Origin of the sequence: Enterobacter sp. 237C8 (assembly GCF_034106865.1) — a bacterium.
In the GTDB taxonomy this organism is placed as follows: domain Bacteria; phylum Pseudomonadota; class Gammaproteobacteria; order Enterobacterales; family Enterobacteriaceae; genus Enterobacter; species Enterobacter asburiae_B.
Genome location: NZ_JAWNDF010000001.1, coordinates 1,311,755 through 1,368,608, shown reverse-complemented (window position 1 = coordinate 1,368,608; position 56,854 = coordinate 1,311,755). Strand labels below are relative to the sequence as shown.

Sequence of the window (56,854 nt, the reverse complement as noted above, 5' to 3'; positions counted from 1 at the left end):
TTAATGCAAATATCTAATTGAGGTCCAGAAATGGTACTTTACAAAGCGTCATGGTTTTTTTAGGAAATATCTTAACCGTAATTCCGAACCCACATTATTTGACATTTTCTTTTCGCTAATTTTAATTTTTGAATAATAACCCTAAAAAATAATCGACATGATTATCCCGCATTCTTTTTCAGCGGTGAATCCATGATTAAAAAAGGGTTATCTTTCGTCATGCTTATCTGTGCGCTGTTTTCCGGCCAGCTTATGGCCGGGCACAAAGGACACGAGTATTTATGGGTCAAGAATGTGGCGCATCAGCTTCGTCATGAAGCCGACAGCGATGAGTTGCGAAGCGCTGCGGAAGAGTCGGCGGAGGGTTTGCGCGAGCACCACCTGTGGCAGAAGTCGCGCAAACCGGACACGCACGTTCGGTAATTAGCTGCCCTTGCGTTTCGGCAGCGTTTTCATCAGATCGTCCGGACTGACGGACGCCACGATGCTGCCGGGCTGCGGCATTTTGAAGATGTGGTTTTTCATCTTACCAATCACATGCATTTCACAAGGACGGCAGTCGAACTTGAGGGTCAGAACCTCATCGCCGTTTACCAGCTGCATGGGGGTGGCCTTCCAGCTCTTAATGTTCCCTTTCGCCTGCTTAGGACACAGGTTAAACGCAAAGCGCAGGCAGTGCTTGGTGATCATCACCGGCACATCGCCCTTCTCTTCATGCGCTTCATAGGCTGCGTCGATCAGCTGCACGCCGTGGCGATGATAGAATTCACGCGCCTTATGGTTATAGACGTTGGCGAGGAAGGATAAATGGGTGTCCGGGTAGACTGGCGCAGGTACGGTTTCCGCTTTACGGCTTCCGCGCGGATACTGCGCCAGGCGCGCGGCATCCAGCATCTCTGCCGTTTCGCGGCGGAACTGGTTAAGCAGGCTGTTCGGCACGAACAGCGCGTCCGGCAGCGCCACGTCGATCGCACGCGCGTAGTAGATCGTCTGGCCCAGCTTCGCCACGCCATCCTTCAGGCTGTTAAGCGCTTTTTCGGCATTGTTTGCCACCTCGAAATGACCATCGAGCGTATGCGTCACGCTGATGCCATCTTCGCAGGTCATGGTCAGAATCAGCTGCTCTTCCCAGCCGCCCAGCTCAATATCCACGGCGATACGGCGTTCGCTGGAGGTTTTAAGCAGCGCCTGCTGCCAGTTATGATCGAGATTACGGTTAAGCGCCGCGTTCGGCCGCGCCTTGTAGAGATCGGCGGGCATTTCATTCGGCCAGACGCGGTAGCGGTTCTCGCCGGTTTTCTCGACCGTATTGGCACGGAAGCCTACGACCTCACGCTTAATCATCACGTTAAGGCCATCTCCGTTCGCCAGCGGTTCCGTCACTTCGACATCAAGGTGATCTTTCGCCACTTTCAGCACTTCGCCCACCGGTAAACCGATAAACTTCGGTGAGTCAAACGCGCCGATATCCCCTTTACGGGCATTCACAAAATAGTCCGTGCTGCCGCGGTGGAACGTTTTGTCCGTCGACGGAATAAAGAAATGTTCGGTGCGACCGGCCGACGCGCGCGCCAGGTCACCGCGATCTTCGATGATGGCGTCCAGCATCTGGCGATAGTGCGCGGTGATGTTCTTCACGTAGCTCATATCTTTGTAGCGCCCTTCAATCTTGAAGGAACGCACGCCCGCGTCGATCAGCGCGCCCAGGTTGGCCGTCTGATCGTTATCCTTCATGGAGAGCAGGTGTTTTTCGAACGCCACGACGCGGCCCCGATCGTCTTTCAGGGTATACGGCAGGCGGCAGGCCTGAGAACAGTCGCCGCGGTTGGCGCTGCGGCCCGTCTGCGCGTGGGAAATATTGCACTGACCGGAGTAAGCCACGCACAGCGCGCCGTGGATAAAGAATTCGATCGTCGCGTCTGTCGCCTGGTGAATATCGCGGATCTGATTCAGGTTCAGCTCGCGCGCCAGAACGATCTGCGAAAAGCCGACGTCGGAGAGAAACTTGGCCTTCTCGACCGTGCGGATATCGCACTGGGTACTGGCATGCAGTTCAATGGGCGGAATATCCAGCTCAAGCACGCCCATATCCTGAACGATCAGGGCATCAATGCCGGCCTGGTAGAGATCGGTAATCAGACGTTGTGCAGGCTCCAGCTCATCATCATGAAGAATGGTGTTCAGGGTCACGAACACTTTCGCCCCGAAACGGTGGGCGAACGGCACCAGTTCTGCAATATCGCTCAGGCTGTTGCTGGCGTTATGGCGGGCACCGAAGCCCGGGCCGCCAATGTAGACGGCATCAGCGCCGTGAAGGATCGCTTCACGGGCAATGGCGGCGTCGCGGGCCGGGCTTAAAAGTTCAAGATGATGGGATTGCAGGCGCATACTTCGTCGTTATCCGTTATGGTCAAAATGGCGGCTATTGTAGTCAGAAGTATGCGTCAGCGAAACAGTTTTGCGTAGCGTCAGCGGGGATAATGAATCAGGGAGTGAAAATGCACCGTCCGGTCGCTGCTGTTGCGGTAGGCGTGCGGTTTATCGCCGGCGAAACGGACGCCCGAATTGGCAGAAATCGTCTGCCACGTGTCGTCAATCTTCATCTCCAGCTCGCCGCTGACCACCACCACATGTTCGATCACCCCGGCCTCATGCGGCGTGGACTCACTCAGCGCGCCGGGTGCCAGCGTGATGGAGAAATAATCAAACCCGAGCGTCTCGTCCCACGGAAAAAGCGGTTTGACCACCATCGCCTGCTGCTGCGGGTCAAACACCGCCTGCCGGTCCGCCTCTGGCGTGATGAACGCGGAAAACGGCACGTTCAGCCCGGTGGCAATTTTCCACAGCGTCGACACCGTCGGGCTGGATTCATTGCGCTCGATTTGCCCCAGCATCGCTTTTGACACGCCGGTCTCGTCCGCGAGCTTCGATAAACTCCAGCCGCGCGTCTGGCGCAGCGTTTTCAGCGTTGTTGCAAGGTGTAGTGTGATGTCCATAGTCCCTCCTGATGGCGATCAGCATACCACTTGTACGCTATAGCGCACAGTGTTACCTTATATCGGACGTTATAACGCACAACGGAGTTTTCATGCGCCCTTCCTCTCACCTTGTTCCAGTCGCCCTGGCTGGTTTTGTCGCCGTGCTGGTCGGTTACGCCAGCTCGGCCGCCATCATCTGGCAGGCCGCCGCGGCGGCTGGTGCCAGCGCACAGCAGATCGCAGGCTGGATGACCGCGCTGGGGATTGGGATGGGCGTCAGCACGCTGGCGCTTTCCTGGTGGTACAAAGCGCCGGTGCTGACCGCCTGGTCAACGCCCGGCGCGGCGCTGCTCGCCACCAGCCTGCACGGCGTAACGCTGCCGGAAACGATCGGCGTGTTCATCTTTGCTAACGCGCTCATTTTACTTTGCGGCATCACCGGGCTCTTCGCCCGTCTGATGAGGCTGATCCCCCATTCGCTTGCTGCCGCCATGCTGGCAGGCGTGTTGCTGCAGTTTGGCCTGCACGCGTTTGCGCACCTTGAGGGTCACTTTCTGCTGTGCGGCAGCATGATTGCCGCGTGGCTGATCGCAAAAGCGCTGGCACCGCGCTACGCCATCGTGGTCACGCTGCTGGTCGGCGGTATCGTGGCATGGGCGGGCGGTGACGTTGTCACTGACAAGGTTACCCTATCTCTGATAATGCCTGAATTTATTGCGCCTACGTTCACCTTCACCAGCCTGGTGAGTATTGGCGTGCCCTTCTTCCTGGTGACTATGGCCTCACAAAACGCGCCGGGGTTCGCCACGATGAAAGCCTCCGGTTATCCGCTGGCGGTCTCGCCGCTCATCATCTTTACGGGAGCGCTGGCGCTGTTGTTATCCCCTTTTGGCGTCTTTTCTGTCTGCATCGCGGCCATTACTGCCGCCATTTGTCAAAGCCCGGATGCGCATCCGGATGCCGGTAAACGCTGGCTGGCGGCCATCGCAGCCGGAGGATTTTATCTGCTGGCGGGGATTTTCGGCGGCTCGATTACCGGGCTGATGGCCGCTCTGCCGCTCAGCTGGATCCAGACGCTCGCCGGTCTGGCGCTGCTGGGCACCATCAGCGGGAGTTTATATCAGGCACTGAGCCAGGAGGCGGAGCGCGACGCGGCCATCGTCACGTTCCTGATGACCGCGAGCGGCGTCACGATCCTGGGCATCGGTTCGGCATTCTGGGGGCTGGTGCTGGGCGGCGTATGCTATGCCCTGTTTTCACGCGCTCGCCGCGCGTAGCTGCGAAGGCGTCATGCCCGTCGCGCTGCGAAAGCGGTTGCTGAAGTGGCTGGCGGAGTTAAACCCGCAGGCAAGGGCGATGTCCGTTAGCGGCGTCGCCGTGTTCTGCACCAGCGCCTTCGCTTTTTCCATTCGCCTCTGCATCACGTACTGATGCGGCGCCAGCCCCGTCGACTGGCGGAACATGCGGGCAAAATGGTATTCGCTGAGGGCGGCCTGCGCCGCCAGTTCAGCCAGCGTCAGAGGCTGGCCCAGGTTCTCTTCGATAAAGGCCAGCACGTTACGCAGTACGAATGGCGATAGCCCGCCGGTGACGACCGGCAGCTTCCACTGAACGTTAGAGTAGTTTTGCAGCAGGTGGGTCAGGAGCAGCGTAGAGGCCGTGCTCAGGGTGAGCTGGTTGGCGTGCTGCTGCCAGTCGCAGCCGAGCAAAAACTGGCGATACAGCGCGGTGATTTTCGGATCGCTACCAAAAATGCGCTCGTCGAGCGTCAGCGAAAGCGGGCGCTTGTCCCAGATCTTTTCCCCCACGTCGCGCAGGTGTTCATCGGTGCAGTAGAGGTGCACAAACGACAGGTCATCACGGATATCCCACGTCGATTCGCTCTCTTTTGGCATCAAGCAGAAACGGTCCGGCCCCCCGCCGTTCTTCCAGCCGCCCGGCGTTTTTTGGTAGCTTTCGTAGCCGTCCGCCACGTACAGGCTCAGGGTATGGTGGTTACTTTTTACCGTTATCGTATCGTGCTTGTTGTACCACGCTGCCAGCTGAATGCCCGAATTCAGCGAGACGGTTTCCCGCAGGACCGCATTCTGTTGGCAAAGCGTTTCAAAGGTATCGTAAGCGTGAGACATGACCGTAAGCGCGTGATTGACTGGAATATCAGTCTAAGAAGAGTTGTCTCCCGTTGCCAGCCCCCGGGAAAGAAAAAAGCGCAAGATTTTGCAAGTCGACCGCAAGCCGGTGAAAGCCCCTGACCGATCTCAGCGGCATACTGCGGGCTTCCGTGGTTTGAGAAGAGAAAAATATGAACGCATTATTATACGGACTGGTGGTGGTCATCTGGGGAACCACCTGGATTGCGATTTTCCTGCAGCAAGGTCCCGTAGCGGCGCCCGTCTCTATTTTCTGGCGTTTCGCCGTCGCCAGCCTCACGATGATGGTGGTGTTAATCGCCCTGCGCCGCCTGCGCAAGCTGGCGCTGCGGGATCACCTCTTTTGTATGCTCCAGGGATGCTGCGTTTTCTGCTTTAACTTCTGGTGTTTTTACGCCGCAGCCTCGCACATCAACACCGGGCTGGAATCGGTGATCTTCTCCATGGCCGTACTCTATAACGCCATTAACAGCTTTATCTTCTTCGGGCAGCGCCCGCCCGCGCGTTTCTGGACGGCGGCGGCACTGGGCCTGACTGGGATCGTCACCCTCTTCTGGGACGATCTGCTGGCCAGCGGCTGGAGCGCGTCGCTCCTGACCGGGATTGGTCTCTCCGCGCTCGGCACCTACGGCTTCTCGCTGGGCAATATGATCAGCATGCGTCACCAGCGCAAAGGCCTTGAAACCATGACCACCAACGCCTGGGCGATGCTCTACGGCACCCTGGTAATGGGCTGCATTGCCCTGTTCAGAGGCGACAGCTTCGCGCCAGAGTGGACCATCAGCTACATTGGCGCGCTGCTCTATCTGGCCGTGTTTGGTTCGGTGATTGCCTTTGGCGCCTACTTCACGCTGGTGGGACGTATCGGTCCGGGCAAAGCGGCCTACAGTACGCTGCTCTTCCCGCTGGTGGCGCTGACGATCTCAACGGTGTATGAAGGCTACGTCTGGCATATCAACGGTATCGTGGGGTTATTGCTGATTCTGGGGGGAAATATGGTGATGTTTACCAAACCAGAAACCTGGTTCAGACGCTTACGAATGGCGTAAATAAAAAGGCCTGCATTAAGCAGGCCGTTTTATTTTATTTCGCGGTCTTTTTCACATCAAACATGGTGGCGTCCGTCGCCATGTCATCAACTACCTGCTTCAGCGTCGCAAAGGTCATCGGCGTACTTTCGTTGTTCAGATCTTTACCTTCGCCTTTACGCACCACCTTCATGACCGGTTTGTTGGTGGCCGCATCGATCAGTTCGCCTTCAAAGAAGAGATGCGTATCCATGGTGCGATGCCCGGTTGCCATCTGCGTACCTGCTACAACCAGCGCGACCGGCACCACTTCATAGAACTGCAGACCTTCTTTCTGCGAACTCACCCCGGTAATTGCACCGCGGAAAATCAGGCTGTGTTTACCCGGCGTGGTCACGACTGGCTTACGGGTACCAATAGCGGTTTTCATTTTGTTATTGGTGTAATTCAGCAGCTCATCAAGCGTTTTTTGACCAATTTGAGTGGTCGGTTTAGGCGCAGGATAATAAGTAATCGGCGTCCAGAGAATACTGTCGTAATTAGCTTCGTTATAAGAAGGATCAACCCAACGCAGCGTTGGTTTACCCGTCGCAGACGTCGTCTGCTGCAAGCCTGAATAGTCTTTCAAAAAGCCAGAATATTGTTCGGGAGCCGCGACTTTTGAAGAACAGCCCGCCAACGCCAACAGACCAGTAAGCACTGCAACTTTAAAAAAAGTTTGAGTACGCATGATAGTTTTCCATGTTATCTGCAAGTATGCATTTGAAGTTATAGCAAAAGACCGACGGGTTTGTTGTGACAAAAAATGATGCGGAGAGCACAAATTGCGAAAAGACTGCCCGGAAGCGTGCCGGGCAGTGAAAAATTACTGATTTATATCCAGTTGCCAGAACAGATGTTTGCCAAACGGGTCAATTTCATAGCCCGTCACCTCCTTGCGCACCGGTTCGAAAATGGTTGAATGCGCAATCATCACCGCCGGCATTTGATCATGCATCATTTGCTGAGCCTCTTTATACAGCGCCACGCGTTTATCGCGATCGGTGGTTGATTTTGCTTCCGCAATAATGTTATCGAAGGGCTTATAGCACCATTTCGCCGAATTTGAGCCACCGTTTGCCGAGGTACAGGTAAATAGCGGACCAAAAAAATTGTCGGGATCGCCCGTTGCGGTCGTCCAGCCCATCAGCGCGGCCTGATGCTCTCCGCCCTTCACGCGTTTCAGATATTCGCCCCACTCATAGGTGACGATTTTGGTCTGTACGCCGATTTTCGCCCAGTCGGCCTGAATCATCTCCGCCATGCGTTTCGCATTCGGATTGTACGGACGCTGCACCGGCATCGCCCACAGGTCGACGCTCACGCCGTTGGCAAAACCGGCCTCTTTCAGCAGCGCTTTCGCCTTTTGAGGATCGTAATCGTAATCCTTAAGCTCGCTGTCTGCGCTCCAGACGCCCGGCGGCAGCAGGTTCTTTGCCGCAGTGCCGGTGCCGTGGAAAACCGCATCAATAATGGCCGGCTTATTGATGGCCATCGCCAGCGCCTGACGGACTTTTACGTTATCCAGTGGCGGCTTTTGGGTATTGAACGCCAGAAAGCCGGTATTCAGTCCGGCTTTGCTCATCAGGTTGATGTCTTTGTTCGCCTTCATGCGCGGCAGGTCCGCCGGGTTCGGGAACGGCATCACCTGACACTCGTTCTTCTCAATTTTGGCAAACCGCACGGAGGCATCCGGGGTGATGCTAAACACCAGCCGATCCAGCTTCGATTTCCCCTGCCAGTAGTCGTCGAACGCCGTAAACAGGATCCGCGAATCCTTCTGATACTGCGCCAGCTTAAACGGCCCGGTGCCTATAGGCTCCATATCCACCTTCTCCGGCGTGCCCGCTTTGAGCATCGCGTCGGCATATTCCGCGGACAGGATAGAGGCAAAATACCATGCCAGATCGGCGACAAACGGCGCTTCCGGGTGCGCCAGGGTAAAGCGCACGGTGTGGTCATCAACTTTATCAATGCCGGTAATCAGGCTGCCAAACTCCAGACTTTCGAAGTTGGAATAGCTGCCGTTAGAGACGTTGTGATACGGATGATTCACGTCTTTCTGGCGCATAAACGAGAAAATCACGTCGTCGGCGTTAAAGTCGCGGGTCGGCGTGAAGGATTTATTGCTCTGGAATTTGACGCCCTTACGCAGATGGAAGGTGTAAACCTTGCCGTCGTCGCTCACCTCCCAGCGCTCCGCCAGGCTTGGCACCAGCTCCGTGGTGCCGGGTTTGAAATCAACCAGCCGGTTATAGACCGGCACGGCGCTGGCGTCCACGCTGGTTCCCGAGGTGTATAGCTGAGGATTAAAGTTTTCCGGCGATCCCTCGGAGCAATACACCAGCGTTTTCGCGGCGACGGTGGAACTGACCGTGAGTGCAGCAAGCGCCAGCGTTATAGTTGTGAGTTTGCTTTTCATCATTTATTCCTGTCTTTTTAATTCGACGGCTAATTAATTCTTTTGCCATTTCATAAATAACATTAAAGTGATGTGGCAAACACCTGAAAAATAAATAAGGAATAAATCACTATGGGCTCGCCGCTTTCCAGACAATTAACGCACCGTTTTTTCCGCTATCTCGCGATCACCAGCCAGAGCGATCCCAAAGTCAAAACCCTGCCCTCAACGCCGGGCCAGCACGACATGGCACGGGAGCTGGCGCAGGAGCTGGCACAGCTGGGGTTAGACGATATTGTTATTGATGAATTCGCCACGGTAACGGCGGTAAAAAAAGGCAACGTGCCCGGCGCGCCGCGCATCGGCTTTATTACCCATATTGATACCGTGGACGTGGGATTATCACCGGATATTCATCCACAAATATTAACGTTTACCGGTGAAGATCTCTGTCTGAATAAAGAGAAAGACATCTGGCTGCGGGTTAACGAGCATCCTGAAATTCTGGCGTATCCGAATGAGGAGATTATTTTCAGCGACGGAACCAGCGTATTGGGCGCGGATAATAAATCGGCGGTCACGGTGGTCATGACGGTGCTGGAAAACCTGACGGCGGAACATCAGCACGGGGATATCGTCGTGGCGTTTGTGCCTGACGAAGAGATCGGCCTGAACGGTGCAAAAGCGCTGGACCTTAAGCGCTTTGACGTCGACTTCGCCTGGACCATCGACTGCTGCGAGCTGGGGGAAATTGTCTACGAGAACTTTAATGCGGCAGCCGCTGAGATCCGCTTTACCGGCGTAACGGCGCACCCGATGTCCGCCAAAGGCGTGCTGGTGAATCCCCTGCTGATGGCGACTGACTACATCAACCATTTTGACCGCCAGCAAACGCCGGAGTGCACCGAGGGGCGTGAGGGCTATATCTGGTTTAACGGCATGCAGGCCGGCCAGAACGAGGCCATTCTTAAGGCCAATATCCGCGACTTTGACAAGGACAACTTTGCTGCCCGCAAGCAGCAGATTGCCGACGTTGCCGCGCTGATTGCCGCCCAGTATCCAACGGCCAGGGTGGACTATCGCATTGAAGATACCTACAGCAATATCAGCAATGCGATTGGTGAAGACAGGCGCGCCATCGATCTGATGTTCGAGGCAATGGAATCACTCGGCATCACGCCGAAGCCGACGCCCATGCGCGGCGGTACCGACGGCGCGGCGCTCTCGGCAAAAGGGCTGCTCACGCCGAACTTCTTCACCGGCGCGCATAACTTCCACTCGAAGTTTGAATTCCTGCCGCTGTCGTCGTTCGAGGCGTCTTACAACACCGCCCTGCAGATCTGCCTGCTTGCTGCCCGCTAAGCGGGCTTGCGCGCCAGCATCGTGGCAAAGCGCAGCTTGATGCGGTTGCCGTTTTCGTCGGTGCGGTGCAGTTCGCCAACGTCTTCGTTGTATTTGAGCAACTCCCAGCCTTCGTAGTAGTTGCTCAGCTCACCGCTTTTGAACGCAAACGGGAAGCCGACGGTGCACGGGTAATCCGCCGTGTCCATCGCGGCAACAATCAGGTTGTAGCCGCCGGGCCTGGTGCAGCGCTGCATGTTGGCGATAAGTCCCGGGATGGTTTTTGACTCCAGGAACATCAGCACCACGGTGGAGAGAATGAAATCGTACTCGCCGTCAAAACTGAGGTTGTTGAGATCTTTAATCGCCGTGTGGAGGTTATCGATCCCTTCTTCCGCCTTAATGCGCTCGATATTCTCGATGCTCATCGGGTTCTTGTCCCATGCGGTCACCTCGTAACCGTTGGCCGCCAGATAAAGGCTGTTGCGGCCGTTGCCGCAGCCCAGATCCAGCGTTTTGCCCGGTTTAATCTGTGCCGCACTGAACAGCACCTCTGAATGGGTGCGGGTTAAGCCATATTTCTCTGTGAAGTAATTCTCATCAACGGTCATTATTTTTTCCTGAGCCTGCATAAGTTTAAAGTGCATCCTGAATGCCATTTTAAGGCGTTTACCGTCTGGTTTCCAGCCGCTCGAAAACCGAAAAATTTGCTACGTTTAGTTGAGACGCTTATCAGAGACCAAAAGATGAAAAAATATCGCCTTAGCGACGAAACCCGCCTCTGGCAATGGAAAAACGGCGAAACTACCCGCTCCGTCACGCTGCGGCAGATTATCGCGACAGTGGATTTTAACGACGTGACGGTCGGCACGAAAGGCGGCTGGGTTGACGATGAGCGCGCCCTCGCGCAGGACGGCGACTGTTGGATCTACGACGAAAACAGCGTGGTGTTCGCCGGTGCCGTCGTGTCCGGCAACGCGCGCCTTACCCTGCCGTGCATCGTTAGCCACGATGCGCATATCAGCGGCAGCTGCTGGCTGGACGGCGCGGAGGTCAGCCACGGGGCGCGAATAAGTGACAACGTCACCATTCAGCACTCCTGCGTGCGGGGCGAATGCCATCTCTACGGCGATGCCCGCATTCTGCACAACAGCGTTATCATCGCCGCCAAAGGTCTGACGCCGGACCATGACCAGATCCTGCAAATCTACGATAAGGCGACCGTCAGCCAGTCGCGCATTGTGCATCAGGCGCAAATCTACGGCGAGGCGATGGTGAATTTTGCCTTTGTTGAGCACCGCGCCGAAATATTCGACAACGCTATCCTCGAAGGTAACGACTTAAATAACGTCTGGGTCTGCGACTGCGCAAAGGTCTATGGCAACGCCCGCGTGATTGCCGGTTATGACGACGATGCTATTCCGACGGTGCGCTACAGCTCTCAGATTGCGGAGAATGCCGTGGTGGAAGGAAACTGCGTCATCAAGCACCACGTTCTGATTGGCGGTCAGGCATGGCTGCGCGGCGGACCGATCATGCTGGACGATAAGGTGGTGATCCAGGGACGCGCGCGGATCAGCGGAGATGTGCTCATTGAGCACCGGGTTGAAATCACAGATGATGCGGTCATTGAAGCCTTTGCCGGGGAGAGCATTCACCTGCGCGGCGAAAAGGTGATTAACGGCGACCAGCGCATCACCCGCACCCCGCTGCTGGGAGCGTTATAGGGCGTAGATCTTCCCGTAGATGTTCACATCGTCAAAGCGGCCATTCAGGTATTCCGCTTCCCGCAGGCACCCTTCCAGCGTAAAACCGTTACGCACGGCAACGCTGTTGCTGTGCTGATTCGCCACCCGACACTTGATCACAAAACGGCGGATCTCCCCGCGTTCGACGTAGTAGCGCACAAACGCCTGCAGTGACCGGGAGAGAATGCCCTGCCCCTGATGGCCTTCATCCAGCCAGTAGCCGATGTACCCGGCCTTGTTGGCTGGTTCAATCGTATTGAACGACAGCACGCCGACCAGTTCATCACTCTTGAATATCAAAAACATTTTGGCGTAGCCGCGCTGGTGCAGCATCTGGTTACTTTGCACGTTGCGGCGGGTATCGTCCTCGCTGCCCACGTGCTGCGCCCAGTCAAAGGCGGTTTGCAGAAAGGTTTTGTTTTTGACGACGAGATTATGCAGATCGGCGGCGTAGCGCTCTTCGACGGCGCGAAGCTCGAGAGCGTCAGATACCGGGATAATTTCGGATTTTGCTGCGGTCATTGCCCCTCACCCTAACCCTCTCCCAAAGGGAGAGGGAATCGATCGTTAACGCATTATCCGGTCGTCAACGTAGTTACGTTTATCCGGCGCTGGCGGGAAATACTGGTACAGCCAGGTTTCACTGATGGCATCGCCCTGGCAGCGCAGGAACAGGCGCATATCCACCGGCTCCGTCGAATCCGAGGTTGGGTACCAGTCAAACAGGATGCGATAGCCGTCAAACGGCTCAACGTAGAGGATCTCAACCTGCTTCGCTTCACCGCTGGAGAGCGTAATCACCGGTTCGATGCCTTTTGGCGCAGCGGCCTTGAGGTCGCCACCGACGAAGTCGATAGCAAAGCGACGGGCCCACACTTTCGGGTAATTTTCGCCCGGTGCCCAGCCTTCCGGGAAGCCGCCCATGCCGGTACGGGTGGCGAAGACGTTGGCCAGCGGAGAACGCACCGGCGGCATTGCGCTCCAGTACAGACGATATTTAAAGTCCAGCTCGTCGCCCGCCTTCACCGCTTTTTCCGGCTGCCAGAAGCAGACCACGTTATCCAGCGTTTCGCCGGTGGTCGGGATCTCCATCAGGCCAACCGCGCCTTTACCCCAGTCGTTACGCGGTTCAACCCACAGGCTCGGGCGTTTGTTATACCAGCCCATCACGTCCTGATAGTGCGAGAAATCGCGGTCAAGCTGCAGCAGGCCGAACCCTTTCGGGTTTTTGTCCATATAGGCGTTAAACTGCAGCTTCTGCGGGTTGTTCAGCGGACGACAGATCCACTCCCCGTTGCCGCGCCACATTGCCAGGCGGTCGGAGTCATGAATTTGCGGGTGAATGGTGTCACACATGCGGCGTTCGTTATTGCCGCAGCTGAACATGCTGGTCATCGGCGCGATGCCGAGCTGCTTGATGTCCTTCCGCGCGTAGAGATGGTTTTCCACCTCCATAATCACCTGGCTCTTCTCGCAGTGGATCACGAATTTATAGGCGCCGGTGATGCTCGGGCTGTCCAGCAGCGTGTAGACGGTAAAAGTCGTGTCGCCGGGCTTGACGGTTTCAAACCAGAAGGCGGTAAAGTCCGGGAACTCTTCCGGCGTGTCGGTAAAGGTGTCTACCGCCAGACCGCGCGCGGAAAGGCCGTACTGGTAGGTGTCATCTACCGCGCGGAAATAGCTCGCGCCCAGGAAAGAGACAATATCGCGACGCGCCAGCTCAGGCGCCTTAAAGGCGCGGAATCCCGCAAAGCCGAGATCGCTTTGCCCTTCAAGCTGCTTGGTATCCACACCCGTTTCGCCGTAGCTGAACAGCTCCGGACGGAAGTGGATCTCGCGCGCCATAGAGGTCGACTGGTCCAGCGAGAACATCCGCACGCGGCGGCGGAACCCCATCCCCATATGGAAGAACTGCACGTCCAGCTGACGCCCTTCAATGTTGTTCCACAGTGACTGTTTTTCATCGTAGCGGATGGCGTTGTACGCCTGCGGCGTCATGGTTGCCAGCGTGTCCGGCAGCGGACGCGGCGCGCCACCCCACGGGGTTTTCGCCAGGTCATGCGCCATGGATTGCAGTACGGAGAAGTCGAAACGACGGCTCTGGCCGTCAGCAATGTCAGAGTCGGCAGCGTATGCCGCTTTGGAAAACAGGGAAGCAAGGCCAGATGTGCCGCTCAGGGCTGCCACTGCCAGCGAGCCTTTTAGAAAACGTCTGCGATTCATGCCTGGAAAAACGTCCTTATGGTCGTGTGAATGTGTTTCGCGCTCGGCGAAATGACGGCAAGAAAGAACGCACAGCCTAAACAAAAATGGTTAAGAATCCAATTGTTGGCCGGTGATTATATGAACAAAGTGAGAAATATTTTCTGTCGACCAGAACGGCCCGAAAGTGGTGTAAAAAACAGTAAATACACAAAATCATTCATGCTGGATCAAGGCGGCAAGTCTGAGAATCACCAGGAGCTTACTTAAGTAAGTGACTGGGGTGAACAGACGTAGCCAACGCAGAGGCAGCTTGAAGGATGAAGTGTATTAAAAATGCCCCGGCGCGACATCGTTCGCCGGGGCTAATGAGGCGGTTATTTTACGCTGACATCGATACCCGGGAAGTACTTATCAGCGAGTTTAGCGATCGTGCCGTCGGCACGTACTTTATCAATCGCGGCATCAAGCTGCTTTTTGGTGGCCTCGTCGCCCTTACGCAACCCAAAGCCGATCCCGCTGCCGAGGATAGTGTCGTCAGACACCGGTTTGCCGATGAAGCCAAACCCTTTCCCCTGCGGCTTGCTGAGGAAACCTGCCTGCCCGGCCGCGGACATGACCAGCGAGGCGTCGATACGGCCATTCAGCAGATCGCCCCAGGCCATATTCTGATCTTTATAAGACACCACGGTGACACCCTGCTTTTCCCAGTGCTCTTTGGCATAGGTTTCCTGGATGGATCCCTGCAGCACGCCGATGGTTTTCCCCTTCAGCCCTTCTGGGGTTGCCTCAACCGCCGTACCTGCCTTGCCGACCAGCTGCGACGGAATACGGTAGATCGGTTGGGTAAAATCAATGCTCTTGCGGCGCTGCTCGGTGATGTTCATCGCCGAGTTGATGGCGTCAAATTTCTTCGCCACCAGGCCCGGGATCAGCGCATCAAAGGAGGTTTCAACCCAGCTGCACTTCAGCGCTGCCGCTTTGCAGATGGCATTCCCCAGCTCAACGTCAAACCCTTCCAGTTCGCCCGCCGCATTGCGGCTCTCAAACGGCGGATATTCCGCTTCCAGACCGTAACGCAGCTCGGTGGCCGCGAAGGAAGAAAAAGTACACAGCAATCCCATGCCGACAACTAACGCGCGTAATTTCATCTCATACTCCTCAGCGTGGTTTAACCCGACACAGGGCCTGGGCACCTGCCCGTAACGTCGCCTCATCTTTCGCAAAAGAGAGACGAATCAATTTATTATCCGTACCGTCCGCATAAAACGCCGACAGCGGAATGGTGGCAACGCCGTACTCAACGATCAGCCGTTTCACCAGCTCGCTGTCGCGCTCGTCGCTGAACTGGCTGTAGTCCGCCAGCATGAAGAACGATCCGGCGCTCGGCAGCAGGGTAAACGGCGAATCGGCCAGCAGGCTGTGCAGCAGATCGCGCTTGCGCTGGTAAAACGCCGACAGCGACAGCCAGGTTTGCGGGTCGAGCATGTGCTCAGCAAACGCGTGCTGCATTGGCGTATCGGCAGAAAACATTAAAAATTGATGCACTTTACAAATCTCGTCCATCAGTACCGCCGGTGCAACACAGTAACCCACGCGCCACCCGGTGACGTGATAGGTTTTTCCGAAAGAGGAAATAATCACGCTGCGCTCCGCCAGCTGCGGGTGCGTGGCCATCCCGTGATGCGGCTCGCCGTCAAAAACGACGTGTTCGTACACTTCGTCAGACAAAATAATGATGTCGGTATTGCGCGTCAGCGCCGCCAGCTGCTGCAGGTCACTGGCGGAGAAGACTTGACCGCTCGGGTTGTGCGGCGTGTTGATGATGATCATGCGCGTGCGCGGGGTGATCGCAGCGCGAACCTCATCCCAGTTGACGGCAAAATCCGGCACGGTGAGCTTGATGGCAATCGGGGTTGCCCCCTGCAGACGGACAATCGGCGCGTAGCTGTCAAAGGACGGCTCAAAGTAGATCACCTCATCGCCAGGGTGCACCAGCCCGCTAATCGCCGAATAGAGCCCTTCGCTGGCGCTGGCGGTCACCAGCACCTCGCTGGCAGGGTCGTACTGCGTGCCGTAGAGCGTGGCAATTTTATCGGCAATACGTTCCTTGAGCGGCTGTAGACCGGTCATCGACGCGTACTGGTTATGCCCTGCCTCCATTGCGCGGGTGACGCCCGCAATCAGCTTCGGGTCGCAGGAAAAATTCGGTGCGCCCTGAGAAAGGTTAATCGCGTTATGCTGCGCCGAGAGCTGGCCGATAACGGTAAAAATGGTGGTTCCCACATCCGGCAGTTTGGATCGCGTTTGCACAGGCGTTCGTAAAGTCATCCTCTTTCCCTTCTCATGGACATTGCATAACTATTCAAACAACATCTGTGCTGTCGGGACAATCGAATTGTTGTCATAATAGCCATGAGAAAAATGCATAGCTGAGGTGTTTTCTATGTCACGCCGTTCGCTCCCCCTTAATGCCATCGACGCTTTTTTAGTCACCGCGCGTCACCTCAATCTTACCCATGCCGCGGCGGAACTGTGTCTGACGCAGGGGGCCGTGAGCCGTAAGATTGCCTCCCTTGAGGCGTGGTTTGGCTTTCCGCTTTTTGAACGCCACGCGCGCGGGCTGCGCCTCTCACCGCAGGGCAGCGCCCTGCTTCCGGAGCTGCAGTCCGCTTTCGAGCAGCTGCTGTCCGTGGCCGACCAGGCCCGCAGCCAGCACACGGTGATCCGGCTAAAGGCCCCCACCTGCGCCATGCGCTGGCTGGTGCCGCGCCTGCTGGAGGTGGAGCGCGAGCATCCGGATCTGCAGATCGCGCTGACCACCACCACCGATCACAACGTCAATTTCAAAACCGAATCTTACGACGCGGCCATCGTGTTCGGCACGCACATGAGCGCAGGCGATCTGCTGTTCGAAGAGGCGCTCACGCCGGTGTTCAGCCCGGTGCGGGCGGGTGCTGCGCTGGGTTCGCTGACGTTTCTGCACCCGACAAGGGACAAGACAGACTGGTCGCTGTGGCTGACGAAACAGGAAGGTCCGGGCTTTGCCATGCATAAAAATCAACACTTCGATACGATGGATCTCGCCATTACGGCCGCCATTCAGGGGCTCGGCGTCGCCATCGCCGACGAAACGCTGGTGGCAGAAGATATTCACGCGGGAAGGCTGGTACGGCCCTATGAGACAAGCATAAAAACCGGCGCAAGCTACCGGCTGGTGCTGCGCGAAACGCCAGGGGAGGAAAATGGACTGGCGGCGTTTCGCGCCTGTTTGCTTAATCGAGGCTGACGTGGTGCTTCATCACCCGCTTGAAGAGGCTCATGCGGGCGCGCATAAAGCGGTTTTCAAGCCTGAAAGCTGCATGTTTATTCACGCCAATGCGTAACAGAACGTCCCGCCCTTTACGGCACGCGGGCCAGTGCGTCGGCCCGGGCAGGATCTCGCGACGACCCGCGTCACGCGCAAAACTCACCCAGTAATCCGCCACCTGGGCAGCAAACTGCAGATCTCGCTCATTGACGTACTGACGTGAAGGCTCTACCTGACCGAGCGTATCGAAGACGTAGGGAACTTCGTTGCCGTGCCAGGCGCCGTTGATGTACGTGCCATGTTCCGCCTCTGCGACATAGTCAAACCAGTAACGCCAGCACAATCCGCCGACGCGCTGCTGGGCCTGCATCACCACGTAGCCCATCGTGGTAAACGCCATGTCGCGACACACCTGCCTGCCCAGCTCTTCATCGCCCTTCACGCCCGGGTAGAGCAGCTTAATCAGCCCCAGCCCGAAGCGGCGCTCCCGGCGAAGCTTCTGGATTTGTCCGGCGAGATCGATGCCAAACACCGCCATCACGCTGGCTTCATCGCTGTTGGAGCCAATCATCACCGGCACCGGATGCTGACGGGCGGCGAAAAAGACGTCAAGCATGGCTTCCGGCAGAACACAGTCTCCTGCGATAGGCGCCGGAGCGACGTTCAGCGGCGCGGTGAGCGGCCAGAACGCCTCGGGCGGAATGGCGCGCAGCTGCCCGGCGGTCGCATTTTCCAGCCCGAAATGGGCGGCCAGCGCTTCCCCTTTTTGCAGCGCCTGCTCGCGCGGCGTGTCCGGTAAGGTGTATCCGCTTTGCACAATCGCCTTGTGGAACAATCCTGCTGCCAGCGGAGAGGCCAGCAGCGAGAGCACGCTCCGCGCGCCAGCGGATTCGCCAAACAGGGTCACATTGGCGGGATCGCCGCCAAACCCGGCGATGTTATCCCGCACCCATTCGAGCGCGGCGATCTGATCCAGCAGGGCAAAATTATGCACCACGCGCCCTTCCTCACCTTCCAGCGCGGGATGGGCGAAAAAGCCGAGATGGCCGAGACGGTAGTTGATCGTGACCACAACCACGCCGCGCGTGGCCAGCGCTTTGCCGTTATACGGCGGCAGGCCTCCGGCACCAATCGTAAACCCGCCTCCGTGCAGCCAGACCATAACCGGAAGCGGCTCGGCCCGCTCTGCGGGAGACCAGACGTTAAGGTAGAGGCAATCTTCGGAAAACTGGCCCGGATCGCCGCCGCCGAGCTCCTGACAATACTCGCTGCTTTGCCAGCTTGAGGGCGAAAATGCCGTGGCCTCGCGCAGCCCATCCCAGCGTTCAGGCGGCCGGGGCGAGCGCCAGCGCCACTCCCCCACGGGCGGCGCGGCGTAGGGAATACCGCACCAGACGTGGACGTTTTCATCGGTTAAACCAGACAGTGCGCCCTGGCGCGTTTCAACCACAGGGGCGGAAGGATTTTGCATAACGACCTTATTGTTTCCATCACACCCCTGCAGAGTAACGATTTCAGAGCAAACCGCAACGCTGTTTGCTGCGCGTTTCAGCCTCCTGATAGAGCGTAAACTCGTCATACACCGGGCATCCCAGCGCGTCTTCAAACGCATCGCGGCTGGCGTTACCGTGGCTGCGGGCCTGGGTTTCGTTTCCTAGATTGGACTGGAAAATCCCCGCAGCGCTGACCGGGAGGAAATCTTCGTAGGTGATCGGCTGGGCAACCACCCATCCGCGCTCAATCAGCGGCTGCGGATCGTCGCCCGGACGAAACGCATGCCGATGCGCTTCCCCGGCTGGCGTCAGGCGGTAGCGGAAATAAGCCAGCTCCTGACGGCGCATGAGCATTTCGCTGTCCGGGAAGGCGCTAAAGATCTCCCGCAGATGCAGCTGATGGGTCAGGTTATCTTTACCGGTACCGGCCTGGGCGAGGAGGCTATCGTACAGTTCACGGCCTTTCGGGGTCAGCGCCACGCCGCGCTGTTCAATCTCACCGAAGCGCGCGGTGTGGGTGCCTTTATGTTCACCGGCAAACAGCACCGGCTCTTCCAGCGCCTTGAAGCTGGTTTGACGCAATAAGACGGGCACCTCGCGACGCGGCGGCCCTTCGATTAGAATTTTTGGCTCGATACCGTACTTCGGCATCAGCTCCTGCACCCGGTCAATGTCCAGCGTGCGCGGCGTGAGGTGGTTAATGTGGCAGCCCGGGAAGCAGACCACGTCGGCAATCAGACGGTGCTCGTTGTGCAGCGCCAGATAGGTTTCCTGATCGACCGTCGCATGGCGGTGCCAGCGGAAGGTTTCTAACGCTTCCTGCACAAATTCGTGCGCCTGTGCGTCAGTAAACTGCCCTTCCGACTCGTGGAGGTCGAGCAGTTCCAGGCAGCGCGGGGTGAAGATGTTGCGGTGAGACAGGATCTCCGCGGCCCGCTCGCGCAGCACGACGTTTTCAATCAGCTCAAGACGCAGCAGCGAGGTAAAGATACGAAACGGATTCCGGCACAGCGCCGCATCCTCTATCGGACGAAACGCCGTTGAGTGGACGGGCACCCCCGCCTGAGAGAGATCGTAATAGCTGACCGGGTACATACCCATAATGGCAAACATACGGCGCAGGGTTGAAAGTTCCTGTGCCGTGCCGACGCGGATCGCCCCGTGACGCTCCACGTTCAGGCGTGCAAGCTCATCGGCGTTAGCCAGTTGTTCATGTAATAGTGGATTATTTTCCAGAACCGCCAGGTTTACGTCCGCAACCAGTTCAAGCAAGGTGCCGTACTGCGGAACTTCCTGCTGGTACATCGCCGACATAGCCTGCGAAAAGTGTTCCCGAATGTCATCAGCCGTGATGGTGTTCGCCATGATGTCATGCCTCCAGTGAATATTACCTGGAGTGTAGAGAAACCCGTTCCTTCCGGGGGGAAGAATTTCTGAATTGTGATCTTAAGACGACAGTGGTCAAACCGTGTGCTATCAGGCCCCTGAACAGCGCCGAACGGAACCGCCCTTTCAGCCTGAACGCTTTTATCCAGGATTTTCCTTATAATTATTTAGGGTTCCGCTTTCTATCTATAAAGGAGTATTTTTTGGCTCTCTTCTGAGTGCAAATTAACCAATTCGAGTACGCCATTATTTTTATCCTCTTCTTTCAAATTTTTAGCTCGAAGTTAGGATTAATCTGAATGGTTGTTTACAAGTCCTTCCTGTCTATCCATATTTCCCTTTTAAGCGAAGCGCAAATTTACAAATATTTAAAAATAACGCAACCGCAAATAGCAAAACGCATTTGACGGATGACGCACAGCGACTAGAGTTATTACTCGAACGACGAGTGATACGGAATATTTTCGTATCGTACTGACATAACCAATATATGACTATGAGGTTTAATATGGCAGAGCATCGTGGTGGTTCCGGTAATTTCGCTGAAGACCGTGAAAAAGCATCAGAAGCTGGACGTAAAGGTGGCCAGCATAGCGGTGGGAACTTTAAAAACGATCCGCAACGCGCTTCTGAAGCGGGTAAGAAAGGAGGACAGAACAGTCACGGCGGAGGCCGTAAATCTGATAACTCCTGATCTTATTTAATACTCTTTTAATAAAACCAGAGAGCATGCTGCGGGCTGAAAAGCTCGCAGTACTCTTTCCTTATTTTACCGGAGCGTAATTATTATGAATATGAAAAGCGTCGAGGATGTCTTTATTCATCTTCTCTCGGATACCTACAGCGCAGAAAAGCAGCTTACCCGAGCGTTAAGCAAACTTGCCCGCGCCGCCTCCAGCGAGAAGCTGAGCGCCGCTTTTACCGCACACCTTGAGGAGACACAGGGTCAGATCGAACGTATCGACCAGATCGTTGAGCAGGAAGACGGTATCAAGCTTAAGCGCATGAAGTGCGTGGCGATGGAAGGCTTAATTGAAGAAGCCAACGAAGTCATCGAAATCACGGAAAAAAATGAAGTACGTGATGCCGCACTTATTGCCGCCGCGCAAAAAGTCGAACATTACGAAATTGCCAGCTACGGTACCCTTGCAACACTAGCTGAACAACTGGGCTATAAAAAAGCCGTTAAGCTTCTTGCCGAAACGCTGGAAGAAGAAAAAGAGACCGACCTTAAACTCACCGATCTGGCCGTAGGAAATATTAACCAAAAAGCGCAGAAATGACGCAATAATACAGGTTAAATAAAATGAGCATCAGTCCCAGGACAATTAAACGGTGCCATTTAGCGGCAGCCATAATATGGTTCATTCTCGCCATCCCTTCCGTAATATGGTGGAAGAACAGCGTGCTATGGGTCATTATCATCAGCATTTACGCCAATATTGTTGGCCATTTATCTGGCTACAGTGCCGCGCGTGCCGATCAGGCTGCTGAAAGTGAGACCAAATAAGCGAACCCCTAATGAGGATACAATGATGAATCACGTAGAACACTACCATGACTGGCTACGCGATGCCCATGCGATGGAAAAGCAAGCCGAATCTATGCTGGAATCCATGGCCAGCCGTATCGATAATTATCCTGATGTTCGCGCCAGAATTGAGCAGCATATTAATGAGACAAAACGGCAAATTACATTGCTGGAAGAAATCCTCGACCGTAATGATATTTCTCGTTCGGTTTTAAAAGATTCGATGAGCAAAATGGCGGCGCTCGGCCAGTCCATCGGCGGCATGTTCCCGTCTGATGAGATCGTGAAGGGTTCGATCAGCGGCTATGTTTTCGAACAGTTTGAAATAGCCTGTTATACCTCCCTGCTCGCTGCGGCGAAGAAAGCAGGCGACACGGCCTCGGTACCTGCCATCGAGACGATTCTGGCGGAAGAACGCGAAATGGCCGACTGGCTGATTCGCCATATTCCGCAGACCACGGAACAGTTCCTGCTGCGTTCAGACGCATCGGGCGTCGAAGCAAAAAAATAATCAGGGAGAATCGCCATGTTCCGACACGTCAAACAGCTGCAATACACGGTTCGCGTTGCCGAACCGAACCCAGGCCTCGCCAATCTTTTACTGGAACAGTTCGGTGGGCCTCAGGGCGAACTGGCTGCCGCCTGCCGGTACTTTACGCAAGGATTGAGCGATGACGATCCGGGCCGTAAAGATATGCTGATGGATATCGCGACCGAGGAGCTAAGCCACCTCGAAATCATCGGTACCCTGGTCGGCATGCTGAATAAAGGCGCCAAAGGCGCGCTGGCGGAAGGGGTGGAAAACGAGGCCGAGCTGTATCGCTCCATGACCGAAAACGGCAATGACAGCCACATCACCTCCCTGCTGTACGGTGGCGGCACTCCGCTGACTAACTCGGCGGGCGTGCCATGGACCGCAGCATACGTCGACACCATCGGCGAACCGACGGCGGACCTGCGCTCAAACGTGGCAGCAGAGGCCAGAGCGAAAATCATCTATGAACGGCTGATCAACGTGACCGACGATCCCGGCGTAAAGGATGCCCTGGCGTTTCTGATGACGCGCGAGGCGGCGCACCAGCTCTCCTTTGAGAAGGCGCTACAGTCCATCCGTAATAATTTCCCACCGGGAAAATTACCGCCAATCGAGGAATTCACCAACAAGTACTACAATATGTCTGAAGGTGGAGAGGTTCGCGGAAGCTGGAACAGCGATAAACATTTCGATTACGTTGAGTCCCCCCAGCCTGCGGTTGACGGCGGTGATGGCAGCGCAAGCGTCACGCTCACGACCGAACAGGCAACCCTGGTCAAGGCGATGTCTGTCCGCACGAAGTCCGATCCACATTCTGACCCGCTGACCGGTGCCGAGCTGGGTGCCGGTAAGACTAAACCGTAATCGGTTTTGCCGGGCAGCCATAAACTGTCCGGCAATTCTCGTGCCCCATCGTTTCAGAGGTACGGACCATGTTCGAACTCGACGCGTTCCATCTGGCCAGAATTCAGTTCGCTTTTACCGTCTCGTTTCATATCCTTTTTCCTGCGATCACCATCGGCCTCGCCAGCTATCTGGTGGTGCTGGAGGGCATGTGGCTGCGCACCAAAAACGACGTCTGGCGATCGTTGTACCATTTCTGGCTCAAGATATTTGCCGTTAACTTCGGGATGGGTGTCGTTTCCGGCCTGGTCATGGCGTACCAGTTTGGCACCAACTGGAGCGGGTTCTCACAGTTCGCGGGCAGTATTACCGGCCCTCTTCTGACCTATGAAGTCTTAACCGCCTTCTTCCTTGAAGCCGGTTTCCTTGGCGTCATGATGTTCGGCTGGAATAAGGTCGGCCCGGGTCTGCACTTCTTTTCAACCTGCATGGTGGCGCTCGGCACGCTGATGTCGACCTTCTGGATCCTCGCTTCCAACAGCTGGATGCATACGCCGCAGGGCTTCACTATCGAGAACGGACAGGTTATTCCGCAGGACTGGCTGGCGATCGTCTTTAATCCCTCCTTCCCTTATCGCCTTATTCATATGGCTATCGCCGCGTTTCTGAGCAGCGCGCTGTTTGTTGGCGCGTCGGGCGCATGGCACCTGCTGCGCGGTAACGATACCCCCGCCGTCCGCACCATGTTTTCCATGGCGATGTGGATGGCGCTGCTGGTCGCCCCCATCCAGGCGGTCGTAGGCGATATGCACGGTCTGAACACGCTTGAGCATCAGCCGGCCAAAATTGCCGCCATTGAGGGACACTGGGAAAATCCGCCGGGCGAAGCCACCCCGCTGCTGCTGTTTGGCCTGCCGGATATGGAGGAGGAGCGCACCAAATACGGTCTGGAGATCCCCGCGCTTGGCAGCCTTATCCTGACCCACAGTCTGGATAAGCAGGTCCCGGCGCTGAAGGATTTTCCGAAAGAAGATCGCCCTAATTCGACCATCGTCTTCTGGTCGTTCCGCGTCATGGTCGGGATGGGGCTGCTGATGATTACCCTCGGGCTGATTAGCGTCTGGCTGCGCTATCGTCATCGACTTTTCCACTCTCGCCCGTTCCACTGGTTTGCCCTCTGCATGGGGCCTGCCGGGCTGCTGGCGCTGCTCGCCGGCTGGGTCACTACCGAGGTGGGCCGTCAGCCGTGGGTGGTCTACGGCTATCTGCGCACCATCGACGCGGTATCGCTGCACAGCACCCTGCAGATGAGCATCAGCCTGCTGGCGTTCTTCGTCGTCTACTCGTCGGTGTTTGGGGTGGGCTATGTTTACCTCATCCGGCTGATTAAGAAAGGACCGCAGCCTGTCGATACGCTGACGTCAAACACCTCGGGCACACCCGCCCGTCCGCTGTCTGCCGCTGAGTCTGTTCCTGAACAGGAGAGAAACTGATGGGCGTCGATATCTCAGTTATCTGGTTTGCCATCATCGTCTTTGCCACGCTGATGTACATCATCATGGATGGCTTTGATTTGGGCATCGGCCTGCTGTTTAACTTCGTGGGCGATGCGAAAGAGCGCGATGTGATGGTCAACAGCGTGGCGCCGGTCTGGGACGGCAACGAGACCTGGCTGGTGCTCGGCGGCGCGGGCCTGTTCGGCGCGTTTCCGCTGGCCTATGCGGTGATTATTGATGCGCTCACCATTCCTCTCACCGCGATGCTGATCGGCCTCATCTTCCGCGGCGTCGCCTTTGAGTTCCGCTTCAAAGCCACGCCGTCGCACCGCAAATTCTGGGATTACTCCTTTGCCGGCGGCTCTCTGCTCGCCACCTTCAGCCAGGGCGTGGTGGTGGGCGCCGTGATTAACGGCTTCGACGTTGAGGGGCGGCGTTTCGTCGGCTCCGCGCTTGACTGGCTCACCCCCTTTAACCTCTTCTGCGGTATCGGGCTGGTTGTGGCCTACACGCTGCTGGGCACCACCTGGCTCATTATGAAAAGCGAAGGCGCGCTGCAGGCCCGCATGCGCGAGCTGACCCGCCACGTGCTGCTGGCGCTGATGGTCGTCATCGCCGTGGTGAGCATCTGGACGCCGCTCGGCTGGCAGTACGTGGCCGACCGCTGGTTTACCCTGCCCAACTTCTTCTGGTTCCTGCCGGTTCCGCTGCTGGTCGGGCTTTTCAGCGTGCTGATCTGGCGCCTGACCCGCAACCCGGCCAGCCACTCCCGCCCCTTCCTGCTGACGCTGGGGCTTATTTTCCTCGGGTTTAGCGGGCTCGGCATCAGCCTCTGGCCGAACATTATTCCGCCGCGCATCACCCTGTGGGAAGCCGCGGCCCCGCCTGCCAGCCAGCTGTTTATGCTGGTAGGCACGTTGCTGATTATCCCGGTGATCCTGGTGTACACCGCCTGGAGCTACTACGTCTTCCGAGGCAAAGTGTCGGATACTGAAGGCTATCACTGAGGAACGCTATGACCGACTGGCATACACGAGCCATTATTTATCAGATTGATACCGCGCTATTTTATGATTTGAACGGCGATGGCTGCGGGGACATCGCCGGGATCGCGGCCAAGCTGCGCTATATACGCCGCATGGGTGCGACGGTCATCTGGATCACCCCGTTTTACCTCACGCCCTTTCTCGATGAAGGCTACGACGTCAGCGACCACCTTCAGGTGGATCCCCGCTTCGGAAAGCTGGCCGATATCATCGCCTTTATCGAGCAGGCCCGCGAGCTGGGAATGCAGGTCATTATCGAGCTGCTGATCCAGCACACGTCGGACGCGCATCCCTGGTTCCAGCAGGCCCGCCGCAACCCGGCGTCACCCTATCGTGATTATTACCTCTGGTCGGATAACGACGAGGACGATACGCCCCCCATGTTTCCAGGCGTGGAAGAGAGCATCTGGACCTGGGACGACGAGGCGGGACAATACTACCGGCACATGTTCTATCGCCACGAGCCGGATCTGAACCTCACCTCGCCCGCAGTGCTTAAAGAGATTGAAAACATCATCCTCTTCTGGCTCAAGCTGGGCGTGTCGGGATTTCGCCTCGATGCCGCGTCCCACCTCACCACCCAGGCAGGAAACGGTGATGAAAAAAAGGGTCTGTGGATCCTGGAACATATGCGGCATCTTATCGAACAGCGCAATCCGGACGCGATCCTGCTTGGCGAAGTTGACGTAGACGTTGAGGCCTATAAAGACTACTTCGGCAATAACGACCGCCTGAATCTGGTGCTCAATTTCTGGCTCAACAAGTATTTCTACGTCAGCCTGGCCCGCAAAAGCGCCCGCCCGCTGCGCAATGCGGTGAAGAAGATGATCGTCCCGCCTGACTCCTGCTGTTTTGCCAATTGGCTGCGCAACCACGACGAGCTGGATCTGGAAGGCATCAGTCAGAAAGACAAACAGTTTGTCCTCGATACCTTCGCCCCTGATGAGGAGATGAACGTCTATCAGCGCGGGATCCGCCGCCGCCTGGCCCCGATGCTCAACGGCGATCGGAAGCGGCTGGCGTTCTGCCACGCGGTGCTGTTTTCCCTGCCGGGTGTCCCGGTGATGCGCTACGGCGACGAGATCGGCATGGGTGACGACCTGGATCTGGAGGAGCGCTACGCCGTCCGCACGCCGATGCAGTGGGCAGGTTCGCAAGGAGGCGGTTTCTCTGCAGCCGACCCGGAAAAATTTATCGCGCCGATTATCGACCATGGCTCTTACCGCTATCAGAAAGTCAACGTCGCCGATTCGCTGCTTCACCACAACTCGCTTTTGCACCGGATCATCGATATTGCCACTACCCGCTCGGAGTTCCCCGAAATTGCCGTTGCGCCCTTTCGCCTGATCGCAATCGATGATGACGCGGTGCTGGGGCTTTATTACGAGACCGACGAGCGCAGCATCCTGACCTTCGTCAACTTCAGCGACCAGCCGGTGCAGTTCACCGCCAAAGGGATCCGCAACGCCACCTGGACCGCCTGTCTCGAGGACAAGCGCTACGATGACGCGCTGATTTGCGGTAAAACCCTTCAGCTCAGCCTTGGCGGCTACGGCTATCGCTGGTTCTGGACGCACCGTAGCGCGCTGCGCTGACTACGGTTTCCGGCGGGTTATCAGACGCGTCAGCACTATCCCCGCCACCGCGAGGGCGCCCAGGGCCACTTTCCCCGGCATGCCGGAGGTGACGGACGGCGCGCGGGTTTTCGCCTCGTCAGTAAAGCGGCCATGGATTTTATGCAGATCGTTAACCGGCTGGTCGAGATAGTCCCGACGATCCGGCGCGTTGAGATCGTCGGTCATCTGGCCTTCCCACGCCTTTTTCACCATCAGCCGGTCGAGAAAACCGGGGAAGAAAAATTGCCCGACGATGGACTGGATGGTGCTGCTGCCTACCCACAGCTCGCGCACCGGTTTTTGCGCCACCCTGAAGATGGCGCTGGCGGCCACCTCAGGCTCAAAGACCGGCGGCACCGGGCGCATCGCCCAGGCGAACTTATTCCTCGCCCATTCGAACTGCGGGGTATTGAGCCCCGGCATCTGGACCATCGAAAGCTGAACCCGGCTGTTCTCATGCATCAGCTCGGTACGCACCGCATCGGTGAACCCACGGATCGCCGCTTTTGCCCCGCAGTAGGCTGACTGCAGCGGAATGGAACGGTAGGCCAGCGCGGAACCTACCTGGATAATCACCCCCCTGTCGCGCGGAACCATAAGTTCGAGCGCGGCGCGAGTGCCGTTCACGTAGCCGAGGTACGTCACCTCAGTCACGCGCCGAAACTCGTCCGGCGTGAGGGTACGAAACGGCGCCAGAATGGCCCCCATCGCGTTGTTCACCCAGACATCAATCGCGCCGAGGCGATACTCAATTTCGTTAGCGGCATCCACCACCGCCTGGCTGTCGGCGACGTCCGCCTGCACGGCGTGGGCATTAACGCCAAAGCGCCGTAGCTCCTCCTGGGTAGAGTGCAGGCTGGCCTCATCGCGGGCGATGAGCCCCACGTCGTAACCCGCCTTTGCAAAGTGCAGCGCCGTGGCTTTTCCCACGCCCGCCGTCCCGCCGGTAATCACTATGACAGCCATAGAACCTCCACGTGAGTTTATCCGTTATTCCCGTCTGACAAGGTTGTCACCAGTTCAGCCAGCGAGTAATGCACCGCTTTTTCGACCACATCCTGACAGTCACCGGAGAAAAGCACGGTGCGGGTCTTCGTCTCGCCGCGTATGTTCCACGCGAAGCAGACCGTCCCCGCCGCCGTGCCGTCGTCGCCCCCTTCCGGACCCGCGTAGCCGCTGATGGCGATGCTGATATCGGCCTGGGCAATGTCGCGGATACTGGCGGCCATTTCGGTTACCGTCTGCTCGCTCACGGCCGTAAACCGCTCAAGCGTCTCGGGACGCACGCCGAGGATCCGCGCTTTAGCTTCATCGCTGAACACGACCAGCCCAACATCATAAAATTCGGCGGTGTTTTCCTCTGCGCAAAGCGCCACCGAGAGTTTTCCGCCCGTGCAGGACTCCGCGGTGGTTAAGCGAAGCCCGAGATCGGTTAATTTGCTCGCCAGCTTTTTCGTCAGTTCACCCACGGTATTATTGCTGTCGTGAAAAAGATTGCTCATCTTGCCGCCTCTTATTTCTCGAAAGGAATGATTGAAATATGCCCATTGCGCTCAAGTATGGCATATTTAATGTCGCTTATTTCCGTAATGCCATTATTTTGGCGCGCTGACACCAGAATATCATCACAGGACACGTCAACTTTTTTCAGTTTATCGGCTAACGGCACGCCGTTCTCCACCAGAATAACAGGCGTGCCATCCAGAATATTCTCCACTGGAGAAAAATACTTCTTCATTAGTCCGAAAATAATATCTACTACCACCAGCGTGGTAATGGTAATCATCGCGCCGGTGACGGAAAAATCCTGTCCGAGAAGCGCCTGCTGCGTGGCTTCACTAATTATCAGGAGCAGAATGAGATCGAAGCTGGTCATCTGCAGCAGCGCGCGACGCCCGGCCACTTTAAATACCACCACCAGAAACAGATAAATAGCCAGCGCGCGAAAGACCATATCCATATCAGCCTCCTACGGATAAATAAATTGCCAGATGTTAATTTCCGGCTCGCTGTTGACGCGGATGACGGTTTTCCATTTACCGGCTCTGGAAGGTGTCGTGAAGAGTAACACGGAGAAGCTGTCTGTTTTTTTCAGGTTGTTATAGACAAAATAGAGAGTCTTCCCGCGGCTGAACATAGCGTCCGGCTGCGGCCAGACGCTGCCGGGCTCATACGCATCGCTGCTCTCGCTGGTCATGCTGAGGACATACTTCCCCTCGCTCTGCACCGGAAACGCGAGCGCCATCCGGGTCTCTGTCTCCCGTCGTCCAAAGCGTTCATAGTCTATGGTCAATGATTTAGAGGAATTCGTTTTGACCGTGTCGCTGACCATTCCGCTGGAAAACAGACCGGCAATCGCCGCGACGATAATACCCAGCAGAACAATAAAACCCACCTGACGAAACGCGTATTCAAACGTCAGCAAACGGTAACTCTCATCTATCCCGGGTAACTTTTCATTTTCACGCTTCATGGTCATCGTCACCGTTTCGCTTATTATCCGATAATTTTGATTTCTAACGCGAATGTTTTTAGGACTTATCACATTTGCCACATAAAGGAATAGCAACAATACTTAATAAGTCAAGACACGCAAAATGAAGGATATCGGATGAAATTATCACTTATTTCCGCTTTATTGTTATTTCTGGCTCCGGCCGCATGGGCAGATAATAACGGGGGTTTACAAAAAGGCGAAGCGCCACCGCCTCCCCACGCGCTTGATAGCGGATATCGCGGAACCGACGACGCGCGTATTATGACCATCAGGCAGGCAAAAGAATTGCACGATGGTGCGACAATTTCATTACGCGGTAATCTTATTGACGGTAGCGGCGATAAGTTTGTATTTCAGGATAAAACCGGAAAAATCGACGTTATTATTCCCCAGGCAGTCTTCGACGGCAGAACGGTAAAACCCGACCAGATGATCAGTATCAACGGTTCGCTTGATAAAAAATCATCTCCTGCCGTCGTCCGTGTAGATCGTTTGCAGAAATAATTCAGCGAAGCGTTAACGCTGCAGTTATCCATCAAATCTCACCCCTTGGCTTAAGGAGTCAGCTATGAGTGATACTAAACAACGTACGAACGCTTACCCGCAGCCCCCGTTCCCGGAACAGCCGCAAACGCCGCCGGGACTGGCATCCGAAATGCAGCCCGTACCCGACCACGGGGAACAAAGCTATAAAGGGCATGGCCGCCTGGCCGGCAAAAAAGCGCTGATTACCGGCGGAGACTCCGGCATTGGTCGCGCGGTCGCTATCGCCTATGCGCGTGAAGGCGCTGACGTTGCCATTAACTACCTGCCCGAAGAGGAAAAAGACGCCGCTGAGGTCATCGAGCTGATCGAAGCGGAAGGCCGCAAGGCCATCGCGCTGCCGGGAGACGTCCGGGACGAAACCTTCTGTCAGAATCTGGTCGAAGAAGCCGTGTCGCGACTGGGCGGGCTGGACATTCTGGTCAACAACGCCGGCCGCCAGCAGTTCCGTGAATCGCTTGAGGAACTGACCACGGAAGATTTTGACGCAACGTTTAAAACCAACGTTTACGCTCCGTTCTGGATCACCAAGGCGGCCCTGCGCCACCTGAAAGCGTCGTCCGTTATCATTAATACCTCCTCCGTTCAGGCGGTGAAGCCCAGCCCCGTGCTGCTGGACTATGCCCAGACGAAAGCCTGTCTGGCGGTGTTTACCAAATCCTTAGCCAAGCAGCTGGGTCCGAAAGGCATTCGCGTCAACGCGGTTGCTCCTGGCCCTTACTGGACGGTTCTTCAGTCCAGCGGCGGGCAGCCGATGGAAAAAGTGAAGGAGTTCGGTGGCGACACCCCGCTGGGACGTCCGGGTCAGCCCGTCGAGATTGCCCCGCTGTACGTCACGCTGGCCTCGGATGAATGTTCATTTACGTCCGGCCAGGTGTGGTGCTCCGATGGCGGCGACGGCGTGATCTAAACCGGTAGACGATACTCCTCGGCAATGAGCAATAAATGAACAAGGATGTTCGCTTTTATTCCCCCGCCAAAAAACATGTTGTAACTCAAACAGATCAAATGTTAAAAATATTTTGCTATCAGGTTATCAAAATTAAACAACTTAACTTGTCACCCGCATCGCTCTGTTTTTAACATCGCCTATGGAAAAAAATGGTCTGTTCAGTCAGCGCATACGCTTGCGCCATTTGCATACATTTGTGGCCGTCGCTCAACAGGGAACGCTGGGGCGTGCGGCTGAAACTCTCAATCTGAGCCAGCCTGCGCTCTCAAAAACCCTCAACGAGCTGGAACAGCTGACCGGTGCCCGTCTTTTTGACCGCGGCCGGCTGGGGGCGCAGCTTACCATCGTGGGCGAACAGTTTCTCACGCACGCCGTGAAAGTGCTGGATGCGCTCAATACCGCAGGCCAGTCCCTGCACCGAAAAGAAGAGCAATCCAGTGAGGTGGTGCGCGTGGGCGCTCTGCCTACCGCGGCGCTGGGCATTCTTCCGCCCGTTATCGGCCAGTTCCACAAGCAGCAGCGGCATACCACGATTCAGGTCGCCACCATGAATAACACCATGCTGCTCGCGGGGCTGAAATCCGGCGAACTGGATCTCGGAATCGGTCGCATGTCCGACCCTGAGCTGATGGGCGGCCTCAACTATGAACTGCTGTTCCTGGAGTCCCTGAAGCTGGTGGTTCGTCCCGATCACCCCCTGCTGCAGGACACGGTCACGTTAAGCCGCGTGATGGAGTGGCCGGTAGTGGTCTGCCCAAAAGGGACCGTTCCCCGCCAGACCGCCGAAACCTTGCTGCAAATGCAGGGGTGTACGCTGCCCTCAGGATGTATCGAAACGCTGTCGGCTTCGCTTTCGCGGCAGCTTACGCTGGATTATGACTACGTCTGGTTCGTCCCCTCCGGCGCGGTGAAAGACGATTTGCGCCAGGGAACGCTGATCGCCCTGCCGATTACCTCCCCCGGCCCCGGTGAACCTATCGGCATTTTGACCCGCGTAGACACGCCGCTTTCAACGGGCGCGCAGACGCTGCTGAGCGCTATTCGTAAATCAATGCCGGTCTGACAACTTTCGCCCTCCTCATCCTAACCCTCTCCCCAACGGGGCGAGGGTTCACCAGCCATTTTTCCACCCGAAGCGATAAATATTGCCTCAGGAAAATGAAGAACTTACAGCGACGCTCTGGTCCGGCTGTAAATCGCCGAAGCGTTTCCGCAAGGCCGGGGCGAGGCGCAGGGATGCGCCGAGAGGGCGTGGCCTGCAGGGATGCAGGCTCATGCCCGACCCGATAGCCTGAAGGAATAAGCTGAGGGCACCGCGAAGCGGCGATTTACCGCCGGGAGCCCGGGTTGCCAGGGGGGTGGCGATTGAGCCGCCCTGGCACGTTCACAGGCCATGTCGTTACAGAGTAGCAAGAAACATAAAGTGAACGGAATGACCACCACAGCCGTATGTTCCCCCTCACCCCAGCCCTCTCCCTCAAGGGAGAGGGGCCGTCTTGCGCGCTAATCAATTAATGCGGAATAATCCATTAACAATTGCGTAAAACAATTTAACAGTTTTATCATAGCGACGAATTCACCAAATGGTTCGTAAATAATTTTACAACTCCGAATTCACCCGTATTAATCATTCTTCCCTCCGCATTTATTACCCAACTGGTACACACCCAGCACGACGGGGGGATCTTAAGGAGACAGAAATGGCATTTGGCAGCGCGCCACGTGGGATACCGCGTATCCTGCAGTGGCTCCTTGCCGGACTGATGTTGCTCATCGGTCTGGCAGTCGGCGGGCTGGGCTTTAAGCTCGTCACCGTAGGCGGAAGTGGATACTTCCTGATAATGGGCGTGGTGATGGTGATTGCCGCGATCCTGATTTTCCTCAATCGCAGCAGCGGGATCGTACTTTACGGCATCGCCTTTATTGCCTCGCTGTTCTGGGCGGTAGGCGATGCGGGCTGGGATTTCTGGCCGCTCTTCTCTCGCCTGTTTACCTTTGCCGTACTGGCCTTCCTCTGCGCCATCGTCTGGCCTTTCCTGCGCGCGGCAAACCACAGCGCCGCGAACAAGGCTCCCGCTTTTGGCGTCGCGGCCGTGCTCGCGGTGGCGATGCTGGTCAGCCTGGGCTGGATGTTTAAGCCGCAGACCCTCGTGGCAGCGAACGAGCCCGTTCCGGTGAAACCCGTCGCCCCCGGCGAGCAGCAAAAGAACTGGGCGCACTGGGGCAATACCACCCACGGCGACCGTTTCGCCGCGCTGGACCAGATTAACAAGCAAAACGTCCGCGATCTGAAAGTCGCGTGGGTTGCGCACACAGGCGATATTCCGCAGAGCAACGGCTCCGGCGCGGAAGATCAGAACACGCCATTGCAGATTGGCGACACGCTGTACGTCTGTACCCCGTACAGTAAAGTGCTGGCGCTGGACGTGGATTCCGGCAAAGAAAAATGGCGCTACGATTCCAAAGCCACGGCGCCTAACTGGCAGCGCTGCCGCGGTCTGGGCTATTTTGAAGACCATTCCAGCGTGACAACGTCACAGACAGAGACACAGCCTGCGGCATGCCCTCGCCGCCTGTTCCTGCCGACCACCGACGCCCGCCTGATTGCCATCAACGCGGATACCGGCAAGGTCTGCGAAGACTTCGGTGACCATGGCACCGTGGATCTGAGCGTCGGCATGGGCGAGATCAAGCCCGGGTATTATCAGCAGACCTCCACGCCGCTGGTCGCAGGCAATGTTGTTGTCGTCGGCGGTCGCGTCGCGGATAACTACTCCACCGGCGAACCGCCGGGCGTGGTGCGCGCCTACGACGTTCACACCGGTAAACTGGCGTGGGCGTGGGATCCGGGTAATCCAAAACTGACCGGCCTGCCGCCGGAAGGCCAGACCTACACCCGCGGCACGCCGAACGTCTGGTCAGCAATGTCTTACGACGCTAAGCTGAAACTGATCTACCTGCCAACCGGCAACGCCACCCCGGACTTCTGGGCGGGCGAACGTACCGCGCTGGACGATAAGTACAGTTCCTCCATCGTCGCCGTCGACGCGACCACCGGTCAGGTGCGCTGGCATTTCCAGACGACCCACCACGACCTGTGGGACTTTGACCTGCCTTCCCAGCCGCTGCTGTACGACCTGCCCGACGGTAAGGGCGGCACCACGCCCGTGCTGGTGCAGACCAGCAAGCAGGGCATGATCTTCATGCTTAACCGCGAAACCGGCAAGCCGGTGGCGAAGGTAGAAGAACGTCCTGTCCCGGCGGGTAACGTTGAGGGTGAACGCTACTCTCCGACCCAGCCGTATTCCGTGGGCATGCCGATGATTGGCAACCAGACGCTGACCGAATCCGACATGTGGGGGGCGACGCCTGTTGACCTGCTGCTGTGCCGCATTCAGTTTAAAGAGATGCGTCATCAGGGCGTCTTCACCCCGCCGGGTCTCGACCGTTCCCTGCAGTTCCCTGGCTCACTCGGCGGGATGAACTGGGGCAGCGTCTCCGTGGACCCGAACAACAGCCTGATGTTCGTCAACGATATGCGCCTGGGCCTGGCAAACTACATGGTGCCGCGCGCTAACGTGGCGAAAAACGCCAGCGGCATCGAGATGGGCATCGTACCGATGGACGGCACGCCGTTCGGCGCGATGCGCGAACGCTTCCTGTCGCCGCTGGGCATTCCGTGCCAGAAGCCGCCGTTTGGCACCATGTCGGCCGTTGACCTGAAAACCGGCAAGCTGGTGTGGCAGGTGCCTGTTGGCACGGTGGAAGATACCGGGCCGCTGGGCATTCGTATGCACATGCCAATCCCAATCGGCATGCCGACGCTGGGCTCATCACTCTCTACCCAGTCCGGCCTGCTGTTCTTCGCCGGCACGCAGGATTTCTATCTGCGCGCGTTTGATACCGCCACCGGGAAAGAGATCTGGAAAGACCGTCTGCCGGTCGGCAGCCAGTCCGGCCCGATGACCTACGTGTCGCCGAAAACCGGTAAGCAGTACATCATCATCAACGCCGGGGGCGCTCGCCAGTCGCCGGATCGCGGTGATTACGTTATCGCGTACGCGTTACCCGATAAGCAATAAGATATGAAAAAGGGACCGAAAGGTCCCTTTTTTGTAGGTCAGATTTTGTAGGTCGGGTAAGCGAAGCGCCACCCGACACTGCCGACAACTCAGAACGTCTCCCAGTTATCCCCGGAAACCGTCGCCGCCGGGCGCAACGGCGCGTTCTTCGCCACTGGCGCAGACGTCACCGCGCGGCCCGACTTTGTACCGCTCAGACGAAACGCCCCGACCGCCTCGGTCAGACGCGCGCCCTGTTCTTCCAGAGACGCGGCGGCCGCAGAGGCTTCTTCCACCAGCGAGGCGTTCTGCTGGGTCACTTTATCCATCTCAGAAATCGCCTGGCTCACCTGCACAATACCGCGGCTCTGCTCGTCGGACGCGGCGGCAATCTCCAGCATGATGTCGGTCACGCGTTTAACCGCTTCGACGATTTCATTCATGGTGTTACCGGCAGCCACAACCTCACCGGAGCCCTGGTCGATCAGCGAGACCGATTCGTTAATCAGGCTTTCGATCTCTTTTGCGGCATTCGCACTGCGGCTTGCAAGGGTTCGAACTTCGCTTGCCACCACGGCAAAACCGCGCCCCTGCTCGCCCGCCCGCGCCGCTTCAACCGCCGCGTTAAGCGCCAGGATATTGGTCTGGAACGCAATGCTGTTGATGACGGCGGTGATCTCGGAGATTTTTTTCGAACTGGTGGAGATATTGCCCATGGTTTTGACCACGCCTGAGACCATCTGGCCGCCGCGGCTGGCTTTCCCGGAGGCATCTTCCGCCAGCTTGCTGGCATGATGGGCGTTATCGGCATTCTGTTTCACCGTCGCGGTAAGCTGTTCCATGCTTGCAGCGGTTTGCTCAATGGCGGCGGCCTGCTGCTCGGTGCGCGAAGAGAGATCGGTGTTACCGGCAGAAATCTCGCTCGTGCCGCGGTAGATCTCCTCCGCCCCCTGACGTACGGTCCCCACCGTGTTTTCAAGCGAGTGCTGCATGGTTTGCAGATCGCGCGTCAGGCGGCCAATTTCGCTGCGCCCGGCCACGTCGTCCGGCATCGTCAGGTCGCCTTTGGCGATATTCTCGATACGTTTCGCTGCACGCTGCAAAGGATTGATTACCGTGCGGCGCAGCACGACAAAGGTCATCGCCGTCAGCACCAGCGCCAGCGCAAACGCGCCCATCATAAACATCAGGCCCAGCTGCGTGCGGCTGTGCGCCTGCGCCGTCAGCGCATTGGCACGCTCGGTACGGATCTTAATCGCCTTCAGCAGCACGGCGTTGTAAGCGTCATCCAGCGGACGCGCCGTTTCGTTTTCGTGGTTGATAATCGCTTCGAACATGCCGTTTTTGGCGAATTTCACCATCGGCTGCATGCCCGCGATATAGGCGTCGTACCGCGCCTTGAGATCCTCATCCAGCGCTGCCCCCTCAGCGGTACGCACGGCACGATTCATATAGGCGGTAAAGCTCTCCTGGGACTGCTTAATGCGCGTTTCCGCCTCGCTGATGTTCTGCTTCATCGCATCCATCTCCGCGATGCGGCTTGCCGCACCGGCGTGGATCAGATTGATACGCGCGGTACGCAGATGGTTTGAGCTGTTCGACAGCCCCATACGCACCTGAATTTCGGACGTGACATCCTGCTGATCGTTATCGGCCTGCAGCAGGAAATACCCCGCCAGACCCGAGCTCAAGGCGAACAGAAGAATAATGCCACCGAGAATGGAGGAAAACAGCGGAACCAGCCTGATGTGATGCAAGAAGCTCAGCTTGCGCTGCGCCTGCATCGAAGTAGTGTTGTCCATGACCGTCGACTCTCTTGTAGGTAAGATGCGTAAAAACATGCGTGTTAAATAGTCATCGGCACGGTGGGGATTTAGATTACGGCTAAAAACGCCGCACTGGTCACACTTTAGAGAAGATTATTAAAGAAACGCCAGCGGTGAAAAACCGCTGGCAGAAGAGTTACTTGTCGCCGAAATGAATGACGGTACGGATGGATTTTCCTTCGTGCATCAGATCGAACGCGTCGTTGATCTGCTCCAGCGGCAAGCGGTGGGTAATGAACGGGTCGAGCTGAATCTTGCCGACCATAGCATCTTCAACCATACCCGGAAGCTGGGTACGGCCCTTCACGCCGCCAAACGCGGAACCGCGCCATACGCGACCGGTGACCAGCTGGAATGGACGGGTTTTAATCTCCTGGCCCGCGCCGGCCACGCCAATGATGATGCTCTCGCCCCAGCCTTTGTGGCAGCATTCGAGTGCGGAACGCATCACGTTCACGTTGCCGATACATTCGAAGCTGAAGTCAACGCCGCCGTCGGTCATCTCAACGATGACGTCCTGAATCGGTTTTTCGTGATCTTTCGGGTTAACGAAATCGGTCGCGCCCATTTCACCCGCCAGCCTGAATTTCTCCGGGTTGGTGTCGACCGCGATGATACGACCGGCCTTCGCCTGCACCGCGCCCTGAATCACCGCCAGACCAATGCCGCCGAGACCGAACACCGCCACGGTGTCGCCCTCTTTGACTTTTGCCGTGTTATGCACCGCGCCAATGCCGGTGGTCACGCCGCAGCCCAGCAGGCAGACTTTATCCAGCGGCGCCTGCGGGTTCACCTTCGCCAGCGAGATCTCCGCGCAAACGGTGTATTCGCTGAAGGTGCTGGTGCCCATGTAGTGATAAACAGGCTCGCCGTTATAGGAGAAACGGGTGGTACCGTCCGGCATCAGCCCTTTCCCCTGAGTGGCGCGAACCGCCTGGCAGAGGTTGGTTTTACCGGATTTACAGAACTTACACTCGCCGCACTCCGCGGTGTACAGCGGGATAACGTGATCGCCAGGCTTCAGGCTGGTCACGCCCTCGCCCACTTCCACCACAATCCCGCCGCCTTCATGACCCAGCACCGCCGGGAAGACGCCTTCCGGATCGTCACCGGAGAGCGTAAACGCATCGGTATGGCACACGCCGGTATGGGTGATTTTGATCAGCACTTCGCCTTTCTTCGGCGGTGCCACGTCGATTTCAACGATTTTCAGCGGCTGGCCGGGACCAAACGCAACTGCAGCGCGAGATTTCATCATGTCTTCCCTTTTTGTCAGGTGTGTGGGTTTATTTTAGATAAGAGCGCAGCAAATGACCGACTTCCGCCATGCGTACGGCTCGCTGATCCGGCGTGGTTTCTCCCGTCACCAGCTCATCTTTGAGGTGAATTTCAACCATTTCGCCCATCAGGCCATTGGCAGCCCCGCGCACGGCGGCGATTTGCTGCAGGATGGCCAGACAGGGGTCGCCCGACTCCAGCGCGCGTTCAAGGGCATCAACCTGACCCCGAATGCGGCGGACGCGAGTAAGAATACGTTTTTTATCTTCGGGTGAATGCGGCATACGCCCTCCTGATACTATAGGGGGGTATGGTACCTATTTTATCCTTAAGATGTAAACACTCTGTTTTTTATGGTTAATGCGCATTTCGTTAACGTTACGTATTACTCCGGCAGCGCTATCCCTGAAATCTCGGTACAAATATCAATGAGACGCTCCTGCAATACAACGTCGTGCGCCTGCGGATTAGCCGTCATGCGCTTCATGTGGTAGAAATATTTCCCCGTTACGTCAGCCTCAGAATCACGGCTGGCGGCAAGCCAGGCCTGGGTCAGGTGCGCCTGGTCCATATCGTCCGGGGCATGCGGCCCTCCCATATTTGTCGGCACCCAGCCAGGCTCGAGGCTGTTACTACGCACATCACGCCAGCGACGCGCCATAGCAAAAGCCAGCATAGCGTCGTGCAATTTGCTCTCCGCATAGGCGTCTGAGCCATTCCAGCGACGTTTGCGCCAGAGAATATCACCCAGGTTTGCCCGGGCATGATGATGCATACCCGAACTCAGATAGACGAGGCGCTGTGGACGTTCAATCAACGCGGTGAGGATGTAAGCCGAGAGCGTGTTGATCGCGAAAACATGCGGCAGCCCGTCGCGGGTCAGGCGATACGCTTCATTGTAGCCAACGGCAGCATTTTGGATGACGGCATCGAAGCGTCCCAGGGCGTTGACACGTGATGCCGTTTGCCTGGCACCTTCCATTGTCTCCAGGTCACCGACAACGACGGCTTCAGCCTGCGGTAAGGCGCGTTGGGCATCTTCTGCACGGTTCGCATTACGCGCGTGCAACACAACCTGATGTCCTTGTTGAACCAGCAGTTCGGCTGCCATCAGACCCAGGCCTGTGGACGAACCGGAGATGAAAATGCGTGACATATAATTTCTCCAGATTAGTAAACCGACAGCAAGCGCTGCCGGCTCGAATGTTTATTCAGGATTGCTGCATGCGAGACGCGCTCGCAATCAGCGCCCCCAGCAGCGCACAGACCGCACCAGACAGATACACAGCGGCATAACTAAACTGACCGGCGATCAGGCCAGCGACTGGCCCGGCGATTCCATAAGCGACATCCAGAAATGCAACGAATGCGCCCATTGCGCTGCCGCGGTTGGCTTGTGGAACACGTCTTAAGGCTTCGACGCCCAGTGCGGGGAAAACCAGCGCACAGCCCAGTCCGGTAACCAGAGCACCTGCAAGTGCCATCCATTCGTTTGAACCCAACCACAGCATTGCCTGGCCTAGCGCTTCAACCACCAGTGACCAAACTGCAACGCGATAGCCGCCTATTTGGTCTGGCAGATGCCCCAGGGCGAGGCGAACGAAAATAAAACCCAGACCAAACGCAGTCATCACCAGGCCGGCGTTCTGCCAGTGATGTGCCGCAAAGTACAGCGAGGCAAAAGCGGTTAGTCCTGACAACCCAACGCCCTGCAGCATTAATCCCAGCCCTTCGCGCCAGATGCGCCCTACTACGCGATGGAATGGCAGTCGCGGACCTCCAGGCGATATATATGATGGGGTACAAAATACAACCAGAGCGGCCAACATCGGTGCAGCAATACAGGCAATCATCGCCATTGCGAGGCTGTAATGCTGATATAACGCCATGCCAACAGGAGCACCAATCGACAGCGCCGCGAACATCGCGATGCCGGTCCAGGACATGGACATACCGGCGCGCTGAGGGCCAACTGAAGCAATTGCCCAGGAGACACATCCCGTCACGAACTGACTTTCGCCAAAACCGGCCATCAGACGACCTGCGATAACAATGCAAAGGGTTGCAGCAGGCGATAAATCCGTTACCGAAGCCACCAAATACAGCGCCCCTGCTATCGCTGAAAGGATTGCTCCCTGGAGAGCAGAACGTTTACCGCCCTGCTGGTCTGTAAGCCGTCCGGCATAGCCGCGGGTCAGGACGGTGGCCAGAAACTGGATGCCGATCGCCAGTCCCACCACGAGGTTGCTGAAGCCGAGATGGCCATGGATGAACAATGGAATCACCGGCAGCGGCAGTCCGACTGCCAGATAGCCAAAGAAAAGTGCGGCAATAACGCCCGTTGCCGGGCGGGGAAGCAGGACGCGCGGGGTGTTATCCTCCGCGAACCGCTTTATGGCGAGGGCTCCCATGTCATTATCCTTTATGAAATATGATTAAGAGGGTTGAACGGCCCGGTGTATCAGGCCGCTCTGTCATCAGGATGCTTTAAAAAGATCGATGTGATAGCCGCTGGCGTTGAGCAGGTAATCACGAGAAACGGTTATCTCTGTACTGAGCGCCGCCAGATCAATATCCACCAACTTGCCCGCACGTTTACGAAGCTGGCCGGCCACCATCACGGTATCCACATCAGACCGCTCTATCGCCTGCACGACGGTACCAATGACGTTGGTTACCGGGAAAACAGCGGCTCCGCTGGTGCGAACCATAATAATGTCGGCCTGCTTGCCTGGCGTAAGGGTGCCAATCTGGTCCTCCAAACCGGCCGCACGCGCGCCATTAACCGTTGCCGCTTTCAGGACATCCTCGGCCGTGATGGGAGACGGCACATTGTCCTCACCACGGAAGCGACGGTAGCGCATAGCCGATCGCTGTTGCCCGAACAGAGCATGCATTTCCCCGAACATATCGCTGCCAAAGGCAGTATCAAGGTCAATGCCCAGTGCCGGGGTCAAGCCGCGATCGACAGCCTGCTGGTAGGCAAAACTTTCATCGTCGAAGCCAAATAGCGCATCCGACCGTGGATTGACCGTGATGTTCACTCCTGAATCGGCCAGGAGCTTCCACGTATCCTGAGGAACCCTTGAACAGTGGTTGAAGATGTTATGTGTGCCCAGTACGCCCGGCGTGGCAAACTCAGGGCCGAGATTGGCGAGATCGCCGATGAATTCGGTCAGAATGCGCATGTCGAGTTTGCGCGCGACCTTCCACCAGTCAAGATTGAGCTGACCAAACAGACCAACGTGCACCAGGCTGTCATTTGTATTCCAGCTTCGCGACAGTCGCTCCAAATCGGCAGGCAAATGCGCCGACGAAGCTTCTTTATCCATTGCTGCACCGACCATATGTAACGCACGGATGCCGCTTTCCTTTAGAGCATCTAATGCTGCATCAGTATGCTCGGGGCTGCGCGAGTTGTGGCAGGCATCAATGATGGTAGTAATACCAGCGTCCAGTGAGGCAAGTGCCGTGAGCCTGGTACTCAGGTACATGTCCAGAGGACGATAATGTTTGCCCAGTTTCTCTGCGACCACATCAATGTAAGCAAAAAGATCGTCGACATTTGGCATCATGCGGCGCATCACGCCAAGCCACATATGGTGGTGAGCATCCACCAGGCCGGGCATAACAATATGGTCAGCTGCATCGATCACCTGGGCATCATCCGCCTGCAGTTCCGGACCCACTGCTGCGATACGGTCGCCATGGACGAGAACATCGCCCACGGAGAGGTTGGGAATATCGGCATCCAGAGTAAGGATGATGCCGCCTTTAAAAAGAGTGCGCGTCGTTGTCATTTCGTATTCCTCAGGGTTAAGTGATGCCGTTCGTTGCGAGGTTTGCCCAGCCGGAGACAGGTAAAATAGCGCCCGGCAACGAATTGGCTGACACAATAGGTTGCGCACCATTTTTGATAAAGGTAGTTTTATGCAAATTATATTTGAATAAATTCAAAGGTGATTCTCTATGAGTTTTGACGGAAGGCTACTGTCAGGATTGAGCGTGTTGGCCGCAGTTGTCGAGGCGGGTAGTTTCAGTCGCGCTGGCGAGGTGCTGGGACTGTCCGCTTCTGGCGTAAGCCGATCGATAGATCGTCTTGAAGAGAGGCTCGGAGTGCGCTTGCTAAACCGTACGACGCGTACGATGAACCTGACGAACGAAGGCCGGGCTTTGTATGAGCGCGCCTCGCCACACCTTGAAGGTATTGAGGTTGCGGCAAGCTACGTATCCGGTGCCGCCATTGCTGTACGAGGATCATTGCGTGTCAGCGTTAATCCAATCTTCGCTCGTTATATTTTGGCCCCGAAACTGCCTCTTTTGCGCGAACGTCACCCGGAACTGGAACTTACAGTAGTGCAGCAGCCTGACGTGGGGGATCTTGTGACGGAGGGTATAGATGTTGCGGTGCGTTTCGGGCCGCAACTCCCCTCAACTATTTCTTCGAAATTGCTCTTTCAAACGCGCGTACTCACTGTGGCATCACCGGCATATCTGAAACGGCATGGTAGACCTGCGCATCCTGAAGAACTAGTCACGCATGAGTGTATTCAGTATATCGATCCTCGCCGCGGGAAACCGTTTGAGTGGGAATTCCGTCGCGATCGCGAAGTACTGGCTATTGATACTCACGGTCATTTGACGACAACCGATGTAGACCTGATGGTGCAATCCTGCGTAAGTGGTGTTGGCATTGCTCAGGTACTCTCACTCAGCGTTACGCAATTGATCGCTGACGGAGTGTTGATCGAACTTTTTTCGGAATGGCCAGGCGAAACCTATCCGCTGTATATCACGCGGCCATCTCGTCGACTGCCCCCCGCTGCTGTCGAAGCCTTTATGGAATTTTGCGCTGAAATTTGCGCAAATCATGAAGCGAACTGAAAAAAAACTATCAGCTGTTGGCCGCACTTTAGCGGCGAGCAGCTGATAGCCTCAGCGATACTCACGAACTTTGTCTGTTCACAAACATGACCCCATTCATTTATCCCTTATTCGATATTATTTACTCTGCCTCAACATGTACGCTGATATTCAGCCGTTTTGCTTCCATGGATATCATTTTTTGGGCAAGAACCATATTGCCGCCATGTACTTGATCTATTAAGTGTTGAACGAGAGTCATCATCAAATAATCCTTATTAGCCGGATAAAATTCGGTCATATCAATCCCGCAATCCTGCAGCTGCTGGTGCGTAGATCTCTCCGTTTCAGCAACTATTTCGGCTACTCTGGCCTGCATCTTGTCGATTTGCTCAAATACAATACGGTTTATGATTTCGATTTGTTCTGGCTTTAAGTCCTTTTCCATCATTACCTCTCATAAAATTTTGTAGCTTAGAAAATTTGGATTATGACAAACCTAATATAAGTATAGGAAGTGAGTCTTCATTCATCATTCAGCAGTATCATAGGTACGACGGAACGATTAATGCCGCACAACGATATACCGCCAGTCTACCCTCTCCATAATCAGCAAGATCGGTCAGGATTTTGGACGTTCGGAGAGGCAAAGTAGGTCATCAGGAGGATGCAATGTACGATGCAATCAAAACGGCTTACCGCGAGCGCTTCACGACGGTGTGCGACTATATCGCCCAACATCTCGATGAACCGCTTACGCTGGAGAAGCTCAGCGCGTTAGCCTGCTGTTCGCCTTATCATTTTCACCGGCAGTTCCTGGCGTTTAGCGGCCAGCCTTTGTATCGCTATATTCAGTGGTTGCGCCTGCGTCATGCGTCCTGGCGACTGGCGTTTAATCCTCAGGATAAGGTGATTGATATTGCGCTCGATGCCGGGTTCCAGAGCCCTGAATCGTTCAGTCGCGCCTTCAGAAACGCGTTTGGAAAAAGCCCGCGTCAGTTTCGGCAGCAGCCGGACTGGCTGAACTGGCACCAGCGCGTACCGAAAATGACCTTCCAGGAGCAAAAAACGATGGAAATTAAAATTGTTGATTTCCCACAGACCCAAGTGGCAATGCTGCAGCACCGTGGTAGCCCGGATCGGGTTAATGACAGCGCGGCGAAATTTATTGCATGGCGTAAAACCACGGGCCTATCGCCAGTACACGAAAGCAGCACGTTTGGTATTGCCTGGGATGACCCGGCAACCACACCCGCAGACGCCTTTCGTTTCGATATCTGCGGCAGTATCTCTGAAGCGATACCAGAAAATGAATTCGGGGTTTGCAGTGGCGAAATCGACGGCGGACGTTACGCTGTTGGCCGTCACACGGGGTCTCTGGATACCATTTCCGCCACGGTGTGGGCGATGTTTCGCGACTGGCTACCGGCCAGCGGCGAAACGCTGCGCGACGCCCCGGTATTTTTCCACTACCTCAACTTTATTCACGAAGTGCCGGAACATGCGCTGCAAACCGATATCTACCTGCCGTTAAAGTGACTATCTCTTATTGACCGCCATTTCTGCCGGGCGGCACAGCGCTTGCCCGGCCTACGGTTCCCTGCCAGCCTGCGCCAGCGTTTGCAGCTCATCCTTAAGCCAGCGCGTTGCGCCCCGCTGGCCGCTGCGTTTATGCGAGTAAATTTTCACTTCAAACGTGCGTATCGAAAACGGTAAAGGAAAAATCCTCAGGTCCGCTGCCGCAGCCAGCTTCTCAGCGGCAAAACGGGGGATCGCCATCAGCAGGTCGCTTTCGGCAACGATAAACGGCGCGCTCAGCATCGACGGCGTTTTGATCGCGATTTGTCGGGTATAGCCCAGCTGTTCGAGCCGCACGTCCAGAACGCCCTGCTTCTCATTCCATGGCGTCACCACCAGATGTCGGGCCGCGAGATAATCCTCCAGCGTCAGACGCGTCCGGCGCGCGTTGCCGATGACCACATACTCATCTTCAAACCAGTCGATCTCTTCCAGCTCCGGGTGCCGGATATCATCCTGAGTGCTGAAACCCAGCGCGAGATCCACTTCGCCCGCCAGCAGTTCCGTCAGCGCCGGGCTGTGCGGCAGATAGCGCAATTCGAAACGCAAACCCGGGGCAGCAAGCTGCAGTTTGTGCATCAGCGCCGGGAAAATGCACAGCGCGGTAAAGTCCGTAATCCCAATTTGTAAGCTTTCGGTACTGCTGGCCGGGTCAAACTCCGGCTGCGGGGTCAGCTCATGATTGAGGAACGACAATGCGGAAGCAATGGAAGGCGCAAGCTGAGAGGCATACACGCTGGGGGACATGCGATGCCCTTCCCGAAAAAAGAGCGGGTCATTAAGGGTGATGCGCAAACGCGACAGCGCATGGCTCAGTGCCGATGTGCTCATCGCCAGCTCATCAGCGGCCAGCCGAACGGAACGATGGCGGTAAATCGCGTCGAAAACGGGCAGCAGGTTTAAATCAAGACGCCTCAGTACCGGATGCATAATATTCATCTTTTGTTGATTTCATTGCACTTAATTCTTCGGACAATACTCCGTATGCTTAACGCCATCAATCGAAACACAGGCTAAAACACAGGGAAAATAATGAGCATCACCATTCGTCAGGCCCGCCCCGAAGATGCGGCGGCAATATACGCCATGATCTACGAGCTGGCGGTGTATGAAAAAGCGCCGGAAGAAGTGGTTACCACGCCGGAGGAGATCCGCGAAACGCTCTTTGGCGCAGGCACAAAAACCGAAGCGTTGATCGCGGAGTGTGAAGGCAAGACTGCCGGCTATGCCGTGTTCTTCACCAGCTATTCGACCTGGCTCGGACGTAACGGGATTTACATGGAAGACCTGTACGTATCCCCGGAGTATCGCGGTAAAGGCGCGGGAAGAGCGCTGCTGAAACATATCGCGCAGCTCGCGGTAAAACGGCAGTGCGGCCGCCTTGAATGGAGCGTGCTGGACTGGAACCAGCCCGCCATTGATTTTTACCTGAGCATAGGCGCGCTGCCGCAGTCCGAATGGGTTCGCTATCGTCTTGATGGCGACGCGCTGCTGAATTTTGCCGAATAGCGACACGTGGTACCCGAGATGATCCCGCCCCGCGGGGTCGCTCTGACCTGCCTTAATCCCGTCTCAACAGATGATGAATTTATGCTACCCTTCCATAAATTTCATAAACATATTGCAGAACGCCATGACGACAGCCCCTTTTATCCGCCCACAACTTTCCCTGCCAGACGGTGCCGACAAGCTGCTGTTGCACTCCTGCTGCGCCCCCTGCTCGGGTGAAGTGATGGAGGCTATCCAGGCTTCGGGGATTGACTATACGATTTTCTTCTACAACCCCAATATCCATCCACAAAAGGAATACCTCATTCGTAAGGAGGAGAATATTCGCTTTGCGGAAAAACACGGCGTGCCGTTTGTTGATGCCGATTACGATACAGATAACTGGTTTGAGCGTGCGAAAGGCATGGAATGGGAACCCGAGCGTGGCGTCCGCTGCACCATGTGCTTCGATATGCGTTTCGAGCGTACGGCGCTCTATGCGGCAGAAAATGGATTCAGCGTCATCAGCAGCTCGCTGGGGATCTCCCGCTGGAAAAACATGCAGCAGATAAATGACTGCGGCCAGCGTGCTGCCGCGCGCTATCCGGGTATGGTTTACTGGGACTATAACTGGCGTAAACAGGGCGGCTCCTCTCGCATGATTGAGATCAGCAAGCGGGAGCAGTTTTACCAGCAGGAATACTGCGGGTGCGTTTATTCGCTCAGGGACAGTAACCTGCATCGTAAGTCTCAGGGCCGCCCGCTGATTCGCATAGGGAAACTGTATTACGGTCAGGATGACAATGAGAAATAACGGGTTCCCGGTATAGAGATATATCCGAAAACAGCCCTGATATGTACCGAATTTAGCCTAACGTCTCCCACATCCACAAAGAGCGGCTATCCTTTAATAATCAACAAAAGGAGGCAAAAATGTCTGATTTCGGTACTGATAAAAACACCCAGTTTGCTGAAGATAAAGCAAAAAATAAATTTGACGAGCTTGCAGGTTCCGCGCAGCAGCAGTTTGGTGAATTCGTTGATTCACCAAAGCATCAGGTAAAAGGTGCGGCCAGAAAATATGCCGCGCAGGCCAGCGATGCCGTTTCCGACGTCACTGAAGCTGTCAGAAATAATCCCCTCACCGGCCTCGTCGCAGCGGGTGCGGTCGGTATTGTTCTCGGCCTGCTGCTCGGTCGAAAATAATAAAAGGCCCTTCGGGGCTTTATTTTTCTTAGCTAAACATTCTGACCATGCGGTCTAACTCTTCCTCTTTCACTGCGCGCGATAAATAATACCCCTGAAAATTTTTGACGCCCAGCGCGACTAATTTTTCAAACTTTTCTTCACTATCAACCCCCTCGGCAATACAGTCCGTTCCGGTCATGTCGCTATAAATCTGTATCGCTTTAATCAGGTTATAGTCATTGTCGTTTGCCACAAAATGCTCAACGATGTCGCGATCCAGCTTGAGTCCATCAAAATGCACCTGCCGCACCGGGAACATGGTTTGATGGTTAGAGAAGCAGTCATCCAGAAATAATCGACACCCCGTATTACGCAAATGCCGCATGGTTTCAGGGATCCTTTTGTCCTTCGTCACGTCAATATCTTCAGCAAATTCAAAGACCAGCTTTTCGGCCCACTGCGGCTTGAGCAGCATGTCGATAGCTTTCTTTGCCATATCAGGTAATGCATTTCCGGAAGCCAGACGAGGCGGAATATTCACAGAAAAATAGTATTTACCGTTATACTTATTAATCCCGGACACGGCGGCATGGATGACTAACGCCGTTATTTTCAACCATATCTCATGGTTTGAAATATCCGTCAGAAAACTGGCCGGCTTGACAATTTTACCGTTTTTATTCCAGCGGATCAGTATCTCAAAGCCTACGCCCTTTTTGTCACGATCGGTAATGATCTGATAAGCGGGGAAGATCTCTTTTTTATATAATGAATTAAAAATTTCTGATTCTTTATCCGTAAAATCCGTATTTTGGTTCCGCCGCTTGATACGTCTTTCCGCGCTGAAATTGTGCGAATCGTTTAGCCACCGCTTAATTAAGCGTAATTTCAGCACGCCTTCCTTACGGTGGGTATAAACCGTTTTATTAGAAAGCCCCATTTCGTCGCACATTTCTTTTACGGACATGCCGCGGTAGAAATTTAATAAAACGTCAATTTCTCTTTTTGTTAGCCACTTTACGGTTTCTTGCGAAGAATTATCCTTGTAGCGATCGCGTAATACGTACGAACGATCTTTAAAAACATGATGGTGTGTATGAATACAGGTTATGACATCTGAAACGCGGGCCAGTCGAATCAATGATAATTGATAACTATTATTTAAAAGAGTGCCCAGGGTGCGATATAGCCAGCTATCCGGCAGGTCGCCATACAGGGTGACGCGTCGAATCACGGGAAGTGCATTGAGTACGGACGCCAGTCTCTTCAGGCTCTCCAGGAGGCTGACGATACCTTTTCCGAGAAACACCACAATATGAGCACTCTGATTTATAAGGATATTTTCAAGATCCTGTTGGGATACCTCATCCCCGTCAAAGTGAATATGCGAAGCCTGTATTCCGTACTGGTTAAGGATCAGACGATATCCCTGGAACGTAAAACCGCAGGCGGAGATGACAAATTTATGTTCATCGCACGCCTCATTTCTGAGAGAAATTGTGTGGGTCATAAACTGCTCCTGGGCACTGAGGCGCCATTTCCATTTGTGAATACGTAAAATTTAACGCACCTGTTATAAACATTAATTTTACAGTACAGCCTCAGGGTAAGAAACAGTTATCCGCTGAACTCACAGGAACATCTTTGCGTTAATCACCGTCGTTTAAATATACTTTTCTTTGCAAATAACAACGGCAAATATCTTATTCTCAGGGTATAATGAAAATTCCGAAAAAGAAGAGTGGACACTTCATCTATCGGCTCATTCAAATACGAGAAAAATGCTATGGATAATCACATCTCATCCAGGGCCTTGCTACATCGAAGGGATGTTATAAAGAACAATCCGCGATTCGGTGAGGCAATATTAGAGCACTACACAATTAATGACACCATCTACAAAAAACAACCTTTGTTCTACAAGACAATGCTGCAGGAATCACGGTTTAACATTATCCTCTCCATGTGTTGTTTTATTTTTGGAAATCAGGCCGAGTCAGTTTCAGAGATTAAAGAGTTATGCTCTCGCTATAAAATAGCCAGCCCCAACAGCGTGATTGCGATCATTACGATACTGAGAACCACCGGGCGCATCAGGACCTGGCGCTGCACGGATGACCGACGCAAAACGAGAATCGCGCCAACCGAAAAAGGACTCAATGAACTTAAGCGCTATATGTCCGGCGCTTTTTTGCCCGTCAGCATTCTTTATCCGGCATTTAATATTAATGTTAACCTGCTGGATAATGATATTTTGAGAAACAACTTTTTCCGCCGCGCGGCTGAATATCTTTTCCGGGGATTAACGTTCAGAAAGGTGTTACCTGAGGTGGGGTTATTTATTGATAAAGATGGCGGCCGCATGATTATGCTTTATATCTATCTGCAGGCCATGAAAAATAAATCCGCTCACGGTGCGGTCATTGACTATTCAGCCAGCACGCTCGCAAAGGAATTTTTTGTTTCGCGCATCCACGTCAACCGAATTGTCAAATCGGCACAAGAGGCGGGTTATCTTAAAGATCGTGGTGATGGTCGGATGTCGATATACCCGGCGTTTATCGACCTTGTCGAAAATTATGCCGGTTTATATTTTGCGTATGTTACGCATTACATCAACGTTGTGCCTAAAGAGCGACGCCACGCTCACAACGTGACGTCAACCGTATAATCCAGCAGGCGTTCGGAGTTCCGAACGCCATTCCCCTATCGTTCCCGCAGCGCCTCTTTCGCCTTGTTCAGCGGTTTCAACAGATAATCCAGAATGGTTTTGCTGCCGGTTTTAATATCAACGGTGGCAATCATGCCCGGAAAGACCGGAAATTCCTGACCCTGCTTATTGGTCAGATGGTTACTGTCGGTACGGATATAGACGCGATAGTAATAGACATCCCTTTTCACCTCATCCTGCAGGGTGTCCGGCGAAATCATGGTCACTTCCCCTTCCAGCCCGCCGTAAATGGAGTAGTCATAGGCCGTAATTTTCACCAGCGCTTTCTGGCCGGGATGAATAAACGCCACATCGCGCGGCGAGATTTTCGCTTCGACCACCATCTGATCGTCAAGCGGGACAAGGCTCATCAGCTTGCCGTTCGGCGGAATAACGCCTCCCACGGTCGTGACGTCAATATCCTTCACGATCCCGCGAACCGGGGCATTGAAGGTCAGCCGGGTCAGGGAGTCCTCACGCCCTTTCATCACCGAACGCTGGGCCTCAATCTCCGCATTGGCTTTTGCCAGCTCTTCACGGGCGCGAACGTAATACTGGTTTTTCATCTCGGTGATTTTGTTCTCAAGCTCATTTTTTTGACGCTCAAGACGTAACACCTCAACCTTGCTGGCCGCCCCCTGGGTCACCAGAGGACGAGTTAACGACAGCTCGCGCTGCACCAGCTCGGCGCCCTGACGCAACCCGGCCAGCCCTTTTTCGAGGCTTTCACGACGGGACTGGTAAAGCGCCGTTTCCTGTTTGACCAGCTCAACGTCGTCATCCAGCTCCTCCGGAAACGCGAGCTCCGAGTCGTTCACCTCGGCCTTCAGGCGCGCAGCGGTTGCCAGCGCCGCATTCAGGCGAGACTCGCTCTCCAGCACGCTTGACTCGGTTTTTGTCCGGTCTAGCTGCGCGAGCTGCTGCCCGCGTTCCACGATGTCGCCTTCGCGCACCATCAGGCTGTGAATGATGCCGCCTTCCAGAGACTGGATGACCTGCTCATGCGAAGACGGTATGACCTTGCCGCTGCCGGTCGTCACTTCATCCAGATGGAACAGGCTTGCCCAGGCGATAAACACCGCCAGCAGGGGGAACAGGGACCATGCCACCAGCGACGAGCGCGGCAGGCGTGGCTCCTTCAGTCGGCTATTGAAACGAGAGAAATCATTCATGCCGCGCCCTCCTCTGCAACCGCCGCTGGCTTCATGGTCACGGTGCGCTGCGGGGCTTTCTGCGGCGCCATGCCGTGCTGGTGCAGTATCGCATCGCGCGGGCCGTCCATCACCACCTTGCCGTTTTCCAGCACGATGATGCGGTCGACCAGGTCCAGGATCGGCAGGCGATGCGTCGCCACGACCAGCGTCCGGCGTTTACCCAGCCATTTGTGAAGATGCTGAATAAACTGCTTCTCGCTCATTTCGTCCAGCCAGGCCGTAGGCTCGTCCAGCAGCAGGATAGTCGGCGAGGTAATCAGGGCTCGCGCCAGCAGCAGCGCCTGACGCTGCCCACCGGACAGGCCCGCCCCACCCTCGTTGATGATGTAGTTCAGCCCCATTTTCTGCTTGCGCACAAACTCCAGCGCGCCGCTGTTAACCAGCGCCTGATGAATCTCATCGTCGGTGGCTAACGGGTTCCCCATCAGGATGTTGTCCCGCACGGAGCCAAAGAACAGCCGGGCCTGCTGGCTGAGCAGCTGCATGTCGCGGCGCAGGTCGGCCGGGTCCAGATGATTGAGGGCGATATCGTCGAGCAGGATGCTGCCCTGCTGCGGCTCCTGCATGCCCGCCAGCAGCTGCAGCAGCGTGCTTTTACCGGAGCCGTTGCGCCCAAGCACCGCCACGCGCTCTCCGGCGCGGATCTGCAGCTTGCCGATATTGAGCACGGTGAGTTTTTCTTCCTCGTCGTAATAAAACCCGACGTCCTCAAGCGCATAGTCGCCGCGCAGGTGGGCTTTGTGCACCTTCTTGCCGTGCTGCGGATCGTCAATCGGGCGCTGCATCAGGTCGTCCAGCCCCTTGCGGGCCACTTTTGCCGACTGCCAGCGCGACAGCACGCCTGAGATCTGCGACAGCGGCGCGATGGTGCGCGACGCCAGAATCGAGGTTCCCACCAGCGCACCGGTAGTCATGTCGCCGCTGATGACCAGGTAACAGCCCACCAGCAGCACCACCGCGTAGACGATGGACTGCACCTCCTGAGTCCAGGTCAGCAGTAACCCCGTCAGCCAGCGCTGCTTCATGCCGACGCTGGCGGCAACGTCGTTGGTGTTATTCCACTGGTTCTGGAAACGCTGCTCGGCGCGCATCAGCTTGATGTCTTCAATGCCCTGCACCGCTTCCACCAGCGTGGCGTTACGGATGGCGGATTCACGCATCCCTTCGCTGGAGAGTTTCCCCAGCGGGCGCTGCACCAGCAGGCCGGGGATGAGCAGCAGCGGCACGGCGAGCAGGACCACCAGCACCAGCGGGCCGCCAATCATCCACAGAATAAAGACGAACAGCAGGAAGAACGGCAGATCGGAAATCGCCGCAATGGTGGTCGAGGTAATGAGCTCGCGCACCGACTCCAGCTCGCGGATCTGGGCGATAAAGGATCCGGTCGATTTGGAACGCGCGCCGTTTTTAATCCGCAGCGCGTGGGCAAACACGCGTTCAGAAATGCGCAGGTCGGCGCGCTTCCCCACCACGTCAGAAATATGCACGCGCAGCATGCGCATGATGAATTCGAACACGATGGCAATCATCACGCCGCCAAACAGCACCCACAGCGTGGCTTCCGACTGCGACGGTACCACCCTATCGTACACCTGCATGGAGAAGACCATGCCGGAGAGCGCCAGCACGTTGGCGACCAGCGCCACCAGCATAATGTCGCTGTAGCGTCGCCAGTCCTTCAGCGCCAGCTGCCAGAACCAGTTTTTCTCATAGGGTTTGATGTAGTCGTCCACGCGGGCATCCGGCGTGGATTCGAGCGGGCGCAACACCATCAGCCCCTTTAACCGCGCCCCGAGTTCGTCACGCGTCAGCGTCGTCTCCAGCCCCGCGTCGCCGCTAAACTGCAGGCTGACGTTGCCTTCGCTGTCCATGCGGTTAATGACCGCGATTTGTCCGCCGGTGAATTCCGCCAGCAGCGGCAGGCGCCACGGATCGAGGGATACCGCTTCAGCCGCCACCATACGCATCCCCAGCCCAAGCTGGCGCGCCATCTCCTCCAGCACCAGCTGGCGCGGAGACTGGCTTTCATGGTTAATCGTGACCCGAACATGCTCCGCCGAAAAGTCCAGCCGGTAGTGTTTCGCGATGATGAGCATGCCCTGCAGCCAGGGTTCGTACTGTGGATGTGTCTTCATAATGCTACGTCCTGTCCAGAGCGGTAATTTCGCACTGAAATGATACCTTTACGGAATGATTAAAAATCGAACGCTTTCTAAACGAGCCCGCAAAATAATCATGTGAAATATAGGGTTATGGCTATTCATGTAAAGAAACGCAAAAGGCCGCGGGGATCGCTCCCCGCGGCGTTGTTTTACGCAATTAACAGCTGATGGTTCGCCAGCAGCGTCGCCAGATCCGTCTGCACGCCGTTCAGGGTCACCAGCGTGGTTGGCGAGAACTGACCGCCGGTACCGTCCAGGTCAACCTGGATCTCGGTATTGCTGCCGTTCTGCACCACGCGGATATAATCGCTGATATTGCCCGCGCTGCTGTCCAGGGTGGCGACGCCGTTCACGTAGCTTGCCGAGCCCGTGCCGGTATAGCCGCTGCCGGAGAGCAGATCGCGCAGATCAATGCGATCCGTGTCCGCGGTCCCTTCCCATGTGCCGACCGTAAAGCCGTTCACCACGTCGTGACCGTTACCGCCCGTTGCATCCGAGGCGTTGATCAGCTTGTAGAGCAACGTATCGTGACCGCCGCTGCCGATGTTGAAGGTGTCGTTCCCGCCGCGGCCTTCGAACCGGTTATCACCGCTGTTGCCGGTAATGACGTCGTCGAAGTTCGAGCCGTTGATCCCCTCAATGTTGAGCAGTCGTGACGTTCCGAACCCGGTGTCCTGCGCGGTAGAAAGGCGCAAATCAACGGTCACACCGGAGGTCGCATTGCGGTAATCCACCACGTCCATCCCGCCGGTGTTGCTCCAGGTGTCGTAGTCGGAATGGGTATTCCAGCCGCCGGAGCCGTTGTAGGTATAGGTGCCGTTCTCTGCGATAAAGGTGTCGTTATACCCGGTCCCGGTTATGGTCCCGCTGTGGCCGCCGGTGGCGGCTTCGGCCGTCAGGACGTAGCCCTCTTTGCCGTTGCCCGCTTCCAGACCGCTCCAGGTAACGTTATCCGACACGCCGTTGGTGATCTTCAGGATTTCGGCCGAATAGGTTTCATTCGGATCCAGCCCGTAGAAGCTCACCAGCGCAGAAGTATCGTTCGACCCGATACCGGACTGGGCGTTGATGATCTGCGAGGCCACCAGCACGCCCGCGGCGTTGTACAGATTGACCGTGTTGCCGTAGTAGGCGTTGATGCCCTCGCTGTCGACAATGTGCAGGTGCATCGCGGTGCCGTCAGCAATGGTTTTGCTGTTTTGCACCAGCACCACCTTGCCGTTCTGCTGAGAGACCAGCAGATCCTGCGCGCCGTCCCAGTTGTAGTCGACTGCGGCCACACCGGTAACGTTCGCCAGGCCGGAAGCCAGCTGGCTGGAGGTCCAGGTGGAACCGTAGCCGTTGTTGGTAAACAGCGTTGCCGTCTGCGAGCCGCCGTAGGTGCTGAGCTTGATGATGTCCATCTGCCCGTCACCGTTCCAGTCCACCGCCACCGACAGATACCCCGCCGTGGCGTTAGAGGCTTCCACCGCGCTCTTGGTGGCAGAGAGCTTCCCGGTACCGTCGTTGTAGTAGATCACCCCGCCGTTGTTGTTGTAGCTGCTGCCCAGGTACAGATCCATGTAGCCATCGCCGTTGAAGTCCGCCCACGTCATGGACGCCGCCGTGGTGGTATTCGAGGCGTTTGCCACAAACACGTTCGTCAGGTTCTGACCGATAGAGAGCGTGCCGTTACCGTTGTTGTTGATCACGGTTAACGAGTACGCGCCGCTGCGGTTGGTGTGCTGAACGATATCCACCGTGCCGTCGTTGTTCAGGTCGACGCCGGAGATTTCACGCCCGGAATCGAACTGACCGTAGAAACCGCCTTCGCCACCGGTGCCGTCCGGCGACAGAACGCCGTTGTTGTTCACCAGGTAGGTCAGTGAGTCCATGCCGGCATCGCCGTACGCCAGATCCAGATAGCCATCGCCGGTTTTGTCGTAGGCAATCACGCCGCCGTACCAGATGGTGGTGCCCATCGCCAGCTGGCTGGCGTTATAGGTGCTGCCATCGTAGGTCCACATCACCTGCGTTGACCCGGCGTAGGTATTTTCCGTCGCGAAGATATCCTGCGTGCCGTTACGGTCAAAGTCGGCGGCGGTCTGGCTCACCACGTAATAGCCGCGGGTGTTGGTCAGCGCATTTCCGGCATAGGTCGAGCTATCGCTGCTGGAGTATGACTGGCCGTTAGCAATGATATTCCACAGACCGCTGCTGTTCATGCCGAGGGTCATGGTGGAGTTGTTGCTGTTCCCCGCCGTGGTTGCCCAGTCGGTATTCACCGAGGTGGTATCAATCACCAGGCTGCCGGTCGCCGTACCGGTGGTATTACCGTTCCCCGCGCTGCTCTTCACCTGCGCCGTCACGCTGTAGCTCGACACGCTCAGCGCATCGCCGTCCGGGATCTGCAGATACCAGGTGTTGTGATCCGGATCGACCACCACCGCACCGCCGGTCTGGGAGGTGTAGGTTTTTCCGTTTACCGTTACCACCAGGTATTCACCGTTCACCAGATCGGCGGAGACGGTACCGCTGACAATCGGCGTGGTGTCCGACGTGGTCTGCGCGGTAATCGCCGCCGTGGTGGTCGGGATGCTGGTATCAACGTTCAGCACAAAGCCGTCCGATTCCGTGTAGTTACCTGCCCTGTCGGTGACGCGCACAATGTAGGTGTGGTTGCCGTCGCTCAGGCCGTTGTCCTGGAAGGACCAGCTTGCGCTGCCGTTCATGGTCACCTGGCCGAGCAGGACCCCGTCACGGTAGAGCTGCACAATTTCACCGTCGTCCGGGGCGCGGTTAAGCGTACCGTTGATCAGCGGCGAGTTATCGTCCGTTGCCACCGCGCTGCCAAAGGTGCCCTGACGCTCGCCTTCGCCGTCGGTATAGCTCACTACGGTTCCCACCGTGGTTGGCGGCGTGGTGTCTACCGTCACCACCTGAGAGGCGGTGGAGCCGACGTTGCCCGCCTGGTCGATAATCCGCACCTGGTAGGTGTAGTCCCCGTCAGCCAGATCGCGGGTATCGGTGTAGCTCCAGCGCTGGTTGGTGACCGTGGCGTCTGACCAGGTGTTTCCGCCGTCCAGGCTGATCTGTACGCGCTCGTCGTTTGCCAGCGCGCTGCCCAGCGAACCGTTGATGGTCAGCGTGGTGTCCATGGTGATGAAATCACTCCCGGACTGGCCGGTATCTTCGCTGATGCTGTCGATGGTGATGCCGTACTGCGGCGCCTGCGTATCCACCGTCACCGCCTGCGCGGTGGTTGCCCCGACGTTCCCCGCCTGGTCGACGACCCGCACCTGGTAGTTATGGCTGCCGTCGGTCAGGGTACGCGTGTCGCTGTAGCTCCACTGCGTACCGCTGACGGTGGCG

Annotated in this window: 52 protein-coding genes (1 of these 52 only partly in view); 24 read left to right on the top strand and 28 right to left on the bottom strand. The window is 56.2% G+C overall.

What is annotated here, in order from left to right; all coding sequences use genetic code 11:
* Window positions 1-192 precede the first annotated feature (192 nt).
* On the top strand, window positions 193-423 hold the full coding sequence (locus USF70_RS06680) for a DUF2554 family protein (protein WP_039262502.1): 231 nt from the start codon (window positions 193-195) through the stop codon (window positions 421-423).
* On the opposite strand, the gene USF70_RS06675 is transcribed toward USF70_RS06680, so the two are convergent.
* Together USF70_RS06675 and USF70_RS06670 are read right to left on the bottom strand one after the other, a co-directional pair.
* Window positions 424-2,388, bottom strand: coding sequence for a peptidase U32 family protein (locus USF70_RS06675; RefSeq protein WP_039262504.1), 1,965 nt, complete (start codon window positions 2,386-2,388; stop codon window positions 424-426). It abuts the gene before it with no gap.
* Window positions 2,389-2,468: 80 nt separating this feature from the next.
* Window positions 2,469-2,996 (bottom strand): XRE family transcriptional regulator, encoded by a 528-nt coding sequence (locus USF70_RS06670; protein ID WP_320735433.1) that lies wholly within the window; start codon window positions 2,994-2,996, stop codon window positions 2,469-2,471.
* A gap of 92 nt (window positions 2,997-3,088) precedes the next feature.
* On the opposite strand from USF70_RS06670, the gene USF70_RS06665 reads away from it, so the two are divergent.
* A complete protein-coding gene (locus USF70_RS06665; protein WP_320735432.1) occupies window positions 3,089-4,255 on the top strand; it encodes a benzoate/H(+) symporter BenE family transporter in 1,167 nt (388 codons plus the stop codon).
* Here the strand turns inward: USF70_RS06665 and USF70_RS06660 are convergent.
* On the bottom strand, window positions 4,235-5,107 hold the full coding sequence (locus USF70_RS06660) for a helix-turn-helix transcriptional regulator (protein WP_032657103.1): 873 nt from the start codon (window positions 5,105-5,107) through the stop codon (window positions 4,235-4,237). The genes USF70_RS06665 and USF70_RS06660 overlap by 21 nt on opposite strands.
* Before the next feature lie 173 nt (window positions 5,108-5,280).
* Here USF70_RS06660 and USF70_RS06655 point away from each other — a divergent pair, with 173 nt between their 5' ends.
* A complete protein-coding gene (locus USF70_RS06655; protein ID WP_045888391.1) occupies window positions 5,281-6,177 on the top strand; it encodes a DMT family transporter in 897 nt (298 codons plus the stop codon).
* 34 nt (window positions 6,178-6,211) lie between these two features.
* Here USF70_RS06655 and USF70_RS06650 read toward each other — a convergent pair whose 3' ends face one another.
* Complete coding sequence (locus USF70_RS06650; RefSeq protein WP_033145514.1) at window positions 6,212-6,886, bottom strand: DUF3313 domain-containing protein; 675 nt, start codon at window positions 6,884-6,886, stop codon at window positions 6,212-6,214.
* Window positions 6,887-7,021: 135 nt separating this feature from the next.
* Complete coding sequence (locus USF70_RS06645) at window positions 7,022-8,617, bottom strand: ABC transporter substrate-binding protein (RefSeq protein ID WP_167819219.1); 1,596 nt, start codon at window positions 8,615-8,617, stop codon at window positions 7,022-7,024.
* A gap of 111 nt (window positions 8,618-8,728) precedes the next feature.
* Here USF70_RS06645 and pepT point away from each other — a divergent pair, with 111 nt between their 5' ends.
* Window positions 8,729-9,958 (top strand): peptidase T, encoded by a 1,230-nt coding sequence (gene pepT, locus USF70_RS06640; protein ID WP_320735431.1) that lies wholly within the window; start codon window positions 8,729-8,731, stop codon window positions 9,956-9,958.
* Here pepT and tehB read toward each other — a convergent pair.
* Entirely contained in the window at window positions 9,955-10,551 is a 597-nt protein-coding gene (tehB, locus tag USF70_RS06635) for a tellurite resistance methyltransferase TehB (RefSeq protein ID WP_120785304.1), read from the bottom strand. The two genes, pepT and tehB, sit on opposite strands and share 4 nt — an antisense overlap.
* A gap of 132 nt (window positions 10,552-10,683) precedes the next feature.
* Here tehB and ydcK point away from each other — a divergent pair, with 132 nt between their 5' ends.
* A complete protein-coding gene (ydcK, locus tag USF70_RS06630; RefSeq protein ID WP_167819210.1) occupies window positions 10,684-11,664 on the top strand; it encodes a YdcK family protein in 981 nt (326 codons plus the stop codon).
* Here ydcK and rimL read toward each other — a convergent pair.
* From rimL to USF70_RS06610, 4 genes are all read right to left on the bottom strand, one after another.
* On the bottom strand, window positions 11,659-12,207 hold the full coding sequence (gene rimL, locus USF70_RS06625) for a 50S ribosomal protein L7/L12-serine acetyltransferase (RefSeq protein ID WP_232937977.1): 549 nt from the start codon (window positions 12,205-12,207) through the stop codon (window positions 11,659-11,661). The two genes, ydcK and rimL, sit on opposite strands and share 6 nt — an antisense overlap.
* 45 nt (window positions 12,208-12,252) lie before the next feature.
* Complete coding sequence (locus USF70_RS06620) at window positions 12,253-13,908, bottom strand: glucan biosynthesis protein D (protein ID WP_033145508.1); 1,656 nt, start codon at window positions 13,906-13,908, stop codon at window positions 12,253-12,255.
* A gap of 356 nt (window positions 13,909-14,264) precedes the next feature.
* Window positions 14,265-15,038, bottom strand: coding sequence for a transporter substrate-binding domain-containing protein (locus USF70_RS06615; RefSeq protein ID WP_025756391.1), 774 nt, complete (start codon window positions 15,036-15,038; stop codon window positions 14,265-14,267).
* A 10-nt stretch (window positions 15,039-15,048) separates the two neighbouring features.
* A complete protein-coding gene (locus USF70_RS06610) occupies window positions 15,049-16,218 on the bottom strand; it encodes a pyridoxal phosphate-dependent aminotransferase (RefSeq protein WP_232937979.1) in 1,170 nt (389 codons plus the stop codon).
* Window positions 16,219-16,333: 115 nt separating this feature from the next.
* On the opposite strand from USF70_RS06610, the gene USF70_RS06605 reads away from it, so the two are divergent.
* Window positions 16,334-17,176 (top strand): LysR family transcriptional regulator, encoded by an 843-nt coding sequence (locus USF70_RS06605; protein ID WP_033145505.1) that lies wholly within the window; start codon window positions 16,334-16,336, stop codon window positions 17,174-17,176.
* Here the strand turns inward: USF70_RS06605 and USF70_RS06600 are convergent.
* Together USF70_RS06600 and USF70_RS06595 are read right to left on the bottom strand one after the other, a co-directional pair.
* Window positions 17,163-18,668 carry a carboxylesterase/lipase family protein gene (locus USF70_RS06600; protein WP_167819211.1) on the bottom strand — a complete coding sequence of 502 codons (1,506 nt, stop codon included), beginning with the start codon at window positions 18,666-18,668 and terminating at the stop codon, window positions 17,163-17,165. The two genes, USF70_RS06605 and USF70_RS06600, sit on opposite strands and share 14 nt — an antisense overlap.
* Before the next feature lie 43 nt (window positions 18,669-18,711).
* Complete coding sequence (locus USF70_RS06595; protein ID WP_045888401.1) at window positions 18,712-20,055, bottom strand: VOC family protein; 1,344 nt, start codon at window positions 20,053-20,055, stop codon at window positions 18,712-18,714.
* 529 nt (window positions 20,056-20,584) lie between these two features.
* Here USF70_RS06595 and USF70_RS06590 point away from each other — a divergent pair.
* From USF70_RS06590 to USF70_RS06555, 8 genes are all read left to right on the top strand, one after another.
* Entirely contained in the window at window positions 20,585-20,770 is a 186-nt protein-coding gene (locus tag USF70_RS06590; RefSeq protein ID WP_004150795.1) for a general stress protein, read from the top strand.
* Window positions 20,771-20,864: 94 nt separating this feature from the next.
* The gene (locus USF70_RS06585; protein ID WP_320735430.1) at window positions 20,865-21,359 is read left to right on the top strand and encodes a ferritin-like domain-containing protein; all 495 of its coding nucleotides are present in this window, start codon (window positions 20,865-20,867) and stop codon (window positions 21,357-21,359) included.
* Between the two features lie 23 nt (window positions 21,360-21,382).
* Window positions 21,383-21,586, top strand: coding sequence for a hypothetical protein (locus tag USF70_RS06580; RefSeq protein ID WP_008502273.1), 204 nt, complete (start codon window positions 21,383-21,385; stop codon window positions 21,584-21,586).
* A gap of 25 nt (window positions 21,587-21,611) precedes the next feature.
* The gene (locus USF70_RS06575; protein WP_014831871.1) at window positions 21,612-22,118 is read left to right on the top strand and encodes a ferritin-like domain-containing protein; all 507 of its coding nucleotides are present in this window, start codon (window positions 21,612-21,614) and stop codon (window positions 22,116-22,118) included.
* Window positions 22,119-22,133: 15 nt separating this feature from the next.
* Window positions 22,134-23,006, top strand: a complete 873-nt coding sequence (locus USF70_RS06570; protein ID WP_320735429.1) for a manganese catalase family protein — start codon at window positions 22,134-22,136, stop codon at window positions 23,004-23,006.
* 68 nt (window positions 23,007-23,074) lie between these two features.
* On the top strand, window positions 23,075-24,478 hold the full coding sequence (locus tag USF70_RS06565; protein ID WP_033145500.1) for a cytochrome ubiquinol oxidase subunit I: 1,404 nt from the start codon (window positions 23,075-23,077) through the stop codon (window positions 24,476-24,478).
* Window positions 24,478-25,488 carry a cytochrome d ubiquinol oxidase subunit II gene (cydB, locus tag USF70_RS06560; RefSeq protein WP_063441332.1) on the top strand — a complete coding sequence of 337 codons (1,011 nt, stop codon included), beginning with the start codon at window positions 24,478-24,480 and terminating at the stop codon, window positions 25,486-25,488. The genes USF70_RS06565 and cydB overlap by 1 nt, the downstream gene beginning before the upstream one ends.
* Before the next feature lie 8 nt (window positions 25,489-25,496).
* Complete coding sequence (locus tag USF70_RS06555; RefSeq protein WP_320735428.1) at window positions 25,497-27,122, top strand: alpha-amylase family protein; 1,626 nt, start codon at window positions 25,497-25,499, stop codon at window positions 27,120-27,122.
* Here the strand turns inward: USF70_RS06555 and USF70_RS06550 are convergent, their stop codons facing one another.
* The 4 genes from USF70_RS06550 to USF70_RS06535 are packed head-to-tail and all read right to left on the bottom strand — an operon-like array spanning window position 27,123 to window position 29,616.
* On the bottom strand, window positions 27,123-28,109 hold the full coding sequence (locus tag USF70_RS06550; protein WP_048974696.1) for an SDR family oxidoreductase: 987 nt from the start codon (window positions 28,107-28,109) through the stop codon (window positions 27,123-27,125).
* 17 nt (window positions 28,110-28,126) lie between these two features.
* On the bottom strand, window positions 28,127-28,645 hold the full coding sequence (locus USF70_RS06545) for a 2-oxo-tetronate isomerase (RefSeq protein ID WP_032657136.1): 519 nt from the start codon (window positions 28,643-28,645) through the stop codon (window positions 28,127-28,129).
* Between the two features lie 11 nt (window positions 28,646-28,656).
* Window positions 28,657-29,103, bottom strand: coding sequence for a DUF421 domain-containing protein (locus USF70_RS06540; RefSeq protein ID WP_023311671.1), 447 nt, complete (start codon window positions 29,101-29,103; stop codon window positions 28,657-28,659).
* A 9-nt stretch (window positions 29,104-29,112) separates the two neighbouring features.
* Complete coding sequence (locus USF70_RS06535; protein WP_167819215.1) at window positions 29,113-29,616, bottom strand: hypothetical protein; 504 nt, start codon at window positions 29,614-29,616, stop codon at window positions 29,113-29,115.
* 138 nt (window positions 29,617-29,754) lie between these two features.
* On the opposite strand from USF70_RS06535, the gene USF70_RS06530 reads away from it, so the two are divergent.
* From USF70_RS06530 to USF70_RS06515, 4 genes are all read left to right on the top strand, one after another.
* Entirely contained in the window at window positions 29,755-30,144 is a 390-nt protein-coding gene (locus USF70_RS06530) for a YdeI family stress tolerance OB fold protein (protein WP_087822554.1), read from the top strand.
* Between the two features lie 64 nt (window positions 30,145-30,208).
* Complete coding sequence (locus USF70_RS06525) at window positions 30,209-31,093, top strand: SDR family oxidoreductase (RefSeq protein ID WP_182932019.1); 885 nt, start codon at window positions 30,209-30,211, stop codon at window positions 31,091-31,093.
* 181 nt (window positions 31,094-31,274) lie between these two features.
* Entirely contained in the window at window positions 31,275-32,198 is a 924-nt protein-coding gene (locus USF70_RS06520; protein ID WP_033145495.1) for a LysR substrate-binding domain-containing protein, read from the top strand.
* 637 nt (window positions 32,199-32,835) lie between these two features.
* Window positions 32,836-35,217 (top strand): glucose/quinate/shikimate family membrane-bound PQQ-dependent dehydrogenase, encoded by a 2,382-nt coding sequence (locus USF70_RS06515; protein WP_320735427.1) that lies wholly within the window; start codon window positions 32,836-32,838, stop codon window positions 35,215-35,217.
* A gap of 89 nt (window positions 35,218-35,306) precedes the next feature.
* On the opposite strand, the gene USF70_RS06510 is transcribed toward USF70_RS06515, so the two are convergent.
* The 6 genes from USF70_RS06510 to USF70_RS06485 form a co-directional block, all read right to left on the bottom strand.
* The gene (locus tag USF70_RS06510; RefSeq protein WP_320735426.1) at window positions 35,307-36,998 is read right to left on the bottom strand and encodes a methyl-accepting chemotaxis protein; all 1,692 of its coding nucleotides are present in this window, start codon (window positions 36,996-36,998) and stop codon (window positions 35,307-35,309) included.
* Window positions 36,999-37,158: 160 nt separating this feature from the next.
* Entirely contained in the window at window positions 37,159-38,277 is a 1,119-nt protein-coding gene (locus tag USF70_RS06505; RefSeq protein WP_033146534.1) for an S-(hydroxymethyl)glutathione dehydrogenase/class III alcohol dehydrogenase, read from the bottom strand.
* A 31-nt stretch (window positions 38,278-38,308) separates the two neighbouring features.
* On the bottom strand, window positions 38,309-38,584 hold the full coding sequence (locus tag USF70_RS06500) for a metal/formaldehyde-sensitive transcriptional repressor (protein ID WP_003857256.1): 276 nt from the start codon (window positions 38,582-38,584) through the stop codon (window positions 38,309-38,311).
* 101 nt (window positions 38,585-38,685) lie between these two features.
* On the bottom strand, window positions 38,686-39,456 hold the full coding sequence (locus tag USF70_RS06495) for an SDR family NAD(P)-dependent oxidoreductase (RefSeq protein ID WP_320735425.1): 771 nt from the start codon (window positions 39,454-39,456) through the stop codon (window positions 38,686-38,688).
* 55 nt (window positions 39,457-39,511) lie between these two features.
* Window positions 39,512-40,711, bottom strand: a complete 1,200-nt coding sequence (locus tag USF70_RS06490) for an arabinose transporter (RefSeq protein WP_320735424.1) — start codon at window positions 40,709-40,711, stop codon at window positions 39,512-39,514.
* 66 nt (window positions 40,712-40,777) lie between these two features.
* The gene (locus USF70_RS06485) at window positions 40,778-42,100 is read right to left on the bottom strand and encodes an amidohydrolase family protein (protein ID WP_214538384.1); all 1,323 of its coding nucleotides are present in this window, start codon (window positions 42,098-42,100) and stop codon (window positions 40,778-40,780) included.
* A gap of 169 nt (window positions 42,101-42,269) precedes the next feature.
* Here USF70_RS06485 and USF70_RS06480 point away from each other — a divergent pair, with 169 nt between their 5' ends.
* Entirely contained in the window at window positions 42,270-43,184 is a 915-nt protein-coding gene (locus USF70_RS06480) for a LysR family transcriptional regulator (RefSeq protein WP_320735423.1), read from the top strand.
* A gap of 121 nt (window positions 43,185-43,305) precedes the next feature.
* On the opposite strand, the gene USF70_RS06475 is transcribed toward USF70_RS06480, so the two are convergent.
* On the bottom strand, window positions 43,306-43,611 hold the full coding sequence (locus USF70_RS06475) for a nitroreductase (RefSeq protein WP_320735600.1): 306 nt from the start codon (window positions 43,609-43,611) through the stop codon (window positions 43,306-43,308).
* A gap of 224 nt (window positions 43,612-43,835) precedes the next feature.
* On the opposite strand from USF70_RS06475, the gene USF70_RS06470 reads away from it, so the two are divergent.
* Complete coding sequence (locus tag USF70_RS06470; protein WP_167819246.1) at window positions 43,836-44,702, top strand: AraC family transcriptional regulator; 867 nt, start codon at window positions 43,836-43,838, stop codon at window positions 44,700-44,702.
* Window positions 44,703-44,753: 51 nt separating this feature from the next.
* Here USF70_RS06470 and USF70_RS06465 read toward each other — a convergent pair whose 3' ends face one another.
* Complete coding sequence (locus USF70_RS06465) at window positions 44,754-45,680, bottom strand: LysR family transcriptional regulator (protein ID WP_320735422.1); 927 nt, start codon at window positions 45,678-45,680, stop codon at window positions 44,754-44,756.
* A 93-nt stretch (window positions 45,681-45,773) separates the two neighbouring features.
* On the opposite strand from USF70_RS06465, the gene USF70_RS06460 reads away from it, so the two are divergent.
* From USF70_RS06460 to USF70_RS06450, 3 genes are all read left to right on the top strand, one after another.
* Window positions 45,774-46,250 (top strand): GNAT family N-acetyltransferase, encoded by a 477-nt coding sequence (locus USF70_RS06460; protein WP_096149883.1) that lies wholly within the window; start codon window positions 45,774-45,776, stop codon window positions 46,248-46,250.
* Between the two features lie 124 nt (window positions 46,251-46,374).
* Window positions 46,375-47,043, top strand: coding sequence for an epoxyqueuosine reductase QueH (locus USF70_RS06455; protein ID WP_023335645.1), 669 nt, complete (start codon window positions 46,375-46,377; stop codon window positions 47,041-47,043).
* Window positions 47,044-47,162: 119 nt separating this feature from the next.
* Complete coding sequence (locus USF70_RS06450; protein WP_048977815.1) at window positions 47,163-47,435, top strand: DUF883 family protein; 273 nt, start codon at window positions 47,163-47,165, stop codon at window positions 47,433-47,435.
* A 28-nt stretch (window positions 47,436-47,463) separates the two neighbouring features.
* Here USF70_RS06450 and USF70_RS06445 read toward each other — a convergent pair whose 3' ends face one another.
* Window positions 47,464-48,927 carry an EAL domain-containing protein gene (locus tag USF70_RS06445; protein ID WP_320735421.1) on the bottom strand — a complete coding sequence of 488 codons (1,464 nt, stop codon included), beginning with the start codon at window positions 48,925-48,927 and terminating at the stop codon, window positions 47,464-47,466.
* A 276-nt stretch (window positions 48,928-49,203) separates the two neighbouring features.
* Here USF70_RS06445 and USF70_RS06440 point away from each other — a divergent pair, with 276 nt between their 5' ends.
* On the top strand, window positions 49,204-50,088 hold the full coding sequence (locus tag USF70_RS06440; RefSeq protein WP_033145482.1) for a hypothetical protein: 885 nt from the start codon (window positions 49,204-49,206) through the stop codon (window positions 50,086-50,088).
* Between the two features lie 35 nt (window positions 50,089-50,123).
* Here the strand turns inward: USF70_RS06440 and USF70_RS06435 are convergent, their stop codons facing one another.
* From USF70_RS06435 to USF70_RS06425, 3 genes are all read right to left on the bottom strand, one after another.
* Window positions 50,124-51,299 (bottom strand): HlyD family type I secretion periplasmic adaptor subunit, encoded by a 1,176-nt coding sequence (locus USF70_RS06435; RefSeq protein ID WP_320735420.1) that lies wholly within the window; start codon window positions 51,297-51,299, stop codon window positions 50,124-50,126.
* Window positions 51,296-53,476 carry a type I secretion system permease/ATPase gene (locus USF70_RS06430; RefSeq protein ID WP_320735419.1) on the bottom strand — a complete coding sequence of 727 codons (2,181 nt, stop codon included), beginning with the start codon at window positions 53,474-53,476 and terminating at the stop codon, window positions 51,296-51,298. The genes USF70_RS06435 and USF70_RS06430 overlap by 4 nt, the downstream gene beginning before the upstream one ends.
* Before the next feature lie 176 nt (window positions 53,477-53,652).
* Window positions 53,653-56,854, bottom strand: partial view of an Ig-like domain-containing protein gene (locus tag USF70_RS06425; protein WP_320735418.1) — the final stretch only. The gene runs 14,804 nt beyond the window's last position; the window shows 3,202 of its 18,006 coding nt (coding positions 14,805-18,006); its start codon lies beyond the right edge, outside the window — the gene reads right to left on this strand; the stop codon is at window positions 53,653-53,655.

What these genes read in the sequence shown, in the direction of transcription:
- USF70_RS06680 (WP_039262502.1), top strand. Translation starts at nt 193, where the DNA reads ATGATTAAAAAAGGGTTATCTTTCGTCATGCTTATCTGTGCGCTGTTT.
- USF70_RS06675 (WP_039262504.1), bottom strand. Translation starts at nt 2,388, where the DNA reads ATGCGCCTGCAATCCCATCATCTTGAACTTTTAAGCCCGGCCCGCGAC.
- USF70_RS06670 (WP_320735433.1), bottom strand. Translation starts at nt 2,996, where the DNA reads ATGGACATCACACTACACCTTGCAACAACGCTGAAAACGCTGCGCCAG.
- USF70_RS06665 (WP_320735432.1), top strand. Translation starts at nt 3,089, where the DNA reads ATGCGCCCTTCCTCTCACCTTGTTCCAGTCGCCCTGGCTGGTTTTGTC.
- USF70_RS06660 (WP_032657103.1), bottom strand. Translation starts at nt 5,107, where the DNA reads ATGTCTCACGCTTACGATACCTTTGAAACGCTTTGCCAACAGAATGCG.
- USF70_RS06655 (WP_045888391.1), top strand. Translation starts at nt 5,281, where the DNA reads ATGAACGCATTATTATACGGACTGGTGGTGGTCATCTGGGGAACCACC.
- USF70_RS06650 (WP_033145514.1), bottom strand. Translation starts at nt 6,886, where the DNA reads ATGCGTACTCAAACTTTTTTTAAAGTTGCAGTGCTTACTGGTCTGTTG.
- USF70_RS06645 (WP_167819219.1), bottom strand. Translation starts at nt 8,617, where the DNA reads ATGAAAAGCAAACTCACAACTATAACGCTGGCGCTTGCTGCACTCACG.
- pepT (WP_320735431.1), top strand. Translation starts at nt 8,729, where the DNA reads ATGGGCTCGCCGCTTTCCAGACAATTAACGCACCGTTTTTTCCGCTAT.
- ydcK (WP_167819210.1), top strand. Translation starts at nt 10,684, where the DNA reads ATGAAAAAATATCGCCTTAGCGACGAAACCCGCCTCTGGCAATGGAAA.
- rimL (WP_232937977.1), bottom strand. Translation starts at nt 12,207, where the DNA reads ATGACCGCAGCAAAATCCGAAATTATCCCGGTATCTGACGCTCTCGAG.
- USF70_RS06620 (WP_033145508.1), bottom strand. Translation starts at nt 13,908, where the DNA reads ATGAATCGCAGACGTTTTCTAAAAGGCTCGCTGGCAGTGGCAGCCCTG.
- USF70_RS06615 (WP_025756391.1), bottom strand. Translation starts at nt 15,038, where the DNA reads ATGAAATTACGCGCGTTAGTTGTCGGCATGGGATTGCTGTGTACTTTT.
- USF70_RS06610 (WP_232937979.1), bottom strand. Translation starts at nt 16,218, where the DNA reads ATGACTTTACGAACGCCTGTGCAAACGCGATCCAAACTGCCGGATGTG.
- USF70_RS06605 (WP_033145505.1), top strand. Translation starts at nt 16,334, where the DNA reads ATGTCACGCCGTTCGCTCCCCCTTAATGCCATCGACGCTTTTTTAGTC.
- USF70_RS06600 (WP_167819211.1), bottom strand. Translation starts at nt 18,668, where the DNA reads ATGCAAAATCCTTCCGCCCCTGTGGTTGAAACGCGCCAGGGCGCACTG.
- USF70_RS06595 (WP_045888401.1), bottom strand. Translation starts at nt 20,055, where the DNA reads ATGGCGAACACCATCACGGCTGATGACATTCGGGAACACTTTTCGCAG.
- USF70_RS06590 (WP_004150795.1), top strand. Translation starts at nt 20,585, where the DNA reads ATGGCAGAGCATCGTGGTGGTTCCGGTAATTTCGCTGAAGACCGTGAA.
- USF70_RS06585 (WP_320735430.1), top strand. Translation starts at nt 20,865, where the DNA reads ATGAATATGAAAAGCGTCGAGGATGTCTTTATTCATCTTCTCTCGGAT.
- USF70_RS06580 (WP_008502273.1), top strand. Translation starts at nt 21,383, where the DNA reads ATGAGCATCAGTCCCAGGACAATTAAACGGTGCCATTTAGCGGCAGCC.
- USF70_RS06575 (WP_014831871.1), top strand. Translation starts at nt 21,612, where the DNA reads ATGAATCACGTAGAACACTACCATGACTGGCTACGCGATGCCCATGCG.
- USF70_RS06570 (WP_320735429.1), top strand. Translation starts at nt 22,134, where the DNA reads ATGTTCCGACACGTCAAACAGCTGCAATACACGGTTCGCGTTGCCGAA.
- USF70_RS06565 (WP_033145500.1), top strand. Translation starts at nt 23,075, where the DNA reads ATGTTCGAACTCGACGCGTTCCATCTGGCCAGAATTCAGTTCGCTTTT.
- cydB (WP_063441332.1), top strand. Translation starts at nt 24,478, where the DNA reads ATGGGCGTCGATATCTCAGTTATCTGGTTTGCCATCATCGTCTTTGCC.
- USF70_RS06555 (WP_320735428.1), top strand. Translation starts at nt 25,497, where the DNA reads ATGACCGACTGGCATACACGAGCCATTATTTATCAGATTGATACCGCG.
- USF70_RS06550 (WP_048974696.1), bottom strand. Translation starts at nt 28,109, where the DNA reads ATGGCTGTCATAGTGATTACCGGCGGGACGGCGGGCGTGGGAAAAGCC.
- USF70_RS06545 (WP_032657136.1), bottom strand. Translation starts at nt 28,645, where the DNA reads ATGAGCAATCTTTTTCACGACAGCAATAATACCGTGGGTGAACTGACG.
- USF70_RS06540 (WP_023311671.1), bottom strand. Translation starts at nt 29,103, where the DNA reads ATGGATATGGTCTTTCGCGCGCTGGCTATTTATCTGTTTCTGGTGGTG.
- USF70_RS06535 (WP_167819215.1), bottom strand. Translation starts at nt 29,616, where the DNA reads ATGAAGCGTGAAAATGAAAAGTTACCCGGGATAGATGAGAGTTACCGT.
- USF70_RS06530 (WP_087822554.1), top strand. Translation starts at nt 29,755, where the DNA reads ATGAAATTATCACTTATTTCCGCTTTATTGTTATTTCTGGCTCCGGCC.
- USF70_RS06525 (WP_182932019.1), top strand. Translation starts at nt 30,209, where the DNA reads ATGAGTGATACTAAACAACGTACGAACGCTTACCCGCAGCCCCCGTTC.
- USF70_RS06520 (WP_033145495.1), top strand. Translation starts at nt 31,275, where the DNA reads ATGGAAAAAAATGGTCTGTTCAGTCAGCGCATACGCTTGCGCCATTTG.
- USF70_RS06515 (WP_320735427.1), top strand. Translation starts at nt 32,836, where the DNA reads ATGGCATTTGGCAGCGCGCCACGTGGGATACCGCGTATCCTGCAGTGG.
- USF70_RS06510 (WP_320735426.1), bottom strand. Translation starts at nt 36,998, where the DNA reads ATGGACAACACTACTTCGATGCAGGCGCAGCGCAAGCTGAGCTTCTTG.
- USF70_RS06505 (WP_033146534.1), bottom strand. Translation starts at nt 38,277, where the DNA reads ATGAAATCTCGCGCTGCAGTTGCGTTTGGTCCCGGCCAGCCGCTGAAA.
- USF70_RS06500 (WP_003857256.1), bottom strand. Translation starts at nt 38,584, where the DNA reads ATGCCGCATTCACCCGAAGATAAAAAACGTATTCTTACTCGCGTCCGC.
- USF70_RS06495 (WP_320735425.1), bottom strand. Translation starts at nt 39,456, where the DNA reads ATGTCACGCATTTTCATCTCCGGTTCGTCCACAGGCCTGGGTCTGATG.
- USF70_RS06490 (WP_320735424.1), bottom strand. Translation starts at nt 40,711, where the DNA reads ATGGGAGCCCTCGCCATAAAGCGGTTCGCGGAGGATAACACCCCGCGC.
- USF70_RS06485 (WP_214538384.1), bottom strand. Translation starts at nt 42,100, where the DNA reads ATGACAACGACGCGCACTCTTTTTAAAGGCGGCATCATCCTTACTCTG.
- USF70_RS06480 (WP_320735423.1), top strand. Translation starts at nt 42,270, where the DNA reads ATGAGTTTTGACGGAAGGCTACTGTCAGGATTGAGCGTGTTGGCCGCA.
- USF70_RS06475 (WP_320735600.1), bottom strand. Translation starts at nt 43,611, where the DNA reads ATGGAAAAGGACTTAAAGCCAGAACAAATCGAAATCATAAACCGTATT.
- USF70_RS06470 (WP_167819246.1), top strand. Translation starts at nt 43,836, where the DNA reads ATGTACGATGCAATCAAAACGGCTTACCGCGAGCGCTTCACGACGGTG.
- USF70_RS06465 (WP_320735422.1), bottom strand. Translation starts at nt 45,680, where the DNA reads ATGAATATTATGCATCCGGTACTGAGGCGTCTTGATTTAAACCTGCTG.
- USF70_RS06460 (WP_096149883.1), top strand. Translation starts at nt 45,774, where the DNA reads ATGAGCATCACCATTCGTCAGGCCCGCCCCGAAGATGCGGCGGCAATA.
- USF70_RS06455 (WP_023335645.1), top strand. Translation starts at nt 46,375, where the DNA reads ATGACGACAGCCCCTTTTATCCGCCCACAACTTTCCCTGCCAGACGGT.
- USF70_RS06450 (WP_048977815.1), top strand. Translation starts at nt 47,163, where the DNA reads ATGTCTGATTTCGGTACTGATAAAAACACCCAGTTTGCTGAAGATAAA.
- USF70_RS06445 (WP_320735421.1), bottom strand. Translation starts at nt 48,927, where the DNA reads ATGACCCACACAATTTCTCTCAGAAATGAGGCGTGCGATGAACATAAA.
- USF70_RS06440 (WP_033145482.1), top strand. Translation starts at nt 49,204, where the DNA reads ATGGATAATCACATCTCATCCAGGGCCTTGCTACATCGAAGGGATGTT.
- USF70_RS06435 (WP_320735420.1), bottom strand. Translation starts at nt 51,299, where the DNA reads ATGAATGATTTCTCTCGTTTCAATAGCCGACTGAAGGAGCCACGCCTG.
- USF70_RS06430 (WP_320735419.1), bottom strand. Translation starts at nt 53,476, where the DNA reads ATGAAGACACATCCACAGTACGAACCCTGGCTGCAGGGCATGCTCATC.